This is a genomic window from Cupriavidus oxalaticus, from assembly GCF_038900635.1.
Classification (GTDB): domain Bacteria; phylum Pseudomonadota; class Gammaproteobacteria; order Burkholderiales; family Burkholderiaceae; genus Cupriavidus; species Cupriavidus oxalaticus_B.
In genome coordinates, this window is sequence record NZ_JAYMRX010000038.1 from 1 (window position 1) to 51,695 (window position 51,695).

Consider the following 51,695-nt stretch of genomic DNA (forward strand, 5'->3'; position numbering starts at 1 on the left):
GCCTTTGCGACTGCCGGCGACTGGTACTTCCTGTGACTTTGACAAAGTAGTTCCCATCACTATTTGGTGGGAACTACTTTGGCTCCACTCTACTGAAGGGTACAGACGGTGCTGGCGACTCGCTTACGACACTCCGCACGCAGGGCACTGCGTGGATCGGACAGTCCTGCAGCCAGCGCAGCGCAAACAGGTCGGAGTGATATCCTGCCGCCAGGCAGAGGGGGCAGACTTTGGCGTCGGCGCCGAAGAGGGCGGGCCGCAGGCAAGCCCGCGCTTCTTCGAGCGTTGACCATTTGGAATTTCTCCGATGATTCGCCCACTAACGCCGCCAGTCGCTCCCTATCAATCCCGTAGGCGGGCCGGTGTCGGCCGTGGTGATCCCAGTCCGCCGCCATGAGCGCAAGCTGGCGTGGCCAAAGCCCATTGAGTGCGCAGGCCCGATGCAGTGTGTGGCTCAAGGACGCATAGGGCAGGATGCTGTCGCGATGCCAGGTTAAACGCGGTGGTTCCATCACATCTGCATCGCGCTGCGTTCATTGCGCCGTCGCGCCGCAGTGGCCGACACCATCGCCATCAAGATGCGATGACCGGCATGCCTTGACGAACTGCCGCCACGCATTCAGTGACGTCGCTTCCTCAACGCCCGCGCCCGCGGCCAAGCGCAGCAGCACGTGGCGGCAGACATGGCTCACCGTCTTCATCGGGAAATTGATTGGCCAGGCAATAACCCACCGGCAGGCAATCGGTCATGGCATGCATCAGCGCGGTCGCGCTGTCCGCAAGCCGGAATCCCTGTGCACAAGGCACCGGCGCCAGGCTTGCCGTGAACCACAGGCCAGAGCCCGTCGGCCACTCGCTGCCGAGCCACAACCATTCTTGCTGCGACATCCCCTGGGCTTCGTCGATGACGAGGATCAGAAAGCGCCCGCCACCTTGGCTGGCCAGCTCGATCCAGCGTTCCAGCAACGTGTGGTGCCGCGCAAATGGGCTTCAGACCGCGGTGGCGAGGACATGGGATCTCGCCTGCAGCAACTCGGCATAGAATCGGCCGACTGATCGCGCGCCGCCCGAGTCGGTGTGGCTCCAGGCCCCCATCGGCACATGGCCGCCGTACTCGAGTCGACGGGCAAAGGTGAGTCGGGCCGGCTGACCTCCTGGAAGTCTGGGTGCTTGGCGACTTCCCGTTTTCCAGACTCAGTTCGGATGAACCACGGATACAACGTATTGAATCTTCACATGTAGCTCGCGGCCGGGCTGCTCCGCGAGCGCCCTAAGCTGAAGTCATGTGCTCGCCGCCGCGGCGGTACAGCACGGCCGAAGGTACTGGAATCACTGACGGGCCAAGCCCGCAAAAAGATCGATAAAGGAAAGGTCGCCGTCTCGCGAACGAGGGCCTGGGATCCGGAAACGACGAGCCGACCGCATTCGCAGCGCATCGTGAACCTACTGACAGGTCTATACGAACGCCATTCCCTGGGCAGATTCGGCGTGTCCCCGAGACTCCCCGCCTGGGACATCATGGGCACAACGCGCGGTTGATTATGTCCCATGTGGTTACTAACTTGGAGTCTTAAGCTGAAGTAGTATCCGACCACCGCGCGAGATCCGGCCGGTGATGAGCGGCGTTGAAAGTCACTGGCACGATTCCTATGATCGATAGAAGCGGCGTCGAAGTTTTCAAGCTAGCGACAGGCTGATGCGCTGGGAAAGCAACAGAATTAATGAAAACGGGCACACAAAGAACAATTTCCGGCAAAGCGACTTGGGGTACGTTTATCACGTCGGTGACACATCATCGTCTGAGCGAACTTTCGCCAACGCGGGGCCATCTGACGTCACGCGCAACCGGCACACCGCGCTTTCCGTCTGGCCGGGCTCGATCCAGCGCAGGCCGAGGCCGTGGTGGATGGCATCGGGCAGGCCTACCCACGGCTCCACGCAATAGAAGTCGGCGGTCTCAGTCTCGGACCAGGTGGTCACGGCATGCCATGGCGCGCAGCCGGGCTGGTCCAGTTCGAAGCGGATTTTGCGCCCAGGTATGGCCAGCGTGGCAGACGGGTTATCGCGGAAGGCGTGGAGGGCGTCCTGCAGCCGTGGGTCGTCGAGCCGGTATGTTGCCTCGCCCGGCTCCGCGCACATCGGGCTGCCATCCGACCGCTGGCGCAAGCGCTCCGTGCGCGGCAGTGCGAGCGATGCTGCGGCGCGCTGCGAGTGGGGCAAGGCGAAATAGAAGTGATGGCCGGGATAGCAGGGCAGGCGCTGCGTGCCGGTATTGGTGGTGCGCAGCGTGACTTCCAGGCCATCGGGCAGCAACGCGTAGACGGCATCAAAAGCGAAGGCGAATGGATAACCTGCGCGCGTTGCCCCGCTGTCGCGCAGCGTCATTGTGATGGACGCGCGAGCGTTGATGGCCTTGACCTCAAACGGAAGCTCGCGCGCAAAACCATGCAGCGCGAGCGGATGCACCTTCCCTTGCGAATCACGCCACTGCCCCGGATGGCCCTTGACAAAATGCCGGCCGGCAAACGGAAACAGCAGTGGGTTGCCGCCGAGGACCTTGGCAACGCGGCTCCAGTCGGCGGCGTCGGGCCAGTAAAGGATATCTTGCCCTCGGTGTACCCAGCGGACCAGGCGCCCACCATGTTGAGGTGCCAGCAGCAGATAGGAGTCGGCGTGGCCAATTCGCACCAGAGGGTGATCCTGGAAGTCTTCGGTTGGCAGGTTCTGCATGGTTGTGGTGATGGATGCGAAGGCCCCATGATAAGGCAGTTGCCGTCGGCACACTGCCCCCATTGCTGATTGAGCCCGCCATGCCTTGAGGAAGCGCGCAACGTAGTTTAAGTACTAGTCCAGCGTGTCGGGACTGGCCATGGCGTCGTGGCTGGCGATGCCCAGCGGCGCATAGCCCACAGCGGTCTTGGTCGGAACCACCACCTTCAGGTCCGACAGCGTGCTCAGCAAGCCGGGCGCTTGCAAGCGATCTCGCTGAACATGTGGTGACGACAACGCGCTGCGGGTGCGCGCAGGAAGCGTATAGTGCAGTGCGTCGTCCAGCAGAGCGCCATCCAGCAGAACACTCAGCGCACGTACGATTCCCGACTCAAGTAGTCCAGATCGAACATCATGCGTCCCGCACTTCTGACAAGTCTTCCACCACGCGGTGCAATTGATAGTGCCCGCGCGGCTGGGGTAGCCCTTGCCCTTTGGCGGATTGCCGCCGTAGAGCGCTGTGGTGCCCAGCAGCAGCCCCTGCCACCTCGGGACGATTTGATAATCAAGAATTGTCGAACGGCACCTGTTCGATCGCCGACTGAACGTCATGCGTCAGCATGTCCTGCTGGGCCGGATGCTAGTAACTTAGCTATCCGATTTTTCGCGTACCGCGTTGCACAGGTGCAGCCGCACGAAATCGGCGGCCGCTTCCTGTGGGCCTGCCAGTAGCCTGTCGATCAGCATCAGATGCTCGCGGCAGCGCCGTTCGGCCATCGAGCGGTCAAGACGACGCTGGCCTTCGAGGAATGAACACGTTGCCTGAGCAAGCAGCAATGGTCCGTGCAAGCGGCTATCGGCATCGAACAGAACGGCAGCCGTTGCCGTGTGCGCCCCCCATTGGTCAGCGCCTCCTGTCAGCATCGCCGGACAGCTTCTAGGTCGAGCTCGAGGGTGGGTTCAAGGATGCTAGCAAGCGATAGCGCTATCCCTGCTTGTACGTTTCGGCAGACGTGAGCACTGGCAGGAACATCCACCCGTGACCGGCCAGTCTCTCGACGACTCCTTCTGTGTGATGCGGCGCAGGATGGCACCCAGTTGGACGCGCGTGATGTCATACCTGCGCATCAACTCATTCTCCGTGAAGCGGTCCGGCAGTTTGCAGTTGAGCCGTACCTCCACAATCCTGAAATAGATCGCCTCGCAAACGTCGCCAAGTGCGGTGCCTCGCTCGCGTTCGTTTGCGGGACGAGCTGGGCCGCTTTCGGCAACCGCGTAGCCGCCGTTCGGATGAGCGGTGACCACTGCCTGACTCGCCAGCCGCCGCAGCGCTTCGCATACCGGCGAGTGCGACCCCCGGACGGCCGATGCAACAGTATGTCCGCACAAGGCGGCACTGTAAATCTGGGAAAGTGTTCGCCGTATCAGCTCCCGTGGAAGAGCTGATTGTCTATGAGCAGTGCATCGGCATGGATGGCGTTGTGCATGGTTCATGCCAGCATCTACGGTATTTGACAATACCTCGCTGCTAGATGTGTTGAGCCGGCTCGGCGACCGGAACGCGGCGTGATCGTGGTCGACCTAGAGGCGACCACGCCTGCACAGGCCATGCATGCCAATTGTGTGCGGGGAATCGGCCTGAACCTGGAGGTAAGCGGCCTGCGCAACCACGACTTCGCATTGACCCAAGTGAAACGCGCGAGCTGTTGGTCGGCGCGTTGGGATGGGTGGTGAAGGTCTTGCGGATCTCGCTTATCGCTGAATTGGCCACGGATGTCGCAGCGCTGAAGCTGCCGGTGGTGCTCGACCACTTTGCTGGCGGTCAAGGCACACAGGAAGAAAAGCAGAAGGGCGCGTTCGTAACCGCCGTTGAGCTGGGCTTTGACGACGTCACCGAGGACCCTCAGCCTCTTTACAGATCCCGCAATCGTCCCCCGAGTTTTACCAATGACCATCAAGACACCATCTGGGTGCCGTATTCTTCAGGCCGACCAACTGCCCAGCTATGACCGCGGGCAGGCCGACCCGGTCTTCGAATGCTCGTGCAGTGGCTGGCTGAAGATCGGGCCATGCCGAACTGCATCGCCTGGGCGCAAGCCCTCGACGCCACCGTGGACCAGGAGCTGGCGAATCCCGCCTCGCGGACGGTCGATCTAGGCGGCACGATGGGCTGCGCGAGCCTTCGGCTCGGCCGTCGGCCCAGAGCATTACAAAGCGGGTGCATGCTTTCAATTTGTGAGAGCAGCTGCGCGACATGGCGCTACTGCGCCTCCTGACATCAAGCAAAATATCCGGAGACTGCATGCACGCATTCAAGTCATTGCTGGCGGTGACGCGCGCCAGTGTGTCGATCGTGCCAGCGCCAACAGGGTTTATCCCTCGATGCCGCTCAGTATCCTCGTGCCGTTCGCACCGGGTGGTGGCCACGACAACGTGTCATGCAATATCAGCACGCGCCTCCCGAGAACACCAGGGCGCAACTCCAGATCGACAACCGCCCCGGTGCAGGCACCAATACTGGCAACAAGGCGGCGGGTGGTCCGTAGTCTGATCAACGTCGAGATGAACCACATCCCCTACAAGGGCAGTGGACCTGCATAACGGACCTGATTGGCGAACAGGTCCAGGTGATCTTCGATACGGCGGCATCCGCGTTGCCTCAGCTTAGAGGCAGAAAACTGCGGCCAGTTTTCGACTCTGCTACGCACCGGCCCGATGCCCTGTTGCGTTGCATATCGGCGATGGTGTGGGCCAGTGTGACCGCAGGCCGTTGTCCTGATCTTGTCCGCATTGCTCACCGCTTTCATTCACACTGCCAAAACCCGGGATAGAGGTGGCGACAGTGATCGCCAATATGCCGCCTGGAATGGCTGCCTTCGATGAAGAAATATTTGGCCCGTTTACTGCATCGCAGTCGCTAGGGACGATGCGGACGCGGTGCGCCTGGCAAATGCAAAGCCTTTTCGGCCTGTCGGTAAGCATCTGGTCGGGCACCAGCGCGCGCTATCCGTGGCTAAGGGCATCACCAGCGGTGCGGCTGCCATCACCGCATCCGACGAATCGTGCCGTCTCGGCGGTACGAAAAAGTCCGCTGCTTCTCGAGCATTCTGCAGCAGGTATCTGAGAATTTATCAGCGAGCACCTATCCGTGCTCTGTCCCGGCCTGAGCGCGCCTATAGCAATGCGGGCGACCTGCAATCTGATGTTGGTATGGATCTTGCTCCACTCACGCGGACTGCCGCTCGCTAAAAGCACGAAGAGACTGGCAACGCATTGGTATATCAATCGTCATACCGGCGGTGCACGACCGCCAAGGTGCTCCATGCGCGTGCCGTTTCTTCACATTTCGTTTCGTCGCTTGCGAAGCAAAACGATATTTTTTAGTCACTTGCTGTGCATGCAAAGACGACGTACCTGCGGAAAGAGCCGCGCTGGTCATGTAGACGGGAAGCTCCTTTCGCCCCGGGAGTACAGCGAAGCTGCCGTTAGACTTGCGCGCACTTACTGGTGATCAAAGCTTCCATCGGCGCTTTCTACAAGACGGCGCCCGAACGTAAGGCACGAATACGCCGCTAGAGTTCACCCCCGCGTAGCGAGGGGATGCCTCTATCGATGTCTCCCATATCCGAACACCAGGGATATGGCGTACCATGTTCCTTCCGTACCTAGCAACGGGTGTCGGTGTTGATAATAGGGTTTTGAAAGTCCAAGTATCGACAGTGATCCCAGTGCTGTTGCGGGCGCGTCAATTTATAGCCCCCAATCCCTGTCAAGCATGATTCGAGTTCTTATTGCTGAAGACCACGCGATCGTCCGCAGTGGTCTAAAGCAAATTGTGGCGACAACGACAGATATCGTCGTCTCAGGCGAGGCCGCGGATGGCGCCGCTGCGTTGGAGCAATTGCGCACCGGAGAATTCAATCTCCTGCTCTTGGACATGACTATGCCCGGTATCAGTGGCATCGACTTGATTCGGAGGGTTCGTCTCGAATGGCCGAGTCTCGTCATCCTAGTTCTCAGCATGCATAACGAAGCACAAGTCGCTTCAAGGGCCTTACGTGCTGGAGCATCCGGATATGTGACAAAGGATAGTGACCCGGAGATCCTCCTTGGGGCAATACGCAAGCTTGCCGCAGGGGGCAAGTTCATCGATCCGGCATTGGTTGACGCCATGGTGTTTCACCAGAGGGGCACTGACGCGCCAGCACATGAAGTGCTGTCTGATCGGGAATTCCAAGTGTTGCAGCGACTCGCCACAGGGCAAACCGTCAACGAGATCGCCGATTCACTATCGCTAAGCGCCAAGACGATCAGCACCCACAAGATGCGGCTGATGCAAAAGCTGGGTCTTCAGAACAATGCCGAGCTTATTCGCTATGCAATTCGACATGGATTCACGCAGGAATGAGGTCTCTAAGACTTCCTGGCGACTCAACTCGGATTCTCGATTAATGGGATTGAGGTTTTTCAAAGGTTTCCAGAAGTCGCAGTCTTATTAGGGTACCGCGATCTGGCTTGCTGTGAACTTCTAGCTGCGCGCGAATTAGGCGAGCGCGTTCCGCCATACCGTACAATCCATATGAATATCCGGCGCGAGCAGAAACAACGTTGAATCCCTGCCCGTTGTCCCTGATGATCACTTCGATACCGGCCTCTGTATTGGCAAGTGTGACATCGACTTGGGAAGCTTTGGCGTGGCGGGCTACATTGGTAAGTGATTCTTGAACGATACGAAAAATTGCCGTTGCACGAGGGTCGGGAAGATTTGGTTCAGGGTGAGTGGATTGGAATCGACACGGAATCTTGGTGTGGCGGCTAAAGTCTGCAGCGAGCCATTCCAATGCGGACGCGAGACCATAGTTCAATGCCGTGGGTCGCAGGTGACTGACCACATTTCGCACAATGCGAATGGTCTGTTCAATCAATTCGCGCATCTCTTCAGCCTTCTGCATCACGGCAGATCCCGTCGGCAATTGCATGCTTAATAAGGAGAGATCCATTTTGAGGGCTGTTAAAAGCTGCCCTAGTTCATCGTGGATTTCCATGGCTATGCACTTCCTTTCCTCCTCCCGAATCGCTTCCTGATGCGCATGCAATTGTTGGAGGCGCTCCCGGGATGCTAGCAATTCGAGTTCGGTCCATTTCCGCTCACTCACCTCTAACTCCAGCCTATCGCGCTGCAATTGCAAATCTTCCAAGGCATGCTTGCGGGCGGTCACATCGGTGAGCAATCCTTCGAGATAACGAAGGCTGCCATCGTTTCCCATTAGGCCGCGTGCATTCAATTGGACCCATATAGGTGTTCCATCAAGCCGACTCAACTGAAGTTCGAGGCCGCGAATTTCGCCATCGGCGTTCAAGGTCTTGAACAAAGTTGCAGTTAGGCTGAGAGAAAATGGGCTTTTTGGTCGACCATCGCTTTCTGCAGACACGGTCAAATCGTACGCGTTGTCATAGCCAAGCAGTTGAGCCATCGCGGGATTGGCTTCGGCAAGATTTCCAGCTTGATCGAGGAGGAATATACCCTCGACAGCATTCTCTACGATGCTACGATACTTTCTCTCGCTTTCTTGAAGAAGCAGTGTCGATGTCCGAAGCTGATCGGCCATGTAATTGATTCGCACGGCGAGACGCCCGAGCTCGTCGTCAGATTTCACCTCGCATCTCGCATCAAGGTCTCCACCGGCGATCTTATCGACCATCTTTTCGAGGCGATTGACGGGGCTGCGGACCATGCGCTTCAGCAGGAGGAAGCTAGCAGCGTAAAGCACTGCTAGCAGCGCTGCCATAATCGCAAAGATGGCCTGCCGGGCGCGGTTGATTGCCTCCTGAGCGACAGCCTTGGTTAGTACGACTCGAATTTCCCCGATTTTCTCTTTCGGTGCGTTTCCGGGTGGATCATATTCAATTGCTCGTATACGTACAACGCTTTCGCCCTCGTTTAAGTGACGGGAACCTTTTACAGTAGCTACCGTTCCGTAGCCTGCCGCGGTAACCGTAAACTCGGCAACTTCAGGGTTGGGTGCAAGCGCGGCGAGTTGGTTTTCGATTGCGCGCAGATCAACGTTCCATAAGGGCAGAGCAAGCGATTGGCTGAAAAGGTCAGCAATTCTTGTGGCCCGGTCTCCGACTGCGAGAAGTCGGCTGTTGCGCTCGTGCTCTACTAACATAGAAGCTGAAGTTCCCGCGACGGTGGCGACAAGCACGACAAGCGAAAGCATCAACTTGGTATGAAGATTTAGGGATCTCAGCGAAAACTTGGAAAGCACACGCATCAGAGGTTTCTGGTCGTGGTTTTGAAAAGATGCTTAAGATCGAAATCATAGGAGCCTTCCCGTTGATTTAAATGCTTTGAGTAGGGTCTAACGTCAAAGGCTTCGATTCGTCTAAAAACGACATCGGCAAAACGTCTGGCGTTCGTGCGCTCGATAATGCCAAGATAGTCGAGTTTGAGACGCGGACCCCCATGTTTTGCAAAATCCTTGCCCCAGTGATAATCGTATAGCAGTACCATTGCCCAAGCACCGATAAAATAATCGCCTGCTACGATGCCTGCAAGGCCGCCATCAATCACGCTTTCAAGCGCTTCTTTCAAAGCTCCCATGCCGCCTACCTGAACATGGGCGTTGTTCAGCTTGACGGCATCAAGCGCACCCAGTGCCATAGTGTCATTGGCGGCCCATATGACATTTGCCTCGGGGTACCGTGCCAGCAGTACGCGAGCCTTTTGGTGGCTATCGGCGCGACTCCAGTCACTAAAAACCAATTGGCAGATGCGCCCATTTGCCGTTTGATTCAAGAAGGCGGCGACCCCGGCAGCCCTTTCCAGGGAGACTGGTGTATTAGGATCCCCAGTGATTCCAATAACATTAACCTCTCGTCGACCGAGTCTTTGATATAAAAATTCCATCAGGCGAAATCCGCCCAACTCGGCGTTCGCCGTTAATGTGCCGATCCAGTTCGAAATTTTCTCCCGTTCATTGCCGACGTACTGGCGCTGTTCGGACGTCAGGTCGTTGTGAATAACCAATATTTTGGACGGTGAGTGAGCCAACACTTTAAGCATTTGTTGTGCGGCCATCTTCTCGTTGACAATGATTACGTAGTCCGGGGGAAAACTACGTCGAGCAACTTCCTCCGCCTGGCGCTGCATGAGTAAATGATCTCGCTCTGCGTACAGCACCTCCAGTTGCATATTAAACGTCATTGCGGCCATGCCCATAAAACTGGACACCAATTGCCAATGTTGACCGGTGCCACGTTCAGCGGATTCGCCTGGGTTGAGAAACACAACCTGGGGCCGCCGTTCGAATGCATGTGTCGAATGGGTCATGTTTATCAGCCCGGCATACGCTCCGGCGCGTAGCATCTCTCTGCGATTCATTTTCGAAATTTAGTTCTATCAAACCATCTAAATGCTATGGGGGCGGCAGCTCGAAACGTGCTCTGAAGTCGCCGGTAGATTCTATTACCGGATGGATTTCATTTCTATAGAGAGCGCACGGAAGAATAGTAGCGATGGTGTCGGCAACAGCCCAAAAAATCATACGAGTAGGGCGACAGCTTCACCAGGTCAAGCCCTAAGAGGCGCACTACATGTTGATGATAATTGCAGCTTAAGAATTATGCGGGATTTTCTACCCTTCGCTTTCCAGGCCTGAATTCCACGTGCCATATCCTGCACTTCCTCAAAGGGTTCGTCTACGGCAGCATGCATTCTATGACCAGGCGAACGATCGTAAGGCGGAGAAAACCCCATGCGTAACGCATGGCGGACCCGCTGCCAAAGTCGCGGGCCTTAAGAGGCCGATGTTCTTGGCAGCCAGGTGAACGGGCGGCTTAAGAGGAAAAAGTGCAACTTCTCCTCGGTAATTGCAACCAGATGTCCGAACTCTTCCAGAATGCGCGAGAAACGCTCGGCAGCACCATATAAGTCTGCTTGGTGAAGACCGCTTCGCAGGGCTTGACCATACAATTTTGACGGCAGCAACCCGCTATCGTTCACTCCTGGACTGTGCACCATGCGACAATACTGTCGCATTTTCTCCAGACTTAGTCTGAAAGCTGCTGGTGCGCCACTTCAAAGTATGTTGGCGCGGCAATGCCGATAGGTTGTATTCCGCTTAACACAGCAATTTTGAGCCCTGTGCCAACGAGGGAGGCAGTGTCGTGCGGCCGCGTTCGAAATCTGCCTAACACAACTATAAGAGGACTCACAGATCGCCTTTTAAGGTTCAACGAGGGATTCCGGGGAAGGCCGCGCGGATTGAGGAAGAGGTACTCCTCGTCGCGGTAGCTGTAGACACGGCGCTTGATGACCTTAATGGTGTTGTTGATGCCCTCGACCACGCTCGTGTTCAACGGCTGCCGGGCAGCGGGCAACGATGCCGTGCCGGTAGGCCTTCAGACGCTGGGCGAAGAGTTCGAGGGCAGGAATGCGACTCTGCCATGCCTGCGCTCCCGCTGCTCCGAGGCCTTCTGCACCCATCCCGGTCGGCGGTAGTGGCCGCTTGAGTCGTCCGAAAAGCAACCCAATGTCTGCAGCGCCTTGCGCTCCAGCATTCCCTCTCCCTGACAGCCATGTTTAGGACATCAGCTTACGGAATGTGGCAACTTAGGCCCACGGAATTCTTCGAAGAATCCATTTTAAGCGGTGGCATGGATTTCGCATTTGGGGGCCTTCACCAAGCTGGGGCCATCAAGAATGTCAGGCAGATGCAGTTTGAGCCCAAAGCATAAGGCGGGGTGTGTTGCCTTGTATGCAAGATCTTGCGGCCAACCTTGGCAGCGCAATGTCGGAAAATATCATATTGTGGGAATCAATACCATGCTACCTAACCTAACTGTTACGGCTACTGCCGCTGAATTCATGCGTTGTGTCGTGCGTTTTTCCGGCGTGCCACTTGGTGCTGGCTTTCGGCTGTGCGTTAGCGTTGGCGCGTGCTCTGAATATGATGCAGAATTCAGCGCTGAGGCTGAGCCACACGTAGGCGACGAAGAGATGGATATCAAAGGCGTTCGCCTTTTCTTGCCAGCGGAAAGCCGTCTTCTATTGGATGGCGTGACAATTGATTTTATCGACTCGCCGACTCGGACTGGCCTAACTTTCGCAAAGACTGATGTGCGGCCGAGCATCGCTGCTAGTGAAGGCGTAGGCGAGCTTGAGGTTGCGCGCATTGACGTACGCGCGATTGGCCGGCGGAACAGCTGACCGGCAATAACCGTGAGTAGAACAGCTAAAGCGCCGGTGGCCCGAGTGAGCGCGCTAGGTGAACCGCCGTTTAAATCCGTATATGAAGAGAAGACGGCCAAGAGCACGGTGGCGTGAGGATCGTTGCGTGGCTTCGCGAAAGTGAGCAGCCTCTCTTGCGTACGTGTCGCTCGTCCCCTCCTTCTTTCAGCTCCGGCGAAGGAGTTCCCGTTGTTCCTCCGCGGTGAAATTGCTGAAATGTCCTTCCTTTGCGGCCTGCCGACGTGCTGCTGCGACGAGCGACTTGCTACGCAGAGGAGGGGATGGCGCAGAGACTTGCCTAGTCAGTGTCACGCTGCCACATTGCGGGCACACGGGCTTTGCGCTTGCGCGTACGAGCGTTTCGTAGCGTAGACCGCATTGGCGGCAAACATAGTCGTAGAGCGGCATAGGCCTCTTCTTCATAGAAAATTAGTATCCAACGGAATGGCCTCTGTTCGATGGTCGATGCAATTCCGCATTACCCAATCAGTCATCATTTCCAGAGCGTTTCGCCCGTCGGGTGCAACGAGCCTTTCGTTTGCTCCTAGCGACATCAAAAATCTCATAACGTCAAGCTGGCCACTTGTAGCGGCCCGCATTAGACACGTGAGGTCATCTCCGTTTGTGTGATCGATATCGAGGCCGGCGTTGATTAACCTGAGGATGGTTTTGGGCGCACCGTTCAAACACGCGTACCAGAGCGCACTATTCTCTTCGTCGTCTAGCATGCCGACGGGTACACCCTCATAGAGCAAAGTCGCGACAATGTGGTCATTCCCCTCTAGCGCTGCCTCCATCAGCGGCGTAATTCCATTTACGCCAAATGAATCTGGGTCGGGGAAGCCATGGTTCGACAGCCATATCGCAAGGGGCGCATGCCTACGGTTTTTCCACGATCTTTCGATACATCGGGGGCTTTCAGTATCTATGATCTCGTACGGGGCAATCGTGTTCTCCAGTGACATCATTGCACTCCGGTTGTATCTCTGTATCACGTTAGACGAATTGTCACAGTTCAAGAGGCCGCAATGAAAAACGTCAGACTGGTCGATTTTCGTGTGGATTGCGCACCGGCCCCATCACTTTGATTCCTTCTTCATAGCTGATAATGTCAAAGGGCAACTCGAATCGGCAACCGGCGTCGGCTATAGCATCCAACTTTGCTGCCGTACTTTGCTTTTTCAGCTCATTTTTTTCCAAGTACAGAAGCTCCAGCATCTCGTTGTACACAGTCGACTCAATGATCGGCAGTACATAGAACATTGCTCCCCTGTACGGTACTTGGTATCGCTTAGTCAGATCGATATTGTCGCAGAAGAGGAAGTACTTCCCGCGCGCGTGCAAGGCGTCACCCAACACTTCGGCGACGTCTCTTAAGTGCTCGAAACTCAAGAGCCAGCCGCAAAAGAATGGCAGCTGCGGGTCACCCGCGTGGGCCACAGCCATCACCTGCTCGCAACACAGTTCGGGTGGCCGCGCCTCGTCGGCGAGCCGCGGGGCGAAGCGGAGCGCAAGTTCGCCCCGAAAACCAACGCGCCTTGGCTTCGTCGTTTGACCCTTGAAGACTGCATTGAGAAGACGCCCCTCGTGTTGGAGACGCGCGAACGGGGTGTCGTCGAGATCATCACGAACAGGTGTAGCGGTCATACATATTCCTCCTTTCAAGCAAAGGCGCCCCACACTAACCAAAAGGTTGCGTATGGAGCGACGCGACGGCTAAGACCTCCGCAATATCCGTACCAGTAAAAAAAATATGCTGAGACGGCATGCGGGCAAGCTTTCGAGCAGTAGCGAGGTGTCATTCGCGACAAAAGGACCAGAGGTTCGTCTTAAAGGTCACTGAAAAAGTACATGGCACTACACGCTCACGCCAAAATTGAGAAACCATTGATCCCGAGAAACGCGACGAAGCAACCGACTGAACTGGGCGGAACAACCGCTGTGCAGTGCCCGAAGAACGAAGGAAAGCGCTCAGTTACGGCAAGAGTGTTATGCGACGCGGGTTAGGCCTCCGAGCTTAGGCGCTGCTTGTGGCTAAGGGCGACGCCGCCCTGTCCCCGGAACCAAGCAGTACACGGCCGGCGTGGCTTTCTACAGCCGACCTGAAGAAACGCTGAAACTTTCTGTCAGTCCCTTCAAATCAAATCGGAATCCGGGTGCTCGTTAGCACTTCCTTGAGCGTCATGAAGGAACGGAGTTGCCGTACACCCGGCAGGTATAGAAGTTGCTCGGAATGCAGTCTGTTAAAGCTTTCGCTATCCCGAGTCCGGACCATCATGAAATAGTCGAACTCCCCAGCTACTACATGGCATTCCATGCAGCCTGTGACTTTTCTCGCGGCCGCCTCAAACTTCGCAAAGGACTCGGGAGTGGCACGTTCCAGGACCACGCCAATCAATACCAGCATGCCAGCCCTTAGCTTCACCGGATTCAGCAACGCCACGATGCCACGGATGAGGCCAGTCCTCTTAAGTCGTTCAACGCGCCGAGAGCACGCCGGCGGACTTAGATTGAGATGCGCTGCCAGCGCCAGGTTTGAGATTGATGCATCTTGCTGCATGGCTCTCAAGATGGCCTTGTCGATACCATCTAGTGTATCAACGCTTACCTTAGATTGGTCGGTTGTGTGAAATTTTGTTGTTCCCATAGGTTTCATACGAGAAAAATTGAAGTCAATTCTTTTTATGGTGCTCAAATTGGGTGAGCTTTGCAAGAGTGCCGCGTGCTTTCCATTTTTTGGAATGAAGTTCGTTTGAAAACATGAGAATGGGAAATGATCCAAGAGAGGCACGTGTCCCTTAATTATCCCCCACGAGTACAACTTACCATCACGCCGGAGCTCCGTCATGAAGATCGAACGCTTTCCCCGTTACCCATTGACATTTGGCCCAACCCCCATCCATCCTCTAAGGCGACTGAGCGAGCATCTCGGAGGAAAAGTCCGGCTTTACGCAAAGCGTGAGGACTGTAACAGTGGGCTAGCTTTTGGAGGAAACAAAACTCGAAAACTTGAATACTTGATTCCCGATGTGCTAGAGCAGGGTGCCGACACGCTGGTGTCGATTGGAGGCATACAGTCTAATCAGACAAGGCAAGTGGCGGCGGTAGCAGCACATCTTGGACTCAAGTGCGTTCTGGTCCAGGAGAACTGGGTTAACTACTCGGACGCGGTCTATGACCGCGTCGGGAATATCCAGATGTCGCGCATTATGGGAGCCGACGTACGCCTAGTTCGCGACGGTTTCGATATCGGAATACGAAAGAGCTGGAAGGAGGCAATAGAAAGTGTGCTTCATGATGGTGGAAAACCATATCCGATTCCCGCTGGCTGCTCTGAACATCCCCTGGGTGGCTTGGGTTTTGTCAGATTCGCCGAGGAAGTTCGGGAGCAAGAGGCGGAACTTGGCTTCCGCTTTGACTATATCCTGTTGTGCTCGGTTACAGGGAGCACCCAAGCCGGCATGGCAGTCGGTTTTGCAAATGAAGGACGCGCCAATCGCGTGATTGGCGTTGATGCTTCGGCAAGGCCCGAACATACTCGGGAGCAAATTCTGCGAATCGCGCGCCACACCGCACAGCTTGTCGACCTAGGTCGCGAGATTACTGATACCGACATCGTGCTCGAGACGCGTTACGGCGGACCGGAGTACGGGCTACCATCCGAAGGTACGCTCGAAGCAATCCGTTTATGCGCCAGGTACGAAGGCATAATGACTGATCCAGTGTATGAGGGTAAGTCTATGCACGCATTGATCCATATGGTCCGTGGTGGTGAATTTCCTGAAGGCTCAAGAGTGCTATACGTCCACCTAGGCGGCGCGCCTGGTCTAAGCGCGTACAGCTTCCTATTCCGAGATGGCTAAGGATTCCGCTCAGAAGCAGGAGGGTGATTGCGAATCGCGGGCTAGCGTGGATATGCGGACAACACGATCGCAAATGGTCGAGCAGCTTAGGGCCGAAACCGTGTCGGGACGTCTCCCGCATCGCACGGCGGCCAGTCTCTTAACGCTTCTCGGAGCTTCGGTCGTGGGGCGAAGGCGAAGCGCATTCGAGCAGCGCCAGTGAGGTCAAAGGTGTCAACCTCTATGCCGCTTGTGGCTGGGAAAAAGGGTCGCCCGCATCCGGCTCACCAATCCAACTGCTCCTCATCATGTATTTGCTTGCGCAACGTCGCGAAATGCTCCTGAAGACTTATCCCACATAACGGATGAACGCTCTCTGGAACGACGGCATCGACTTCGGCCCAATCCTCTGCAGTCAGCATCTCCACTGTTCGTGGCATGACTAGGTTTTCCTCGGAAGATAGATGATTGCGATAGTAAGCAAGATATATTGCCGCTTGTGCCACTAACACGTCTCTAGGCGTTATAACGTCCCATTCGGCGCCCTTGAAGTGGTCAAGTAGTTGAGCACTGGTTTCCGCGATCACTAGATGTTCCTGTAGAAGTCGATTCACTACAAGCTGTATATCGGGATATCGCTTCACCAGTAACGAAAAAGCAACATCTTCTCGAGGATGATGAATGCGATCGCCATAATCACACATGTACTCGACGATTTTGGCTATCAATCGATAATTGGGCTGTTTTCCCTCGAAAAAAGACCCGATTTGATTTTGAAGTAGGTCCAGTAAATGTGCGAAGTACAAATGATCGTTATGCCAAGTAGAAATAGCATTGTTCATGTTGGCTATCCAAGGATAGGGTTATTATTGGCATTCTAGGTTGAAATTTTTAGTTTTTATAGAAGGCCAACATCCATTGTCTCTAAAAATAAAAACCAATAATGATATGTGAGGCAGAATCCGTGCAATGTTTGCCGTGTCCATGCCATTGAGCGTTTGATATATGAAAAAGCTTCCCGCAAAGAGCGGTAGCGTTAGAGCAGCCAAGTTCTCCTCATACGTCATTCCTGCGCCCCATGACCGTGATCTCATCGTTGACTGGACGTACACCGCCACACAGCCCATCGGCTTCGTTTCCCATGAACGGAGCGATTCAGTTGTACAGATGCCTGCCATTCCGATATCGTTTGTGAGCTTCACGTGGGATATTGACCTATGGTATGAGCGGGCCCGTTTGAAGCCTGGATCAGGGGCGATATTCGTCAACGCAGGCTCTCAAGAAAAGACTCAAAAGCAATATATATGCCAATGGCATGGGCGCTTTGGGAAGGCGCAATGGAATTGAACACGGAATGTCATAGGTGCGACTGTTTTGTCATAAATCAAACAACGGGCAGGTGTTTGACAATTGCGAAAGGCAGAACAATTTCCGGCATGCTCCGACAGGTGGCATTGTGTGTGGAGCTCTCAACCCTACTGTAGGAATGGGCCGCTGTTTTGCTTTTCACGCTATTGCAAGCGGGACGGCGTGGTATATCTTCGACTAGGGCCGCGCTAGGGGCGGGTATCTGTCGCCCACTGCCAAAACTTAATCACAGGTAGTCTTGGGTGGCGTATACGCAAAACTCCTTTTTTGGTGTGAGGTGCGTTTGCGTCTTCGAGGCTAAACACTTTTAAGCCCGAAGGACTTGATATGGGCTCGGAGGTATGGTTCACCCACATAGGTAACAGAACAGTTCAAGCACATAGGTAACAGTTTTCTACCCTGCATGGGCGACTGCCACCGGGAGAAGCCCATGCCCTGGAGTGAGCTCACACCTATGGAACAACGACTGCTGTTTGTTATCGATCACCTGCAACGCAGGGATAGCGTGAGTGCGTTGTGCGAGCGCTATGGCATCAGCCGCAAGACCGGCTACAAGTGGATCGAGCGGTATGCGAACGAAGGCCTCAACGGGCTGAACGAACGCAGCCGCTGCCGGCATGACCAAGAGCGGATTGCCTATCCGATCCGCCAGGCGGTCCTGCAATTGCGCGGGCATGGCGGCACGGAGTTGGGGCCGAAGAAGATCCAGAAACGGCTGGCCGAGCGGTTTGGCGAGGCCGAGGTACCCTCTCGCACGACGATCTACAACATCCTCAAGGCCGCAGGTCGGATCGAGCCGCGGCACAAGCGCCGGCGGTTCTACAACGAAGAGCGGCCCCATGAGGCGCTGAGCCAGCGCACGCCGCACAGTTGCTACACATCCTCGAATCGGGAGTACCCAGCCCGGCTGCCGGAGATGAGCTATCCGAGCTACATGGAGACGCACCGGGTGAGCACCAACGGCTTGCTCAAACGTCGCAATGTGGTGATGTACGTCGGGCACCTACTGCATGGAGAGCTGGTTGGTCTTGAAGCGATCGAGGAAGGTCTCTGGCATGTTCACTTCGGTCCCATCGTGATTGGAGGAATAGATGAACGGAAACCTCACAAGAGATATCTAAGTCTCAAAGTGTTACCCATGTGAGTGAACTCGTTTGTTACCCATGTGGTTGTTCCGTACACGGATTCACACTATCAAACTCCAACCTTCTCAACATATTTAATGACGAGACAGCCATTCCAATACCATATTGGCTCCTTCATCGATAGACATGGTGCATGTGTCGATGAAGACATCGGGACTCGTTGGTTTTTCATATGGCGAATCTATGCCGGTGAAGTTTTGGATCGCCCCCCGTCTGGCAAGTCGATATAGTCCTTTAGGATCGCGAGCCTCCGCTACGGCCAACGGTGCGTGAACGTAAACTTCAGCAAAGACATGTTTCTTCGCGATCGACCTAGCAAGCTCTCGGTCGGAATGGAAGGGTGAGATAAGACATACAAGCACTACGATGCCGGCGTCGGCCATCAGTTTGGCAACTTCAGCCACGCGCCGAACATTTTCGCGTCGATCCTCCTTGTCAAAGCCAAGATCTTTGCAAAGGCCACGCCTGACTGAGTCACCATCGAGAATGTACGTGAGCCGGCCGCACGCATGCAGGGCTGCCTCAAGCCGGTCGGCAATTGCCGATTTCCCCGCTCCGGACAGGCCTGTGAACCAGAGGATGGACGGCGCCTGACCAAGCAGTTGCGCTCTCGATTCCGGACCGACTCCGAAGTCGTAGATGTAAAGGTAAGGAGTGCGAGCATCGCTCATCATATTTCGTATACGTGCGTGAAATTGGACTTCGCAAACAACACGGGCGCCCCGGGCTTGCAAACGCGTCCTGCCAAGTCTACGTGTAAATTGGGCGAAAGGTAGTTGAACGTCTAGCCCTAAAATGCAGAGCTACGTCGGGAGCGATGTCGCCACTATCGGGTCTATGCTCCTTTGGAACACATTACTGCTTCGTCCACATTCAATGTCGTGACGCTTCCTTCGGTTTTCCTCCAAAGAGTACCCTCGAACCAAACTTGATCCACGCGCCCCCATTCACAAGCGGAAGCAGCGTCGGGGAAAAATCCTCGGCCGTGGAAATTCGCGCTTGTGTTGCAGAGCAAAGGAATACCTGTTAGCTTCTCATATTCGATCAAAAGCTTTGCTACGGGATGTTCAGAACTTCTATGGATGGTTTGCAAACGAGCAGTACCGTCAAGATGCACGACCGCAGGGATCTTGTCGCGCCATTCCTTACGCGTTAGATGATCGAAGAGCATGTAGGGGTCTGGAGTACCAGGCTCAAAGATGGACATTGCCTTATCCTCAAGGCATATTGGCGCCACCGGTCGAAAATGCTCTCGATGCTTGACATCGTTCAGAAGACGTTTCATTGCAGCCGAAGTTGGGGCTGCCAAAATGCTTCTTCCGCCCAAAGCCCGAGGACCCAATTCGGCACGACCTGCAAGAAAAACGACAGGCTTGTTATCTGCAAGTATGCGGGCGAGTTCCGAAATCGTGCACGGAGACGCGGTCCATCCCGGAGGGACGACGCCGAGTTTTGCGGAAGGCCCGCTATACACTGACCATTCCAACGATATGAACCCCTGGTCTGCAGCCATCGCACAGCAAGCCGCACCTATTGCCGAGCCGCTGTCGTTGGGGAACGGAGGGACCCATATTGCAGCGAATAAGCCACTCTCACGTAATGCGCTATTCCATTTGATGTTTAGCCCACATCCACCAGCGATGCACAGGTTTTGGGGCACTTGTATTGAATGGCGCTGCAGTGCCATTCCGATTTCATGAACGAGAAGGCGCTCGAGAAAGACGTGAAAGGAGGCAAGCACATCCTGGTGAAGCTTCCCTTCAAGTCGGGGCACGCTAGCTTGGAAAAAATCACGGACGGGTTTTAACGAGCCTTCAGGTGCCCTAATATTCGCACGATAGCTGCGCGCCAACTCGCTGTCACCAGCGAAATACTCTTCGTAAAGACTGTGAAATTCAGCTACGGTATTTTCATCAACGGATCCGAGTCCAATATAAGCCATGAGCTTGCCTGCCACGCCGAGATCCCATTCTGCCCCGCCAAGTTTCTTATAGGGACCAAAGTAGTGACCCGCCGCCGCATAGATATGGCCAATTAGGGGGAAGAGGCAGTCCACGCGGCGCGCGCCATCACGCTGCACATGATAGAGCCTTGGGACGATGCCGCCATCCCAAACCAGACAAAGGGCGGGTTGCTCCTTTTGCGCAAACGGGCTGGTGCAGTATGCGGCGGCTACGTGCCCTGACACATGGGGAAAACTCTTGTACGGAAATGAACCTTCGCCGACCACCAAACCGTCGCCGTCAAGGGAGGCAAGGAGGTCATTGGCGTCGCTCTCAGCATACGGTGCGCCTTTTAGACTGATCGGAACAGATCCACTACGGACGTGGAATCTAGATTCCACGTCTCCGTCCCAGCCATCAATGACGAACTGGTCTATATCTACAGCATTCAGCCCATGTTCCGCCAGAACGAGGGCAATTTCCTCAAGGTTCTCGATTTCCTGATAGCGCTTATTGTTCTCTCGCTTTTCCTGCTCGATGCAAAGAACCAATTTCCCATCTTCCACCACGGCGATGGCCCCGTCGTGCGTTAGCTTGATCCCGCAGATCCGCATGCTATTTCCTCTTTCTAACTCGGTAAACGTGTGTGTTGTGATTCGTCCGGAAACTTGCGAAATCGCGCTAGCGAGCAACCCTCGGTGAGCGATTGTCCTTTGCATTCAAAGTGCTCAACTTCAGTCAACTCTTCTCTGAGCATAGCAAGCACAGTTTCTGCACCAGCAATGTGCCCCCATCTCCGGCAACTGTCGTCATGTGACGATCCGAATACCAGCTGTCCCGCGGGCACAAGCATTCCTGCGAGATTTCGGATCGTGGATTGCATGTCTGCAAGGTTATCCAAATAATAGAGAACCTCAGCTACCACGATTAGATCGAACTTGTCATGCGTCGAGAAATCTTTGACATCTGAAACGATCCAAGTAGTGTTCGCTGGCTCCTTCAGTCGTTCGCGAGCTCGAGCTATCGCTTGCGGAACAACGTCTATGACTGTGAGCCGGTGGCAGTGGTCCACAAGTTTCTCCGTGAATGCCCCAGCAGCACATCCCACTTCAAGCGCATTAGTGACTCGGCCCTGCGCGAGTGATAATCGAAGCATATGCCTGTGACGCTCGTGTTCGTAAGGATTAGTGTCGAGGCGCCAGGGGTCATCCGTATTCAATTCACGACGCAGCGATTCTAGGTTTGAAAGCATGGGCAAATCTTTCGGTTCTTAATAGTGGACCCTAACGTACGCTTCTTTTTTCTCGAAGGTCGCCGACCAATTAATCCAGGGCTAGAACTGTCTTCATAGCTCGGGTCCGTTTCGTTCGATTGTTTCGCCGCTTGGCCATTCTTGCAACGAACTGCAAATTGGCAGAACCACGACGAGGACATCCTCCACCCGAGTAGATGGCAAATCCAAGTGGACGTTCGGAAGAGTTGAGCGCACGCGGATTCCTTCGATGATCGTTCCTAATCCATGTCGGCACAATCGGGAAAAGTGAGTTTTCAACTCGTGCCTGACCGTCCCGAAAGCGAACGGTATGCGAAGCTCTTGAAGCACGGGGTACATTGCACGGATGGAATGGCTAATTCCGAATCCTTCAAGGTCCGGGCGCACTCCGTATAGACCTAGTTCGGCCACAAGCACATCGGCTGAATTTACCTTGATGAATCGTCGAAGTGCGCCCATGTGTGCCGCAACCCCTTGCGAATCGTAAGCTATGGCGCGGAGCTCAGGCCGTGCGCCCGCCCAACTTCGACCGCCGCTAAACGGCTTCGCATTGAAAGGCCCTGTTGGGCCGTAGGTCGCTTTGAAAAACTCAGCCAATTCTAAATGGTCGGAGAGCTCAAGATCATTTTCCCAGCGCAGTTTCCACTGAACTTTTGGCGACGACATAAAAGTAACCTATTGGAAGAGTTAATAGGTCAACCAATGTCACCTGGCGACCAATTAACTAAGTTGAGGCACAAAAATATACGCATGCTCGTGCGATCGTTTGAGCCATTCTAGGCTTCGAAATAGCTTGTATGCGGCCCCCCGCTGAAATGGCGCTTTAGGTCAACGAAGTTGGATACCGTCTCTTGCAGAGGTCGCATTTCCTGACGCCGAAGGGCCGTGCGTACTGAGCATGCGTGCGGCGATGTTCCTAGGAAGGACCAAATCGCGTCGAGGCATGGGGCTGGATCGCGCAGCAAATCCTCATAGTCGATCGTCATCATCCGATCTCGCTGAAAGGAGTTCGCGACGAGAGTGTGGAAGTCGTCAGCGATCCTGAAGTAGGCTTCGCATTCATCGATGGTCAACGTTACGGTGGGTGGGGCGGCCAAGGAGTGGCACGTACCGTACTGTAGCCATTGACCGCTTGTCCTTGCCTGAACGAGGGATCGCAGCGACTCCAAAGAATTTCTGCGAACAAATATCGCGCGAAGATGTGGCCAACCGATCAAGTTTTCAAAGAATCCCGGCCGCTCGCGGAACTGGGGTTGGTTGATCTTGCAGCCAACGTGCGTGAGCGCCGTCTTTCCAGAGCGGGTGGGGTAATGTTGATAGGCTAGCTCAAGAAGGTCCCTATCGCTACGAAGGAGTCGGCTATTATCTGGCCAATTCATATCGTACGGATTGAGCAATTCGCCATTGCTCGACACATTAGGATGCAAATTCAGCAATTCTTCCAGATAATGCGTACCTGTTCTGGGCATCCCAAGGATTACGAATGGTGCGGCTGTTGGCATGGTTTCGTTAAGGAGTTTCACAGATATACATCAAGTGGTTAGCGGCGGTACGAAGATTTTACCTATATTCAAATTGAACCTGGTCAAAGTGTCGATGGGATCATCAAGACATCAGACGCCGGCGAACAAGGTCTGTCGATAGGAAGAAGGGCACTATTGCGTAAAGGCAAAGTACGGACACATGCAGACCGACACTCGCCGACGGGCGTCCAAGCATCGCGGGGCGGATGAGTTCGACGGAATGGGAAAGTGGAAGGGCTCTCGAAACAAGATGAAGGGCCCCTGGCAACTGCTCTACTGGGAAAATTACACCACTCAGGAAAAGCATCGGTGTGAGGACAAGCGTTTGGTAGAACACAAAGTAATCGTAACTCGGCGCAATCGCGACAAGGACCATAGCGAGGCTTGCAAAGGCGAACCCCGTTAAAACAATGACCGGTATTATTAAAATGATATTCGAGAAATCGGCATATCCCAACGTTGCGGAAACGGCAGCCACCGCGGTGCCTGCCAATAGGGCTTTGCTCGCCGCCCACGTCATTTCACCGAGGACGACGTCGCCAACCGTAAGCTTTGTGCACAGGACTGCTTCCCACATGCGCTGCGTGTGCATCCGAGAGAAGGCCGAATAGATTGTCTCGAAAGTTGCGGAAGTCATTGCACTCGCAGCAACCATACCGGCTGCCAGAAACGCCACATATGCAGATCCTTCAACGCGATCTATCAGTACCCCAACTCCGAAGCCAAGGCCGAACAGATACATCATTGGATCTGCAAGATTTCCAATTAGGGAAACGAGAGCAGCCTTCCGCCATGCTAAGAAATTTCTGCGCCATACCGTGCGCCAGTTCCAAGCGTTCGCGGGCAAAGTCATCATGAGTACATCACGCATTATTTATTCCCTGATCTCACGTCCGGTTAGCCGCAGGAATACGTCTTCCAGATTTGCGGGGCGTTGTAGGACGCGCAGGCCCGAAAGCTCGCGTAAAGATACCCGAATCTGTTCCAAATCGGAGGCGTAGCAGAACAGCGTCTCGCCGCTTATTTCGGTTCGGGGACCGTATGGCGCTAGTAATGAACGCAGCTCGTGTGGTTTGCCGCCATATACTTCTAGCACTTCGGTACCTATTTGTTTCTGGACCAGACTCTGCGGAGTTCCCTCAACGAGCTTGCGTCCGTCCTCTATTACGCAAAGCTGGTCGCACAACCGCTCCGCCTCTTCCATGAAGTGAGTAGTGAGAAGAATAGTCTTGCCCTTCGTTAGCAGCGAGCGCAATCGCTCCCAAATCAGGTGGCGCGCATGAGGATCCAAGCCGGTTGTAGGTTCGTCCATTACCAGAAGTTGCGGATCGTTGATCAGCGCGCGCGCGATAGTCAATGCCCTTTTCATGCCGCCTGATAGATCCGTGACGCGAGCATGGGATCTCGTTTCAAGATGTGCGAACTCAAGCAGAGATGGAATCGCCGCCTCGATCTCGGCTGTGGTCATGCCAAAGTAGCGCCCAAATACAATCAGGTTCTCGCGTACCGTAAATCCTGGTTCAAGATTGTCGAATTGCGGAACTACGCCGATGCGGGCGCGAGCTCGGCGTGCTCGTATTGGTACGGGCTCTCCCAGGACTGTGATCGTGCCGCCGTCAGGCATTGCCATTCCCAGAACCATTCGAGCAATCGTGCTTTTACCAGCGCCGTTTGGGCCCAACAAGCCAAAGCATTCGCCAGTTTTCACACAAAAAGATAGATCATTGACGACAGGCTTGCCGCCATATGACTTTCTAACGCCGGAGAACTCGATAGCTGCGGTGGACATGAAGCTCGAAATATAAGTGTGTTGTTGTCTTCTGAAGGAAGCTTGGATGGGTAATACCAGTTGTCCTACTCGGTATAAAATTCATTTCCGGATGTCACGCACGTAGGAGGCAAACATTTCTTACCAGAAATTTCAGAATGAGAGGTTGAATGAGTTTCGCCAGCTGCATATTTTTCCGAGGATTCCGATGATGGATAGACGGATTTCTCGTGCGAGCTGTTTAAGGCCTCGCCGCGCGATAGCCAATCGCTATTTCCTAGTGTGCACAATGCGTAGGCTTTCACCGGAAGTAGAAGGAAAACGTTAATCAGGGTATGCGCCGAGAATCCCAAAAACCTAAGCTGTCGAGCGCGAATAGCTGCTACGGTGGACCGAACCAACGTCATTGAGGCAATTGTTATGCACGCCGGCCAAGGAATTGTTGCCGTCATCACAAGCTGTGCAAGGCCACTGATGACTGAGATCGCTAGCAATAGCGAACCAACGTTCTGCGCAACGGTGTCCAGCGTAAGAAAGCCATTGAGGTGGGGCAGTAGACGTAGCGAGAGGAGCGTGTCACGGTATGTGCTGCGTGCCCACCGGAGCTGTTGCCGAAGATACGGTATGAGCTTATCTGGCACAACAGTAGCCGCGATAGCGCTAGGAACATACTCGGTTCGATAGCCTGCAGTCAGCATGAGAATCGTCAGATGGCGATCTTCACCAAAATCACTCTTCTTGCCCCGGAAGAACTGGGTCTCGTATTTATCAAGAAGAGGATGAAGCGCGGAGCGACGGTATATCGCACAAGGACCGCAGCAACACATAACGGCGCCAAATCTCCCCTGAGCCGCTCGCTCCTCGTTACACGCCAGCCAGTACTCCATGTCGATCAATCGAGTCAACCACGACTGCTTCCGATTACTGGCTGTCAACTGTCCCATGGCGGCACCAATCGATCTGTCCCGCATCTTGAGCACAAGGTTTTTTACGACATCATGGGCCAGCGTCGTATCTGAGTCGACGTTAAGTATGAGTTCTCCATACGAGGAACGTATTGCGGAGATCTGTGCTTTACGTTTACCCACATTCTTCGGAAGGAGAATGAAGTTAAACCTCGGATCTTCCTCATAGGACCGGTAGACCGCGCCCAACGCATCAAGGTTACTTGAGCCGTCATCAATTACATAAACATTCAATACTCCGGCATACTCCTGCTTTGCGATTGAAGTAAGACAAGCTCTGAGCGTGGCCGGGTCCTCGTTGAAGCAGGGCACGATAACGTCGACGTCTGGCCGCCATTCCGGATCAAGGACATTGGTCGGCACAGGAGTGCCCGGTGTTGGTCGACTATGCAGAACCTGTGCGCTCTTATAAATGGTGGATAGGAGTGCGTACAATAAGACAGAAGTCGTGTTAATTACGGCCGGAATATTCATCTATGTCGTTTTGTCAGGGGGGCGTTAAGAAATTTTCATATTACAAGACTACGCTGATCCGCAAAGAGAATCAGATGAAGATCCGAGACAAGTTATGGGCGCTACTTGAGCTAATATCGAAGGCGTTTGGTTGGAAGCACGCGACAGCCGATGTATCAATTTTGGAACTGAGGCGGCCAGTACAAGATATGAGGGATGCGAGCCGGCTGCTTGATTTGATGTTAGCGTTAGGGGCAATGCCTCCCTAATCGGGAAACGCGGGAACTTCGTTCAGTACTTTCTGTTTCTCGTGTCAGTAATTCCTGACGTACGCACCTCCGGCGAGATGAAATATTGATTAATGTTCCCTCGAAGACAACTCAGGGGTAGTAGAGGACCACATTCGTCTTGTGGCCTATGTGGATAACAGGTTCTAGGACGTCCGTACTGGATTGATCTGTGTGGGGAGTTTGGGCAGTGAGCTGATCACAAAGTTACGTTCCTTCAATGCCGAAATTAGCCGAGGAAGCGCCCTGACGGTTTGCTCTCGTGATGCTGTGTACGGGCGCGATGCCAACTCGTTCGGTGGACAGCCATCATGCAATAGCACGATTGACCCTGGCTCTACGGTCGCCAACACGGTATCGACAATCAAATCAACACCCGGGCGTGCCCAATCTTGAGGGTCTACTGACCAGTGAAGCGGTGTCAGACCCGCATTCTTTCCTTCGACGCATACTTCAGGAGTCCATACTCCATACGGCGCGCGCAAGAAGCGCACAGCTAGGCCAGGGGAAGCCTTGGTGATGATCGCGTTCGTATCGAGTATTTCGCGTCGCAACACATCGCGGTTGCATTGGGACAGATCGAGATGCGTCATCGTGTGGTTGGCAACTTCGTGTCCATCGGAGATCATTCGCCGAATTAGTTCCGGATGTTCCGCTGCGTATGCACCTAGAACGAAGAACGTGCCTGGGACATGAAATTGGCCCAATATGTCCAAGATCTTCGGTGTCCATATCGGATTCGGTCCGTCATCGAATGTAAGGAAAACCTTACGTTGTTTGACTTTGGCATCACGTTCTCGAATTTCTGACGGCCAAGACAAACGTTCCGATGTTTCGCTGTGCACCTTTTCAGCCATGATTCGTTACGTTACCTTGTGGTTGTCCGTTATGCCTTCGGTCTCAATGTGCGCTGTCCGCAATGCGACACGGGGATCCGCTAATTGGTAGCCGCCGCAACTTTGCGTCAGCGGCGCTAATTTGTACAATCGATTGTTTCGATCTCAATCATCGATGATGTGGATGGATCCATATGCGCTTCAAAGGCCTTGACCTCAACCTTCTCGTCGCACTTGACGCACTCATGACGCAGCGGAATTTAACCGCCGCGGCGCATAGCATCAACCTAAGCCAGCCCGCTATGAGCGCAGCTGTCGCGAGGCTGCGAGACTATTTCAGCGACAGTCTTTTTGTTATGCGTGGGCGGGAGTTCGTTCCGACTGCTCGAGCGATGGAACTCGCCGGTCCCGTCCGTGAAGCACTATCGCACGTCCAGCTCTCGATCATCTCGCGTGACGTATTCCAGCCATCTAAGTCGAAGCGACGTTTCAGAATTTGTCTTTCGGACTTCATGACCCTGGTCTACTTTAAGAAGGTCATGAAGCGCGTCGCATGCGAGGCGCCTTCCGTCAGCTTCGAGCTGCTCTTTCCCGACGATGAACCTGGCGAATTGCTCCGACGAGGCGATGTTGATTTCCTGATACTACCGGAGTTGTTGTTGAGTGATACACATCCCAAAACGCGCCTTTTTGAAGAAAAGCTTGTGTGCGTAGGTTGTCCGACAAATAAGCAGCTGTCCCGACGAATCGCTTTGGAAAAGTACATCTCGATGGGGCACGTGACTGTAAGGTTCGGACGATCACGCCGGCCCTCGATTGAGGAGTTTTTTCTCCTCGAGCTGGGATTCAAGAGACGTGAAGAGATTGTTGTTCCAACCTTTGACCTGATCCCACCGATGCTGTCCCGTACCGATCGCATCGCAACGCTGCCGCTACGACTAGCTCAGTATTTTGGCGAAGTGGTTCCTTTGAGGATTGTCGATGTACCGCTGCCACTTTCGTCGTTTACTGAGGCTATTCAATGGCCTGCGTTACATAACGGCGATCCAGCAAGCATTTGGATGCGCCAGGTGCTATTGGAGGAGGCAAAAAGTTTAGCTAGTGTTGACGCGAAGAAGTCTGACTGATAAACGATGTCCGGGCAGTCACAAGAGGCGCCAATTGCATTCACCGTCATAGGGGATTGAGATCCTTCAATCCAGCAGGGCACAAGTTTCAGAACTACGGTGCACCCGCAGATGAGCCTCTACCCATACTTCGCGAGCTTTCTATTCCTGTTGGTGTGCAACCCCTCATATGAGGCGTTAAGCATAGACGACCCCGATGCGGGAGCGGCGTCAAACGCAGGGATTGTGCTAAAGGCGCCGTTTTTTCAGTTAGTATCCTATGCGCGCACAGAGGGGCGTTGTTGTCCTCCGTGTCCCTCCGACATCGCCACTGCGATATTGTCCGTTTGTTGACATTGTAGATGTCCGCCCACTGGCGGCGTCGTTCGAACTTGCCATCGCGCGCAGCAAACTAATGTGTCGTTGTGGCCAAGTCGTGTTTGCTGACGGCGTTTGATGAGCTATCCCGGGGAGTTTAAATCCATGCCGCATTTCTATGCTAACGAGAGTGCTAACGATTTCGATTTGGTGTACGAGGTAGTGCAGACGCTAGTTTCGTCGCGGGATGCTGAGCAGACGTTGGACAGATCCTTACGGTATCTTTCATCTGCGCTAGGATGGCGCTCCGCCTTCATAGCCGTCGCGGAGCCAGGTGGATATCTAGCTGGATTTTGTTCCACGGGACTTTCGGAGGGCTGGCGCGAGCGCGTACGCTTTCTTCCCGATGAGGGGGTCGTGGGCCGCATTCATTCAAGTGATTCGCCTGTCATTGTCCCTGAGATTCACGAAGAACATCTTCTCGCGGACCGCTTCGGACCTGCTAATGAATTGGACGGTGATCATCTCGCTCTCCTGGGGACTCCTATCCGGCATGAGGGCCGTCCGCTCGGGGTGCTGGTCGCATTTTGTGAGAATCGAGACGGAACGCGCACCTTTGCTAACGATCTCCAACTTATGAAAGTTGTTGCAGCGCCGATGGGGCAAGCGCTGCTGCTTAATCGCGAGGCGATGAAAAAGGGCGGTAACACGGAACAGGTATGTAGACGTCGTCCACAGAAGGAGCATCACCCTTTGCGCAATATAGAAAACGCGGTAGGCGATTCCCCATCGATGCAGAGGGTGTTTGCGCAAGTTCATCAAGTCGCCCCGGCGAGGGCGACAGTACTCTTGCGCGGTGAAAGCGGAACGGGGAAGGAATTGATCGCACGCGCAATCTATAGCTTGTCTCGGCGTAATGATCAGCCATTCGTTTCGGTGAACTGCGCGGCGCTTTCAGAGACTCTCTTGGAGAGCGAACTGTTTGGCCATGAGAAGGGAGCGTTCACGGGGGCACAATCCCAACGGAAAGGTAGATTCGAACTAGCACACGGCGGCACACTATTTCTCGATGAAATTGGCGATATCTCGCCGTCATTCCAAGCGAAGTTATTGCGGGTTCTGCAAGAAAGGGAGTTTGAGCGCGTCGGGGGGGCCATGCCCGTAAGAGTTGATGTGAGGCTAATCGTCGCGACAAATCGCAACCTCGAACGTATGGTCAAAGAGGGTGAGTTCCGAGCAGATCTGTATTATCGCATTAACGTGGTAAGCATTCGTCTGCCACCGCTACGTGAGCGCCGCGACGATATTCCGGCTTTGGCGCAATACTTTTTAGATCGATTCAACCGTGACAATGGCAGATCGCTGCGCTTCACAGAGGGAGCATTGAGGGTGCTTTCGGGTTGCTACTGGGCCGGTAACGTGCGTGAGTTGGAGAACTGCGTTGAGAGGACCGCGACAATGGCACTCCACGATTCCATTGATCGGCTCTCATTCCTGTGTGAGATGGATAAGTGTCTAACCCAAGGATTGCATGACATCGAGCGAGAAGACGCCGTACGTCCGGGCCGATCGGTAAACGCTGCGGCGAGTGAGGAGGTCATTCCTGCCGTCTCCGTAGATGCAGGTCACGATAGCGCCAGATTTACCCTGCCCAGCAGGAACGATAGACCTCAAAGCGAGAGAGAGCGACTCATTTGGGCCATGGAGCGCTGTGGCTGGGTGCAGGCAAAAGCGGCCCGGCTCTTGGGTATTACGCCACGGCAGATTGGCTACGCGCTGCGTAAGCACGGGATCGAGCTTCGCCGTTTCTGATGGCAGCATATCGCTGGTGGGTGCTTCCCTACACCTATGGTGTGTGTCAAGATAGTTGTCGCGTCCGCCGTTATGCTGCTTTCCGGTGCTCGCTAGCTTCCTGCTCAGTTCGTTCGGGGTTCAAGAAGACCACTGGATCCAGCTTCCAATTGCGGATCCCTCGCGACCAGCGCTGCGGATGTCGGGCGCGAGCTGCCTGATATAGCATCGTGCGTCGCGCCAGTAGGGGCGGCGCTTCGCCGCTGTGCCGCTGGTGCGTGACGTACTTCAGGCCACTGTGGCGATGCTCCTCGTTGTACCAGCACACAAACCGGCACACCCAATCGCGCGCCTGCTGCAGCGTGTCGAACGGCCGATCCGGCCACAGCGGGCAGTATTCGGCTGTGCGGAACAGCGCTTCCGCGCAAGCGTTGTCATTGCTCACACGTGGACGACTGTATGAGGGCTGCACGCCCAGGTAACCCATCATCGCCAGCATCGTCCCTCCTTTCATGACGCTGCCGTTGTCCGAATGCAGCACCAGCACCAGCGGCCGGCCGGCGGTCCTCTCGCGCAAACAGCCCAGCGACAGCAGTTCGCTGGCATGGTTGGCCGATTCGCTCTCGTGCACCTCGTTGACTACCAGCTTGCGGCTGTAGATGTCCTGGATCATGTACCAGTAGAAGAACCGACCTTTCACCGTCGTGGGCATCCACGTGATATCCCAGCACCACACCTGGTTGGGGCCGTCGGCTCGGTGGGTGGTCAACGCACGCGGCTTGGCTTCGTGGCCGCGCCCGCGCCGGCGCGCCTGGCCGGCGGCCTTGAGCAAGCGGTAGAAGGTCGATTCCGAGGCCAGGTAGCGGCCTTCGTCGGCCAGCCTGGGTACGATCTGGTGCGGCGTCAGACCCTCGCAGCCGGGCTCGTTGGCCGCCGCCAGCACGGCCTCGCGCTCGGCCTCGCTGAGCTTGTTGGCCGGCACCGCACGCTGCGCGCCCGGCCGTCTATCCTCAGGCGTATGGCGCCAGCGCTGCAAGGTGCGCTCGTTCAGGCCCAGTTCCTCGCACGCGAGGGCCTGGCGCGCGCCGCTCCTTAACGCTTCATCGATCAACGCAATGGCTTCGCGGCGATCCGAGACGTTGATCAGTCCTCCTCGTCCCTTCCCCAGATCGCCTCGGCTTTTTTTCTTAGCACCAGCAGCGCTGCCGTTTCCGCCAGCGCGGCGTCCTTGCGCTTCAGCTCACGCTCCAGGTCGCGGATTCGCTTCTTCGCGACTGCTTCCTCGCGCAGCTGTGCCATGCCTGCCCTGGGCGGCGCCTTGGCATTCGCCTGTTCACAGGCAGCACGCCACTGCCGGATCTGTTCTGGCTGAATGCCCTTCCTGCGGCAGTATTCGGACAGCTCCGCTTCGCTCAGGGGTGCCGTCTCCATAGCGTTTCATTCTCCAAACGCTTCCGCCCTCCATTGTCCTTTATCGAAAGGCGGCGGGGCGACAACTATCCTGACATGGAGGGCCTATAACAAAAATTTGTGACAATTCAACGCAAATGAGTCTACCCTCGAGGAACTGCATAGTGTCGGGACCGATTCCAACTTTGCCACGGGAGCGGCCATCTACGACAATTGCGCCAGCGTCCGCGTAGGACTGCATAATGGAAAATGCACGGCTGCGATGATGGTACGCAACTTGCTGACCTTCGCGAACCTCAGAGTGTATGGAGTCGTTATGTCGCGAAAGGCGAGGGGCGCCGATCTTTTTGACCAACCGAATTGTGCGAAGAACCGGGCTAAGAGCGAGGAGCGGCGAAAGCAGGGCTGCTCAAAGCAGCTTTCACCGGGGGCGGCCGCTGGGGGTTGCGCTTTCGACGGGGCGAAAATTGCGCTTCAGCCTGTGGCTGACGTGGCGCACCTCGTGCATGGACCAATCGCATGCGAAGGCAACTCTTGGGACAACCGCCACGCGGCCTCATCAGGGCCGACGCTCTATCGTACTGGCTTCACGACTGACATCAATGAGTTCGACGTGATCTACGGCGGTGAACGACGTCTATTCCGCAGCGTGCGCGAGATCATTGAAAAGTACAATCCACCTGCGGTCTTTGTTTATCTGACGTGCGTTACTGCGTTAATCGGCGATGACATAGATGCAGTTTGCAAGCAGGCTTCAGATAAATTCAGTAGACCAGTTATACCGGTGCACGCGCCAGGGTTCGCTGGATCAAAGAACGTCGGCAATAAGCTTGGCGGCGAGGCGCTTTTGAATTATGTGATAGGTACCCGTGAGCCTGCATACACAACCCCCACAGACATCAACGTAATTGGCGAGTACAACCTGTCAGGCGAGTTATGGCAGGTAAAGCCGCTCTTTGACGAACTTGGCATCCGTCTTTTGTCGTGTATAACTGGCGATGGTCGGTACAGCGATATTGCGAGCGCGCATCGGGCCAAAGCGAACATGGTGGTCTGTTCGAAGTCCATGGTCCACGTGGCAACTAAAATGCAAAAGCGTTATGGAATTCCCTACCTTGAGTGCTCATTCTACGGAATTGGCGACACAAGCAATGCTCTCCGCCAGATCGCGAGTCTGTTGGTGCAGCGAGGGGCATCTGGAAAACTGATAGACCGTACCGAACGCCTGATTCAAGCTCAGGAGGAGCGGGCATGGGAGCGGATTGCCACGTACCGGGCACGTCTTGAAGGTAAACGGGCGCTGCTAATCACAGGTGGCGTGAAATCATGGTCAGTTGTGGCTGCGTTGCAGGAGGCCGGCTTAGAAATTATTGGCACAAGCGTGAAGAAGAGTACCAAGGAAGACAAAGAAAGAATCAAGGGGATCCTCGGACAGGACGCGCTCATGTTCGACAACATGACGGCGCGCGAGATGTACAAGCTATTGCACGATGCGAAGGCCGACATCATGCTGTCTGGGGGCCGCTCACAGTTTATCGCATTGAAGGCGCTTATGCCTTGGCTTGACGTAAATCAAGAACGTCATCATCCGTATGCCGGGTATGAAGGGATCGTGGAGTTGGTCCGTGAGATAGAGCGTACTATTTACAACCCGGTGTGGCAACAGGTGCGCATCCCAGCGCCGTGGACTAACGGAGGTGAAGTCGCCTGGTAAATAGATTCGCGCCACAGCTAATGTACTAGGAATACTAAGCCGCCACAGAATCCGGGAAGCACATCTTCATGCGTGGCGGCGGTCTAGGAAGGTGAGGAGACCATTATGGCTATCGTGATCCAATCTGAAAAAGCCTGCGCGGTAAACCCGTTAAAAACTAGCCAGCCACTCGGCGCCAGCTTTGCGGCTATGGGGCTCGACGCTTGTATGCCCGTGTTGCATGGCTCACAAGGTTGCGCGTCGTTTGCCTTGGTGTTGCTGACGCGACATTTCAAGGAAGCAATCCCGCTGCGGACTACCGCAATGGATGAAATCTCTGCGGTTTTAGGGGGATACGATAATGTCGAGACGGCATTGCTTAACATCCGTAAGCGCGAGGCGCCGAGAATAATTGTGGTCTGTTCAACAGGTCTCACAGAGATCAATGGCGAGGATCTCGATGGTCATTTAAGAGCTATACGCAAAGGTAATCCAGAACTGATCGATACCGAAATTGTGTACGTCTCGACGCCAGATTATGTTGGCGCCTTCGAAGACGGCTACAGCAAAGCTGTGGTGGAGATTGTCATGGCGTTGGTAAAGCCGCTGCCTGCTATTTATCGACAGATTAGCGTGTTGCCGGGGAGCCATTTGTCGCCGCGTGATGTTGAAGAACTACGGGTGATAGTTGAGTCATTTGGCCTAGACCCAATAGTCCTCCCGGATATTTCCGGTTCGCTCGATGGCCACCTTGATTCAGAATGGCGGGGCATAACGCAGGGCGGAACCACGCTCGAACAAATCCGCGCTGCTGGGGCATCTTCTTTCACAATCGGCATTGGAGAGCAAACTCGTGCTGGTGCGCGAGCGTTACAGGAAATTGTTGGGACGCCATTCGAAATCTTCGAACGTCTCACGGGTCTGGAACCTAACGATCGATTATTGCGACTTCTCGCGCAGTTGTCAGGGCGAGCCATTCCAGAAAAGTACCGTCGGCAGCGTAATCAACTTCTGGATGCAATGCTGGATAGTCACTTCTATACGGGGGGTATAAAGGTTGCGATCGGTGCAGATCCGGACATGCTCCTTTCGGTTGGGTCGCTGCTGCACGAACTAGGGGCAGAACTATCAGTCTGCGTCAGCACGACCACATCTCCAGCGCACGCTCTATTGCCCGCAAGCGAAGTAGTGCTGGGCGACTTGGAAGACATGGAACGTGCGGCCGGCAATTGCGATGTGCTAATCACTCATTCGCATGGCCGTCAAATGGCTGCGCGACTCGGCAAGCCGCTGATGCGCGTAGGCTTTCCCGTATTCGACCGCGTCGGAAACGCACATCGATGTCAGATAGGATATCGAGGGACGATGGACCTGATTTTCGAGATTGCAAATCTGATGCTTGAGCGAATCCAGTTCCGCGCACCGACGGATTGGCCCCTACCCACGATCAATACCCATCGCACTGCGGAAACCCCGGTGATCTAATGTCGAGGTTTCGTCCAGCCACTATGTGATTCTACAGGAGACGACACATGAAAATCGCATTCGCCACGCAAGATAAGGAGCATGTTGACGCACACTTCGGGTGGGCCAAGCATATACTCGTCTACGACGTGACAGCGGCCGCGCACAGGTTCATCCAGGCTTTCGATTTCAGCGACACGCCACAAAATCATGATAACGAAGCGAAGCTGGGTCAAAGGCTTGAAGCAATCCATGACTGCGCGATACTGTACGTCGCCGCAATTGGAGGTGCCGGAGCCGCGCGCGTGGTTGCGCTGAAGATCCACCCTATCAAGGTGGCAAAGGCGGAGCCGATTGAAACGATCCTCAGAAAGCTGCAGGAGGTGTTGAAGGGAACGCCGCCTCCGTGGTTAAGGAAGGTGATCAAGAAGGATCTGGGCACGTCATACGATTTCGGCGCGGGCGACCGGTTAGCGAATGATCGCGCCTACCTCAAAGAGAAAGACTACCCTCCGCCACAAATACCCTTCAGTACTGAAGCTGACAGCGAAGACAGGATAAACGACCCTGAGGCAACAAAAGCTCGTTTGAAAAGATTGAACACGCTTGCGGTGCAAGCCAAGATGGATCTACACGACCTATCCGAAGACTTGCCGGCTAGTTGGGAGCAAATTTTAGTCGTTGCCAGACGCTGCCACGAAATCCACGCCGCGTTGATGGAGGCGCGGAAAACCGCCGGCTTGGCTTACAAGTGAATATCGCGAGAATGCAACGTGAGTGACAACTTTACTGTAGTGCTACCAAGTGGCGCGATCTGGACGCCAAACTTTGTAAGTTCTATCGATCATCAAAATTGTATCGGGTGTGGGCGATGTTTTCGTGTGTGTTCGCGCGGTGTCCTTCAACTTGTTGGGGTGAGCGAGGATGGCAGCCAGATTTCTCTTGAGGGGGAGAAAGAAAATGAGGAGGAGTTTGAAAAGAAGGTTATGACTATCTTGCATCGCGAGTATTGCATAGGTTGCACTGCGTGCGCGAAGATTTGTCCAAAAAAATGCTACACGCACGCGCCTGCCTAGGCCTTAGTTATGACGAAGATGAATTTCCACAGTACGCTAATGCGTCACGCGGTAGATGCCAATGACTGCACGGTGCTGACCCTTGCTGGCGCCATTTCTTCAACTTTCGAGGAGGGAAACGTACATGGCCTCCCCATAATAGGACTTGATGCCAATGAAACAAGATGGTTGCTTGCACACTGGTTTCCAGGTGCCGAGTATGCGTTATCTTTGCAGCTAAACAGGGAGGCAACCGCGCAAGACCAGATGTGTTTTGACGAGGTCGAAGAACTCGTAACCTTGCTTGAGGCACACGCTGATCCGAGTGCCGGTACACCTATCGAGGTGCGCTGTGTTTCTCATGCATTGGCCTCCGCGTGTTTGAAAGACAAACATCTCTGGCAAAACTTACGCCTTCCATCCCGGGCCGAGCTGTCAGAGGTTCTGAGGTACTGGTTTCCCATGCTTGCCGAAAAGAACGTACATGGAATGAAGTGGAAAAAGTTCCTCTACAAACAGCTATGTGAACGCGATGCGTTTTACGTGTGCAGGGCTCCGAGCTGCAGCATTTGCCCCAGTTTCGGAGACTGTTTTGGGCCTGAATGATGAAAAAACGATCTTTACAAGTAGAGGACTGTCAGGGCCTGGTCATATAAAAGGATAAGGTGACTAATATCGGCTGGCGCTATCTTAATGGCGAACGAGCGAGCAAGGAATCAACGATATCTAAACCGATGCTGTTGTTGGGGTCCAGCCAGCGAAGTTTGTTCATCAGTTGGAGCGCCATGGCATGCTCGCCGAGCCGTATACTAAATAACGCCTGGGCTTTCAGGGTAAAGAGCCAGAAGCGAGCAGGGCCTGAAATAGTGAAATCAGCGTCGCCGGGCCATACCGCACGCCAATCAATGTTGATGGACGCCTGGCGCGCAGCAGCCACCAGGGCTTTGTCTGCCACCTCCTGCGCTTTTCGAAGCTCACCGCGGCTTGCTTGTAACTTATACAGCATATAGTACGGTGGCAAGCAGGTGGGGAACGAAAGAACTGTCGTCCATAAGATGACCTCCGCATTGTCATTTCCGCCCTCCGGAATTGTATTAATCAACTGGATGGCCGGGGGAGTGGCAGTGCTGCCAAAAAATTCGGCCAATTCGATATCGGTAATGAGGTTCATTCCTCTCTCCTGCAAGGTGAGGCTCCGGATGATTTTCTTGCTTCCAAGCCGATGCGATGACTGCCGGAATGGAGACAATGAATTGGGCGCACGTACATCATAAAAAAGCAGTCCTACAGAAGGCCCCTTGGCTTAACGTCCAAGACGGTAGGCAACATCAGCTTAGGGAAAGGCGTTCTGAGATTGTTTGTAAATAGGGGGGAGCAGTATGGTCAACACCGCTCATTTCATTGCGCCGTGGCCTCAGCCGAACTTGAACTGGATACCATGACCGCCTCGCGGGTATTCCCATTCGACGTTACGGTGGTCAGTGCAGAGAATGCGGCAACTGCCGCATTCGAGGCAGCCGTCGGTAATGAGCGTAACGGCCCCGTTGGTCTCACTGCGATAGCAAGAAGCTGGGCAGATGTAGGTGCAGCTTTTGTCGGCACAGTTATTGGCGCATACTTCCGCGTTCTTGATATGGATATGTGGCCTACCTACATCCACGCGATAGCGGTTTTGATATAGCTTTTCTTCGATGTTGACTGTCACGTTTATCATCGAAATGCCCTCCATAGTTTGTACGCGTCGCCAAGAAGACCAGGCAGGGTCCGGCTCTTTCTAAACTTTCCGATGATTTCATGTTTTTTCGTCGTCTTATCGATGCCGTCAACGGTAATCATCGTACGTGCTGCGAATGCGATCAGGTCAGGATACGTCGTAAAGAACTGGGGGTTCTGTCGGAGGATCTCTGGCATGTGGCGATATTTGTGTAAATCCTTTATCACGAAGCTCCTATCGAGCGCGCGCTTGTACGCCGAAAGCACCTCGGAGCGGTAGCCACGACCCATGGCTTTTGCGAGTATTGCCGTTTCAGCAGCAAGGCGGCCTGTCGTCATTGCTAGGTTAGACCCCTCTCGATGTGCGGAGTTGACGAACCCTCCGGAATCGCCCACTATCATCCATCCGTTGCCATATACTTGTGGAATCGTATTGAAGCCACCTTCGGGAATCAGATGTGCACAGTACTCCTTCATTTCGCCTCCATCAATTAGCGGCGCTATCGAAGGGTGGTGCTTCATGTTTTCCAGCAGCGCATAAGGGCTTATGCGGTGTGCGGAATTCTTGAAGTCACTTAACATACAACCAACGCCGATGGTCAGGGACTCTTTGTTTGTATAAAGAAAGCCCGTGCCAGTCATGCCATCGGTGATGCGGCCCACCATTTCAATAGCGACGCCTTCGTCTCCTGAAACGTTAAAGCGCTGGCGAATGGTCTCCTCGGGAAGAAAGAGAATCTCTTTGACAGCGAGCGCAACGTTATGCGCTTCAATTTCGCTGTGAAATTTTGCCTTTCGGGCGAGCGTTGAGTTGACGCCATCTGCGAGAATCACAATGTCCGCATACACGTCACCCTCCTCCCGGTCGCAGTGAACGCCGACAACTTGATCTCCATCCATAATCAGTTGATTCACTGTCGTCTCGCAAATGAGCAATGCGCCGGCCTCTCGGACCTTTGATGAGAACCATTTATCGAATTGAGCGCGGATGATGGTGTAACGGTTGTACGGTGGTTTGTTGTAGTCCTCGCTTCGTACGTGCGTGCCTACGAATGACGTATCGTCGAGCATCCACATGCGTTGCTCAATGATGTGCCGCTCGAGCGGTGCGTCGTCGCGAAAATCTGGGATAACTTGTTCCAGGGCATTCGCATAGAGAATCGCTCCCTGAACGTTCTTGCTCCCCGGATACTCACCGCGCTCAACTTGGAGGACCTTCAGACCGGCCTTGGCCATCAAGTAGGCAGCGGCGTTTCCGGCAGGTCCTGCGCCAACGACAATTACGTCAAAACGCAAAGGTTCGGTCATTTGACTACCCTCATATGTCCGGACTTATGCTGCGCCAAGTGATCCTCGCAAGCTTGAGTCAATGCTGGCAGTAGTTGCATGGCATCTCCTACGATGCCGTAATGCGCGTAGTCAAAGATTGGTGCGTTTTCATCGGTGTTGATGGCCACGATTACGTCAGAACTTTCCATCCCGACGCGATGCTGGATGGCACCGGAAATTCCTGCGGCGATGTAAAGTTTTGGTCGAACGGTTTTACCCGTTTGCCCCACTTGGCGCTCGGCTTCGACCCAGCCAGCTTGCACGCAGGGGCGAGTCGCACCTACTTCGCCGCCGAGTACACGCGCCAGATTGAAGACCAGCTTGAAGTTTTCAGGGTTCTTAAGTCCCTTTCCCCCACTTACAATCACATCCGCATAAGGAAGATTAATCTGATTGCTTTTTGAATCGGTAATGAAATTGAGTAACTTCGTCACGATGTCGGACTCAATCATACCTAATTGCTCATGAATAATCTGTCCGCAACGGCCGGTCTGAACTGGCGGCATCGCCATTACGCGCGGTCGGACCGTCGCCATCTGAGGCCGGCATGCAAGTGTCATTATCGTACAAAGAAGTGAGCCACCGAAGGTTGGGCGAGTGGCCGCAAGAGCGCGCGAGGTAGAGTCGATGCTCAAGCTAGTGCAATCGGCCGTCAGCCCCGTCGAGAGAGTCGTTGCCACAGAGCCGGCAAGATCTCGGCCCATAGTGGTCGCTCCAAGAAGCAGGATCTCCGGACGATATTTACTAACTAGATCGGTCAATCCTTTCGTGAATGGTTCATTCCGATACCCCCGCAACACCGGATCGTGGATCACATACGCCTTGTTTGCACCGAAACCAAATGCTTCGGTTGCAAACTGCTCAAGGGGCTCTTCAGGGCCGCCGAGCGCGACAATTGCTACTTCACTGCCCAGCTTGTCGGCGAGCTTGTATGCCTCTCCTAGGAGTTCCCACGACACGCTATGAACCTGACCCTGATCGTGTTCAAGGAAAACCCATACACCCTTGTAAGTTTTCAGGTGCTCAGGTAACTCAAGGTGGCGGTTGCTGCTCTTTCTAACGGTGGTGTTCGGCATGTTGTCTAAACCAACGGAGGAATTCATGAGAACCTCTTCATTAACAGGTCCGCCTCCAATGTTGGATGACGGGCCAGGATCTTTTGCACAAGTTTGTGGGAGACTTCTTGGAGGTTCGCGGCATCCACTTCCAGAATTTCGCCTTTTTCGTCTCTCGGCGTTGGGCCGAATACTTTGCTGACTACGGTGGGCGAGCCTTTGAGCCCAATCCTATTCAAGTCAGTGATACCGGCTTGCTCCCGATTCCATTTGCGTATCGGAAACGCCGCCGCGTGTATCATCGCGGGGAGTTTTGCAAAACGTAATTCGTTCGTATTCTCAAGCATCGTTATGAGACAAGGCAGCGCGGTCTGAAGCACTTGCACGCCTCCTTCGGCACGACGCTCGACGACGATTGAACGCTTATTTAAATCCGTCTCAACGATCCTTGATACATAGGTCAGGAGTTGGAAGCCGAGCCGTGTCGCGATACCGGGGCCGACTTGCGCGGTGTCGCCATCGATGGTCTGCTTACCGGTAAAGACCATATCCACTGTTTGTTGAGTCGTGATCTGTTGGATGGCAGCGGCAAGCGCGTAGGACGTTGCAAGCGTATCAGCCCCGGCGAAAGCGCGGTCGGTGATGAGTATGGCTTCGTCAGCGCCGAAGCTGATGCACTTGCGTAGCGCGTCCTCAGCCTGGGGCGGCCCCATGCATAGCGCCGTGACTCGTCCGCCGAAGCGGTCCTTCAACCGCAACGCCTCCTCTAGTGAGAAGAGGTCGTACGGGTTGATGATCGCTGGAACGCCTTGGCGCATTATTGTATTGGTGACCGGATGCACCCGAATCTGCGCTGAATCGGGGACTTGCTTGATACAGACGACAATGTGCATGGTTCCTTCTCCGCGTTAGACGGTGTCGCGCTTTCCCAGTGAAGCGCGAAGGTTGTCAAGGCTAACGTACCTTCGTCCTTCTGCCTCCCGAAAACACCTGAAAACCTTCTGTTCCGCTGGCGTTGACGAGACGAAATCGTTGTACGCTTTGAGGAGCAAGCTGCGATAAAATTCGAACAGCGCGGTGCCGTTGTCGAAGGAAGGCTCTTCTTGTTGCTCGATGTACTGGAAGAACCGTTTCAGGATATGTAGACGGCTAACGTTCAAGACTGTTTCGTCGAATGCGATGTCAAAATGCCGAAAAAAGTCCTCAGTTGAAGAGAGGTGTTGCTGCTGATTGAGGTGTCCTTGCATATCTTTGCTCCGAGGTGAAGTAAGCTGCTAGGAAGTAGTTTTCAAATACGGCGTGTGACGTACATAGACGCGGACCGCGCTGTTTCGACGAGTAACGGGCCGATTAGCTACCGCTACATGGACCTCCTACGGTTGCCAGGAAAAGGGATAATGGGCTTTGCTGGATATCTCCAGCGCCGCTCGCGATGCAGAGATAACACCATTTTTTTAACTACTCGCTCCCGGAAAACGGCCTCGGAGTTTCCCGAATCTTGGTAATCTGGGTGCGGACGCGTATTAGACAGCAACGAATCGTGCTTGTCGCATCGGCTCAGCCGGGAATCGAAATGGGATACGCGGGAGTGTGTATTCCAACTCCTAGCTCGATGGGAGCCTATACGGGTTCTTATTCTGTTCGACGGCACTGTCCGGTCAAACGCATCTTTGACAAGAGAAGAGATCTGGACGAGCGTTTTTCTATCGACGCCTGTATCCTGCCCAAGTAGATGCTGTGAACCCGTCACGACTTCCTCGAGCGCCGCCTTGCCCTTCGGGTGAACCATGCCTTTTACTGCTGGGTTCACATGTGGGGCGCTGGAGTTGAGCGCAGCTAGTGTATGTGCAGTAGCGAGACCGACACAATTTTGCAAATAGATTTTTTTCTCCAAATCAACTGCATCGTGCAGCCTTGCAATGAGGTCGTAGGCCGCAAACGGGAGAATTGCACCAACTTTGTTGGAGAATTGGATCCGCTGTTCACCACACATGCTCGGGCACAGCGCGACTTCCACAAGGAACGAGGAGTACGCACTCCCAAGGCTTAACATACAAATAGATATTCCTGTGTGGCATTTCCCTATCTTCCGGATAAGGCGCGCGATCAGGGATAATACCCAAGCTCGCGACAGCCGCAGATGGTGCGAATAGAGATCGGAAACGGAAATGGACAATTGCACAAACTCAGCCTTGCAGCGCAAGGCAGCGGTTTGCTCGGTGTCTGTCGAACACCGGGAAATTATTGTTTCGGGCTTGAGTTTCATGTCCCCAATAGCGTCGATAAACGTTATCTCCTCATCACCCATTGCAGGGATTCCCGTTAGCAACTCTGGAATTTCCGGAGCCAAGAATATGCCGGAAATCGCACAATTTTCTTCTATCCGATAAAGGCACCTTGGGGGCTGTTCTGGGCCGCACAATGTTCTCTTGATAATAATCGGTTTAAGCATCGCGGTAGTCGCCTTTGCGCGTCATAGGGTCCTAGACGGCCGAGCAAGCGTTGTGCCAGCCGAGTTCAATAAGCTGGAGCGCTATCTTCAGGAGCGGCGGCGGCGACGCTGTCAGTAAAATTGGGGCTTCGCACACTTTTCGTGTCGCGAATGTCTCTGTCCGGACAAGCTGCTATTAACTCAACCGGTATTGACCGGTGCCGAGAAGAGGGAAGCCGTAGTAGGCCAATTTAGCTCTCTCTTTTCGCAGTGAGCTTGGAGCTGGCTTCGACCCACCCGCGAGACGAACTCGCTGCTGTCGGTTCTTATAGAACGCAAGCGAATGTTGGCCTCCTTCATACCGGTCGAGACGCTCCATGCGCGATGGCACGGATTTCGCTTTTTTCACGATGACCACCCACTCTCGATGAGAAGGAAAGAGTTATGCGAGATAGCGCGAGCGCGAGCACGCTACCATCGACTACCTGTTATGGAGGCGAGGAGAGAATTGTGCCCCTAATGCCAACTAGCAGAACATCCGCTCTACGGGGCGGCGGTACTGCGTCTGTTGGTGCCAGCGTGTTGAAGTGTGAGTCGTCTGGAGAGGCCGAGGGGATGCTGCCGGGGGTGTGGGATAAGATAAAAGATCATCCGTGCTACTCAGAGGAAGCGCATCACCATTACGCGCGCATGCATGTAGCGGTTGCGCCCGCCTGCAACATTCAGTGCAACTACTGTAACCGCAAGTACGACTGTTCAAACGAGTCGCGACCTGGCGTTACGTCGAGAAAGCTGACGCCAGAGCAGGCGGTGAAGAAAGTGATGGTTGTCGCGAGTCGCATACCGCAATTGACGGTGGTGGGTGTTGCTGGGCCCGGTGATTCTCTCGCGAGCCCGGGGACCACGTTTGAGACGTTTCGTTTGCTTAAGGAGCGAGCTCCCGATATCAAACTATGTCTCTCAACCAATGGCCTCGCGTTGCCTGACTTTGTGAATGACATCTGCCGATACAATATTGATCATGTGACAATAACCATCAACATGATCGATCCGATTATTGGAGCAAGAATTTACCCGTGGATTTTTTGGAACCGTCGCCGATTGACAGGGACGGACGCCGCAGGCGTGTTGCATGAGCGGCAGATGCGAGGGCTCGAAATGCTAACAGAACGTGGCGTACTGACGAAAATCAATTCGGTGTTGATTCCAGGCATTAACGATAAACATCTGATTGAGGTAAACCGCGCTGTGAAAGAGCGAGGTGCATTCCTTCACAACATTATGCCGCTAATCTCCGACCCCTCGCATGGTACGTACTTTGGCCTGCACGGACCACGCGAACCTACCTCCCATGAATTGAGGACAGTACAGGAAGCTTGTTCGGGCGGCGTGAAATTGATGCGGCATTGCCGGCAGTGCCGAGCGGACGCGGTAGGTCTCCTCGGGGAGGATCGCAGTGACGAGTTTTCTCTGGAGAGTATCGAGCAGATGGATATCGGTTATGACCGAAACATCCGCCACGAGTACCGGGTCCGCACGGAGACTGAGATCATGGCGCAACGTGAGGCAAAGAGGGAAGTACTAGCGTTAACGCAGGGCAGGAAAGCGACAGGATCACTGAAGGTCAATATCGCCGTTGCCACGAAAGGCCGGGGTCGCGTGAATGGGCACTTTGGGAATATTTCTGAACTAAAAATCTTCGAAGTTAGTGCTTCTGGCGTGCACTTTGTGGGTTCCCGCCGAGTTGAATTGTATTGCCAAGGGGGCTACGGTGACGATGAACGACTAGTACGTATGATACGCGCGATCAACGATTGTCATGCCATTTTTGTGGCGAAAATTGGTATGTGTCCGCGTAAGGAACTAGCCGATGCTGGCATCGAGTCGGTGGAGCAGTACGCGGGAGAGATTGTTGAGGTCGCAGCACTATCTTGGTTCAACGACTACTCAAGCCGTGTGGCTGGTGGCGCATCGTTGCGTAAACATTGCGACGATGCATGATCCGGCAAAGCGCGTCTATAAAAGTCCAATAACGACCATTTGACGTGCAAAGGTCATGCATGCGCGGAGGAGTAGTACAGTACTTTAAATTGTAAGGAGCGTATTTATGGCCCTGAAGATTATTGCCTCAGCCTGCACCGGTTGCTCGGCGTGCGAGGCACAGTGCCCAAATGTTGCCATTAGGGCGAAAGGTGATGTGCTGGTAATTGATCCTAAGAAGTGCACTATGTGCGAGGGACTCGACTTTCCGCAGTGTGTGTCGGTGTGCCCCGTGGACGATTGCATAGTACCGGCTTAGCATGGCCACAGCGCGCTTCTAGAAGGCCTGTTTATCGGTCTGGTTCATGTCATGGCTCAAGCTTTACCGGTGGAGAAGCTATGGATTGCTGGAAAATATGGAACTAGGACCCGTTGGCGTGGCATTGTCGGTGGGGTGCGAACATGCCTCTAGCGTGGAGGGCAACTTTGCGGATGCCTAATTTAGAAACTGACCTCGGGGAAAGGCGATGTCGGGACCAAAGCAGGTCTTATGCAACTCTGAGAGAAATGACACCGTCGAAATAGCGTTTGAACCTAGCTTTGAGGTTGGCGAGCGCGTAATTGCACGGTCGATGGTTCGCAACGATGGAACGTTTTTTGGGAAAGACATTGGCGAAGTTATCGTGAATAAAGGAGATACTGGCTACATCACTAGAATCGACACCTTCCTGCAACGATTCTACATCTATGCTGTTCACTTCGTCGCGAGTGATCGTCGCGTCGGCATGCGCGCAAGAGAACTCTGCACGCTGGACCACTTAAATGAAGGCGTATGCGCGCCTATCGGCGACCACATCGCGGGCCCACCGTCCATCACAGATAGGGAAAATTTTGACGGGACCGTTCTGAATTCCAAGGGAGGAGTCAATCACAAACTGGAGAAATCTTGTGGAAGATCAGTCCATAGATTATCTGGTACTTCAAAAAAAGGTTCCGCGTGCTGTTGTAGGGAATCCTGACGGACCTGCGCCTTGCCCGCTAAGAGGAATTGGCCGTTCTCGCAAGAGAAGATCGATTCGCCGGTAAGATTTGGCGGACCAGACCAAACGGGTAAGCTGCCCTTGCAGGTCTTTTGTACGTAACGAGTCGATTATGCTTGTCGGGGCTCTGACAAAATGTGTGTGATTTGTCCTGAGAATTTTTCAATACGCGCCGTTCAATGCGTGGCGGTGAACCTGACAAATCTTTGTAACGCGGTGTTGCCATGTACTTTTCTTCCAGTTTCTCCGTTTTTGGAGGCCCGAAATGAAAATTATGATTCGAAAGGATATTACAGGTACACTAAAAGCATACTTGCCAAGAAAGGATCTTGAAGAGCCGATAGTTTCCATGACAAAGGAGCAAATGTGGGGCGGCCTCGTTAAGCTTGCGAACGGTTGGCAGTTTCAGTTACCAGAGATGGCGCCAGATACTAGGCTTCCAGTCACTGTCGAAGCTAGACGAGTTGATTCTGGAGGAAAATGACATGGCACTCACTGGTGATCAGATCAATATTATAACTGAATTGATCCGCAAGGAATCATCACTTCCTGAAGTTGCGGCCAAGTGGCAAAGTTGCTATCCGGATGTTCGTGTAATCCGGGTGAGCGAGCTCGAAATGCGATACGAAAAGCCGGTCATTGAATTGGCCGGGCGGCGCGTCTATTTTGGCGCATCCACGGGCGTCTGCATTTCTATAACGTCGGAGCCAAGCAACGCCAATATGCTGATCCTTACGGAAAATTGGGCATACAATGATGAGTGATCATAATGCCACAATATTCGAATGTGGAATTTGCGAAGTGAAAAGATTTAATTTTAATAAGTGAGGAAGTAGCCTCCCGTGGAAAACCATAGTTGGCTTAAAAGTTGGCTAACCGACAACTAAGTCGACCTCAGTGTCTCTTCTCTGGAACTTTCGAATCTACGACGACTCTCCGTACGTAGTTGCGATAGATTTTCAAAAAAACAGAAAGTATTCCATATTACCGCTGGGCACAGGGTTTGTCGGTTCAACGTTCCGAAATTGCCCGATGGCTAGCGTGAATCTGCCAAGCACTTCTCTATTTCACCGCACGCGTGCCAGCCTTAATGATTCAAGTTGATAGGTCACTGGGGCGACGCGAGGGCGCGTTAGTTGCCAAACGACGTATTTCGACAAAGCGCGAACGGTTTGTCAGTATCGCGACGCGGCCATAGTTCACAGTCATGGCCACCAGGAGTTCCGGAAACCCGCGATTTATCGGGCTTTCTGGAGTTCTTAGCGACATGGCACGAAAGCTGCGCTAAAGCGGTCGCGCGGACACGAGCTGGCCGATGCGTGCTTTTGAAAGAAGAAGACCATAGGGAAACACCGCAGACTGAGGACATGATCGTGGCCTTGCAAACCATGATTTTCTAGCTTCACTTTCTATTCAAAATGGAGTATCACAATGTCTAACCTTCGGCAAATAGCCTTTTATGGTAAAGGTGGCATCGGCAAGTCGACTACCTCGCAGAACACGCTAGCGGCGCTGAGCGACCTCGGGCAGAAGATTCTCATCGTTGGGTGCGATCCAAAGGCGGACTCGACACGGCTTATTTTGCATGCTAAAGCCCAGGACACAATCCTCTCGCTTGCGGCTGAAGCGGGATCTGTCGAGGATCTTGAGCTGGATGACGTAATGAAGATTGGTTACAAGGACATTCGGTGTGTCGAGTCGGGGGGGCCTGAACCGGGGGTTGGCTGCGCAGGCAGAGGTGTTATAACGTCAATCAACTTCCTGGAAGAGAACGGCGCGTATGATGATGTTGACTACGTTTCCTATGATGTGCTCGGCGATGTCGTCTGTGGCGGTTTCGCGATGCCAATACGTGAAAACAAGGCCCAAGAGATCTACATTGTTATGTCTGGTGAGATGATGGCGATGTACGCGGCAAACAACATTTCTAAAGGCATTTTGAAGTACGCAAATAGCGGCGGCGTGCGCTTGGGTGGGTTGATCTGTAACGAGCGAAAAACGGACAAGGAACTTGAGCTAGCTGAATCGCTGGCGGAGATGCTAGGCACGAAGTTGATACACTTCGTGCCTCGCGACAACGTAGTCCAGCATGCAGAACTGCGTCGAATGACCGTCATTGAGTATGCGCCAGACTGCGCTCAGGCAGGGGAGTATCGTGCGCTTGCCGAGAAGATCCATAACAATGGTGGAAATGGCGTTATTCCGACGCCAATCACGATGGACCAGTTGGAGGATCTCTTGATGGCGAAGGGGATTCTGGTGCAGATCGACGAGTCAAAAGTTGGGAAGACTGCGTCAGAGCTTACTGCCTAGCCAGGTTTGAACGACAGCCGCCGTGCGCGCACGGCGGCTATTGGGACGAGCATGTTGATTACCTATGGATTACGCGATGACCACGACGGTTGAGGAACGGAAGGCCGCCAACAAGGCCCTCATTGACGAAGTGCTACGAGCTTACCCTGAAAAGATGGGAAAACGACGGGCCAAGCACCTAAGTTCATTCGAGGAAGGCAAGCCAGATTGCGGGGTGAAGTCAAATATCAAGTCGCTGCCTGGGGTCATGACGATTCGCGGGTGCGCGTATGCTGGATCAAAGGGCGTGGTATGGGGCCCGATCAAGGACATGATTCATATAAGCCATGGGCCCGTTGGCTGTGGCCAGTACTCATGGGGATCGCGTCGCAATTACTACGTTGGCACCACGGGCATCGATACGTTCGTTACGATGCAGTTCACCTCTGATTTTCAGGAGAAGGACATAGTGTTCGGAGGTGACAAGAAGCTTGACAAGATCATTGATGAGATACAGCAGCTGTTTCCGCTCAACAAGGGGATTTCGATCCAGACAGAATGTCCGATCGGTCTTATCGGAGACGACATTGAGGCTGTCTCAAAGAAGAAGAGTAAGGAGTATGGCGGGCACACCGTCGTGCCTGTGCGCTGCGAGGGTTTCCGTGGTGTGTCGCAGTCACTCGGTCATCATTTGGCAAACGACGCGATCCGCGACTTTGTGTTCGATGCTCACTCCAATAAGCGGCTCGCACTTGAATCGACACCCTATGACGTTGCTATCATCGGCGACTACAACATTGGGGGGGACGCGTGGTCAAGTCGAATCCTTCTTGAAGAGATGGGTTTGCGGGTAATCGCACAATGGTCCGGTGACGGTACATTGGCGGAACTGGAGAACACCCCAAGGTCGAAGCTGAATTTGTTGCATTGTTACCGATCGATGAACTACATCAGTCGACACATGGAAGAAAAGTATGGAATTCCGTGGGTGGAATATAATTTTTTTGGTCCGACAATGATTGAGAAAAGCTTGCGTGAAATTGCAAGTCGATTTGATGACGCGATTATGGAAAATGCAGAAAAGGTGATCGCTAAATACCGCGCAGTATCTGATGCCGTCATTGCGAAATATAAGCCTCGGTTGCAAGGTAAAAAGGTGATGCTCTTTGTAGGTGGGTTACGCCCGCGGCACGTTGTAGGGGCATACGAGGATCTAGGCATGGAAGTCATCGGAACGGGGTACGAGTTTGCACACAATGACGATTACCAACGAACCACGCATTATGTAAAGGATGGCACGCTCATCTATGATGATGTGACGGGGTACGAATTTGAAAGATTCGTAGACCAGGTGCACCCCGATCTTGTCGGTTCTGGTATCAAAGAGAAGTACGTGTTTCAGAAAATGGGAGTCCCGTTCCGCCAAATGCATAGCTGGGATTACTCAGGCCCTTATCACGGCTACGACGGATTTGCGATATTCGCACGTGATATGGACATTGCTATCTCAAGTCCTGTATGGAACCTCGCGAAGACGCCGTGGAAAGATCGAACATGAGCAGGGAGATCGCAGCGGCGTATTGGCGTCTAGCGAACGGTTATTTATTATTTACATACAGGAGTGAGTGATGCCGCAATCGACTGACAAAATTCTCGATCATGAATTACTTTTCCGGGAGCCGGAATACAGGGCGCTCTTTCAGAATAAGAAAGAGTTCGAATTCAAGGATCCTGAAGAAAAGATAAGGGAGTTTTCCGAATGGACTAAGACAGAAGACTATAAGAAGAAGAACTTCGCCAGAGAATCACTGACTGTGAATCCGGCCAAGGCATGTCAGCCGCTTGGAGCCGTGTTTGTAGCAAACGGCTTTCACAAGACACTTCCATTCGTACATGGTTCTCAAGGCTGCGTTGCATACTACCGTTCACATTTTTCGAGGCATTTCAAGGAGCCGACTTCGTGTGTGAGTTCCTCAATGACTGAGGATGCGGCGGTCTTCGGCGGCCTGAACAACATGATTGATGGACTGGCTAACGCGTACAACCTTTACAAGCCCGAGATGATTGCCGTATCCACAACATGCATGGCGGAGGTGATCGGGGACGACCTCGATGCATTCATCAAGAACAGCAAGCAGAAGGGCAGCGTCCCTGAAGATTACGATGTGCCTTTCGCCCACACGCCAGCATTTGTCGGTAGTCACGTGACGGGTTATGACAATGCGCTACTGGGCATCCTGAAGCACTTTTGGGGCGGTAAGGCAGGGGCGTCCAACCCGTTGGTCCGAACGCCTGACGACAGTGTGAACTTCATCGGCGGCTTTGATGGCTTTGTCGTCGGAAACATGCGTGAAATCAAGAGAATATTCGATCTGTTTGGCGTAAAAGTGAACATTATCTGCGACCCGTCGGAAACCTGGAACACACCTACGGATGGCGTGTTCAGAATGTATCAAGGTGGGACAAGGAAAGAGGAGGTGGAACGCGCACTGAACGCTAAAGCAACATTCGTTTTCCAGGAGTTCTGCTGCGAACGAACAAGTAAGTTTATCGCTGAACAGGGTCAGGATGTCGTGGTTTTAAATGCGCCGGTTGGCGTTGGTGGCACTGACCATTTCCTTATGGAGATTTCGCGGGTGACCGGTAAGCCAATACCAGCTGAACTGGAAAAGGAGCGAGGTCAACTCGTAGACGCTATGGCGGACAGTCAGGCAAGCCTCCATGGTAAGCGGTACGCATTGTATGGGGACCCGGACCAGATGCTGGGATACACCCAATTTCTCCTCGAGATTGGGGCTGAACCAAGCCACGTGTTATCGACAAACGGCAACGACGCTTGGGCGGAGAAAGTACAGGCGTTGCTCGATGCGTCACCATATGGTGCAGGATGCAAAGTCTATCCGAAGCGTGACCTCTGGCACCTGCGCTCTTTGTTATTCACGGAGCCGGTGGACTATCTGATCGGCAACACATACGGAAAATACTTGGAGCGCGACGCCGGGACACCCCTCGTGCGGCTCGTGTTCCCCATTTTTGACCGTCACCACTATCATCGGTACCCCACTTGGGGATACGCTGGTGGTCTTCGCATTCTTATGGCGCTACTCGATGAATACTTTGAAGCATTGGACGCTAGCACTATTGCTGTTTCGGAGACTGACTACAGCTATGACATTGTTCGGTGAACGAACTGCGGAGCCTATCGAAGGTCAAATCGCCAAACGGCTCTTCGTTTTTGCGTGAGGACTTTGAATCGGATAAGCGGGAGATTCGTTTTTGCGAGAGCGAATGAGTGATCGCTCGCTCCGTGCGGCGATCTGCCTGCCGATAGCCATTGAGACGAGCTCTGTTGGGAGGGCGACGCAGTAGTCTCACGTGAAAGCGCTTGTTCAACGTACGTTCCTTTGCCGTTTGTCCGACAGGCTTTCCCTCAGTGCAGGCGTGGTTACGGCGGTGGACGTGTATGCCTTTCGGAGGCGCGGGAATTTATGCGGGCGGCCTCGGACCTGTCCGCATTCTTTATGTGCGAGGCGGTTTTAAATTCTGTTAGGGATGGTGTTCAAAACTCATGCGACTTCGGGTACGCATGAAGAATGTTTCCAGCGACAATGGGCGCATGAAACAAACTGACCTTGGCCTGGACCTGAGCAATCGCCGCACGCGCAAGCGCGTGT

The 51,695-nt window shown here is 54.0% G+C and carries 49 protein-coding genes and 2 pseudogenes; 21 read left to right on the forward strand and 30 right to left on the reverse strand.

The genetic code is table 11. The features are described 5' to 3' along the window. Positions 1-636: 636 nt before the first annotated feature. The 4 genes from VSR71_RS32950 to VSR71_RS32965 all read right to left on the reverse strand — a co-directional run bounded on the left by VSR71_RS32950 (position 637) and on the right by VSR71_RS32965 (position 3,633). Positions 637-966 carry a hypothetical protein gene (locus VSR71_RS32950; protein WP_115683783.1) on the reverse strand — a complete coding sequence of 110 codons (330 nt, stop codon included), beginning with the start codon at positions 964-966 and terminating at the stop codon, positions 637-639. 810 nt (positions 967-1,776) lie between these two features. Beyond that, positions 1,777-2,730 carry an aldose epimerase gene (locus VSR71_RS32955; protein ID WP_115683784.1) on the reverse strand — a complete coding sequence of 318 codons (954 nt, stop codon included), beginning with the start codon at positions 2,728-2,730 and terminating at the stop codon, positions 1,777-1,779. Positions 2,731-2,844: 114 nt separating this feature from the next. Next, positions 2,845-2,976, reverse strand: coding sequence for a hypothetical protein (locus VSR71_RS32960; RefSeq protein ID WP_269462457.1), 132 nt, complete (start codon positions 2,974-2,976; stop codon positions 2,845-2,847). A 381-nt stretch (positions 2,977-3,357) separates the two neighbouring features. Then, on the reverse strand, positions 3,358-3,633 hold the full coding sequence (locus VSR71_RS32965) for a hypothetical protein (protein WP_147298455.1): 276 nt from the start codon (positions 3,631-3,633) through the stop codon (positions 3,358-3,360). A gap of 782 nt (positions 3,634-4,415) precedes the next feature. On the opposite strand from VSR71_RS32965, the gene VSR71_RS32970 reads away from it, so the two are divergent. Together VSR71_RS32970 and VSR71_RS32975 are read left to right on the forward strand one after the other, a co-directional pair. Next, positions 4,416-4,718, forward strand: a complete 303-nt coding sequence (locus tag VSR71_RS32970; protein WP_116330160.1) for a hypothetical protein — start codon at positions 4,416-4,418, stop codon at positions 4,716-4,718. Between the two features lie 1,766 nt (positions 4,719-6,484). Further along, a complete protein-coding gene (locus VSR71_RS32975; protein ID WP_115683786.1) occupies positions 6,485-7,117 on the forward strand; it encodes a response regulator in 633 nt (210 codons plus the stop codon). Between the two features lie 40 nt (positions 7,118-7,157). Here the strand turns inward: VSR71_RS32975 and VSR71_RS32980 are convergent, their stop codons facing one another. From VSR71_RS32980 to VSR71_RS33010, 7 genes and pseudogenes are all read right to left on the reverse strand, one after another. Beyond that, positions 7,158-8,984 (reverse strand): histidine kinase, encoded by a 1,827-nt coding sequence (locus VSR71_RS32980; protein ID WP_342917753.1) that lies wholly within the window; start codon positions 8,982-8,984, stop codon positions 7,158-7,160. Then, a complete protein-coding gene (locus VSR71_RS32985; RefSeq protein ID WP_231942334.1) occupies positions 8,984-10,042 on the reverse strand; it encodes an ABC transporter substrate-binding protein in 1,059 nt (352 codons plus the stop codon). Before VSR71_RS32985 ends, VSR71_RS32980 begins: the two co-directional genes overlap by 1 nt. A gap of 901 nt (positions 10,043-10,943) precedes the next feature. Further along, positions 10,944-11,211 (reverse strand): annotated as a pseudogene (locus tag VSR71_RS32990) (transposase); the annotation flags it as partial. An 895-nt stretch (positions 11,212-12,106) separates the two neighbouring features. Next, positions 12,107-12,364, reverse strand: a complete 258-nt coding sequence (locus VSR71_RS32995; protein WP_373424463.1) for an FmdB family zinc ribbon protein — start codon at positions 12,362-12,364, stop codon at positions 12,107-12,109. Continuing rightward, positions 12,361-12,909, reverse strand: coding sequence for an ankyrin repeat domain-containing protein (locus VSR71_RS33000; protein WP_306437260.1), 549 nt, complete (start codon positions 12,907-12,909; stop codon positions 12,361-12,363). The genes VSR71_RS32995 and VSR71_RS33000 overlap by 4 nt, the downstream gene beginning before the upstream one ends. Positions 12,910-12,979: 70 nt before the next feature. Continuing rightward, entirely contained in the window at positions 12,980-13,588 is a 609-nt protein-coding gene (locus VSR71_RS33005) for a hypothetical protein (RefSeq protein WP_115683790.1), read from the reverse strand. A 493-nt stretch (positions 13,589-14,081) separates the two neighbouring features. Continuing rightward, complete coding sequence (locus VSR71_RS33010; protein ID WP_269462464.1) at positions 14,082-14,588, reverse strand: Lrp/AsnC family transcriptional regulator; 507 nt, start codon at positions 14,586-14,588, stop codon at positions 14,082-14,084. A gap of 199 nt (positions 14,589-14,787) precedes the next feature. Here VSR71_RS33010 and VSR71_RS33015 point away from each other — a divergent pair, with 199 nt between their 5' ends. Next, positions 14,788-15,804, forward strand: a complete 1,017-nt coding sequence (locus tag VSR71_RS33015; RefSeq protein ID WP_115683791.1) for a 1-aminocyclopropane-1-carboxylate deaminase — start codon at positions 14,788-14,790, stop codon at positions 15,802-15,804. A 263-nt stretch (positions 15,805-16,067) separates the two neighbouring features. Here the strand turns inward: VSR71_RS33015 and VSR71_RS33020 are convergent, their stop codons facing one another. Then, entirely contained in the window at positions 16,068-16,625 is a 558-nt protein-coding gene (locus tag VSR71_RS33020; RefSeq protein WP_115683792.1) for a hemerythrin domain-containing protein, read from the reverse strand. Between the two features lie 163 nt (positions 16,626-16,788). Here VSR71_RS33020 and VSR71_RS33025 point away from each other — a divergent pair, with 163 nt between their 5' ends. Together VSR71_RS33025 and VSR71_RS33030 are read left to right on the forward strand one after the other, a co-directional pair. After that, positions 16,789-17,130, forward strand: coding sequence for a hypothetical protein (locus VSR71_RS33025; RefSeq protein ID WP_147298458.1), 342 nt, complete (start codon positions 16,789-16,791; stop codon positions 17,128-17,130). 475 nt (positions 17,131-17,605) lie between these two features. Beyond that, positions 17,606-18,295: a helix-turn-helix domain-containing protein gene (locus VSR71_RS33030; RefSeq protein ID WP_231942335.1), complete on the forward strand. Its 690-nt coding sequence runs from the start codon at positions 17,606-17,608 to the stop codon at positions 18,293-18,295. A gap of 75 nt (positions 18,296-18,370) precedes the next feature. Here the strand turns inward: VSR71_RS33030 and cysC are convergent, their stop codons facing one another. From cysC to nodB, 9 genes are all read right to left on the reverse strand, one after another. Then, the gene (cysC, locus tag VSR71_RS33035) at positions 18,371-18,967 is read right to left on the reverse strand and encodes an adenylyl-sulfate kinase (protein WP_231942336.1); all 597 of its coding nucleotides are present in this window, start codon (positions 18,965-18,967) and stop codon (positions 18,371-18,373) included. Between the two features lie 164 nt (positions 18,968-19,131). Continuing rightward, positions 19,132-20,853: a nodulation protein NodU gene (gene nodU / locus VSR71_RS33040; protein ID WP_115683794.1), complete on the reverse strand. Its 1,722-nt coding sequence runs from the start codon at positions 20,851-20,853 to the stop codon at positions 19,132-19,134. Between the two features lie 14 nt (positions 20,854-20,867). Next, positions 20,868-21,491: a nodulation methyltransferase NodS gene (gene nodS, locus VSR71_RS33045; RefSeq protein ID WP_115683795.1), complete on the reverse strand. Its 624-nt coding sequence runs from the start codon at positions 21,489-21,491 to the stop codon at positions 20,868-20,870. Between the two features lie 93 nt (positions 21,492-21,584). After that, positions 21,585-22,178 carry a NodA family N-acyltransferase gene (locus tag VSR71_RS33050; protein ID WP_115683796.1) on the reverse strand — a complete coding sequence of 198 codons (594 nt, stop codon included), beginning with the start codon at positions 22,176-22,178 and terminating at the stop codon, positions 21,585-21,587. A gap of 110 nt (positions 22,179-22,288) precedes the next feature. Then, positions 22,289-23,014 (reverse strand): sulfotransferase, encoded by a 726-nt coding sequence (locus VSR71_RS33055; RefSeq protein ID WP_115683797.1) that lies wholly within the window; start codon positions 23,012-23,014, stop codon positions 22,289-22,291. Between the two features lie 103 nt (positions 23,015-23,117). Continuing rightward, entirely contained in the window at positions 23,118-23,906 is a 789-nt protein-coding gene (locus VSR71_RS33060) for an ABC transporter permease (protein ID WP_115683798.1), read from the reverse strand. 3 nt (positions 23,907-23,909) lie between these two features. Then, on the reverse strand, positions 23,910-24,824 hold the full coding sequence (nodI, locus tag VSR71_RS33065; protein WP_115683799.1) for a nodulation factor ABC transporter ATP-binding protein NodI: 915 nt from the start codon (positions 24,822-24,824) through the stop codon (positions 23,910-23,912). Positions 24,825-24,889: 65 nt separating this feature from the next. After that, entirely contained in the window at positions 24,890-26,242 is a 1,353-nt protein-coding gene (gene nodC / locus VSR71_RS33070) for a chitooligosaccharide synthase NodC (RefSeq protein ID WP_115683800.1), read from the reverse strand. A 412-nt stretch (positions 26,243-26,654) separates the two neighbouring features. Further along, complete coding sequence (gene nodB, locus VSR71_RS33075) at positions 26,655-27,365, reverse strand: chitooligosaccharide deacetylase NodB (protein ID WP_115683802.1); 711 nt, start codon at positions 27,363-27,365, stop codon at positions 26,655-26,657. Between the two features lie 173 nt (positions 27,366-27,538). Between nodB and VSR71_RS33080 the strand changes: the two genes are divergently transcribed. Together VSR71_RS33080 and nifA are read left to right on the forward strand one after the other, a co-directional pair. Further along, the gene (locus VSR71_RS33080; RefSeq protein WP_115683803.1) at positions 27,539-28,471 is read left to right on the forward strand and encodes a LysR family transcriptional regulator; all 933 of its coding nucleotides are present in this window, start codon (positions 27,539-27,541) and stop codon (positions 28,469-28,471) included. Positions 28,472-28,933: 462 nt separating this feature from the next. After that, positions 28,934-30,580: a nif-specific transcriptional activator NifA gene (nifA, locus tag VSR71_RS33085; RefSeq protein ID WP_115684019.1), complete on the forward strand. Its 1,647-nt coding sequence runs from the start codon at positions 28,934-28,936 to the stop codon at positions 30,578-30,580. Between the two features lie 70 nt (positions 30,581-30,650). Here the strand turns inward: nifA and VSR71_RS33090 are convergent, their stop codons facing one another. Beyond that, a complete protein-coding gene (locus tag VSR71_RS33090) occupies positions 30,651-31,670 on the reverse strand; it encodes an IS3 family transposase (protein WP_232349528.1) in 1,020 nt (339 codons plus the stop codon). 32 nt (positions 31,671-31,702) lie between these two features. After that, the gene (locus VSR71_RS33095; RefSeq protein WP_231942337.1) at positions 31,703-31,990 is read right to left on the reverse strand and encodes a transposase; all 288 of its coding nucleotides are present in this window, start codon (positions 31,988-31,990) and stop codon (positions 31,703-31,705) included. 295 nt (positions 31,991-32,285) lie between these two features. Here VSR71_RS33095 and nifE point away from each other — a divergent pair, with 295 nt between their 5' ends. The 6 genes and pseudogenes from nifE (at position 32,286) to VSR71_RS33125 (ending at position 36,787) form a co-directional block, all read left to right on the forward strand. Next, a complete protein-coding gene (gene nifE, locus VSR71_RS33100) occupies positions 32,286-33,683 on the forward strand; it encodes a nitrogenase iron-molybdenum cofactor biosynthesis protein NifE (RefSeq protein ID WP_115684021.1) in 1,398 nt (465 codons plus the stop codon). Positions 33,684-33,788: 105 nt separating this feature from the next. Next, positions 33,789-35,147, forward strand: coding sequence for a nitrogenase iron-molybdenum cofactor biosynthesis protein NifN (nifN, locus tag VSR71_RS33105; protein ID WP_115683804.1), 1,359 nt, complete (start codon positions 33,789-33,791; stop codon positions 35,145-35,147). Positions 35,148-35,194: 47 nt separating this feature from the next. Continuing rightward, positions 35,195-35,581, forward strand: a pseudogene (nifX, locus tag VSR71_RS33110) (nitrogen fixation protein NifX); the annotation flags it as partial. A gap of 102 nt (positions 35,582-35,683) precedes the next feature. Then, positions 35,684-35,881, forward strand: coding sequence for a CCE_0567 family metalloprotein (locus tag VSR71_RS33115; RefSeq protein ID WP_269462465.1), 198 nt, complete (start codon positions 35,684-35,686; stop codon positions 35,879-35,881). Positions 35,882-35,899: 18 nt separating this feature from the next. Further along, the gene (gene fdxB / locus VSR71_RS33120) at positions 35,900-36,202 is read left to right on the forward strand and encodes a ferredoxin III, nif-specific (protein WP_115683806.1); all 303 of its coding nucleotides are present in this window, start codon (positions 35,900-35,902) and stop codon (positions 36,200-36,202) included. Positions 36,203-36,220: 18 nt separating this feature from the next. Continuing rightward, on the forward strand, positions 36,221-36,787 hold the full coding sequence (locus VSR71_RS33125; RefSeq protein WP_115684022.1) for a nitrogen fixation protein NifQ: 567 nt from the start codon (positions 36,221-36,223) through the stop codon (positions 36,785-36,787). Between the two features lie 79 nt (positions 36,788-36,866). Here VSR71_RS33125 and VSR71_RS33130 read toward each other — a convergent pair whose 3' ends face one another. From VSR71_RS33130 to VSR71_RS33160, 7 genes are all read right to left on the reverse strand, one after another. Next, on the reverse strand, positions 36,867-37,352 hold the full coding sequence (locus tag VSR71_RS33130) for a hypothetical protein (protein ID WP_115683807.1): 486 nt from the start codon (positions 37,350-37,352) through the stop codon (positions 36,867-36,869). Positions 37,353-37,595: 243 nt separating this feature from the next. Then, positions 37,596-37,895 carry a ferredoxin family protein gene (locus VSR71_RS33135; RefSeq protein ID WP_115683808.1) on the reverse strand — a complete coding sequence of 100 codons (300 nt, stop codon included), beginning with the start codon at positions 37,893-37,895 and terminating at the stop codon, positions 37,596-37,598. Further along, positions 37,892-39,202 carry an FAD-dependent monooxygenase gene (locus VSR71_RS33140; RefSeq protein ID WP_115683809.1) on the reverse strand — a complete coding sequence of 437 codons (1,311 nt, stop codon included), beginning with the start codon at positions 39,200-39,202 and terminating at the stop codon, positions 37,892-37,894. Before VSR71_RS33140 ends, VSR71_RS33135 begins: the two co-directional genes overlap by 4 nt. Continuing rightward, positions 39,199-40,326: an electron transfer flavoprotein subunit alpha/FixB family protein gene (locus VSR71_RS33145; RefSeq protein WP_115683810.1), complete on the reverse strand. Its 1,128-nt coding sequence runs from the start codon at positions 40,324-40,326 to the stop codon at positions 39,199-39,201. The genes VSR71_RS33140 and VSR71_RS33145 overlap by 4 nt, the downstream gene beginning before the upstream one ends. Next, on the reverse strand, positions 40,323-41,171 hold the full coding sequence (locus VSR71_RS33150; RefSeq protein WP_115683811.1) for an electron transfer flavoprotein subunit beta/FixA family protein: 849 nt from the start codon (positions 41,169-41,171) through the stop codon (positions 40,323-40,325). The genes VSR71_RS33145 and VSR71_RS33150 overlap by 4 nt, the downstream gene beginning before the upstream one ends. A gap of 15 nt (positions 41,172-41,186) precedes the next feature. Next, the gene (locus VSR71_RS33155) at positions 41,187-41,525 is read right to left on the reverse strand and encodes a nitrogenase-stabilizing/protective protein NifW (RefSeq protein ID WP_115683812.1); all 339 of its coding nucleotides are present in this window, start codon (positions 41,523-41,525) and stop codon (positions 41,187-41,189) included. 113 nt (positions 41,526-41,638) lie between these two features. Beyond that, positions 41,639-42,730, reverse strand: coding sequence for a homocitrate synthase (locus VSR71_RS33160; protein ID WP_115683813.1), 1,092 nt, complete (start codon positions 42,728-42,730; stop codon positions 41,639-41,641). Positions 42,731-43,153: 423 nt separating this feature from the next. Between VSR71_RS33160 and nifB the strand changes: the two genes are divergently transcribed. From nifB to nifK, 8 genes are all read left to right on the forward strand, one after another. Beyond that, positions 43,154-44,710 (forward strand): nitrogenase cofactor biosynthesis protein NifB, encoded by a 1,557-nt coding sequence (nifB, locus tag VSR71_RS33165; protein ID WP_115683814.1) that lies wholly within the window; start codon positions 43,154-43,156, stop codon positions 44,708-44,710. 106 nt (positions 44,711-44,816) lie between these two features. Beyond that, a complete protein-coding gene (locus tag VSR71_RS33170) occupies positions 44,817-45,008 on the forward strand; it encodes a 4Fe-4S binding protein (RefSeq protein ID WP_115683815.1) in 192 nt (63 codons plus the stop codon). Between the two features lie 208 nt (positions 45,009-45,216). Next, on the forward strand, positions 45,217-45,708 hold the full coding sequence (locus VSR71_RS33175; RefSeq protein ID WP_115683816.1) for a nitrogen fixation protein NifZ: 492 nt from the start codon (positions 45,217-45,219) through the stop codon (positions 45,706-45,708). A 286-nt stretch (positions 45,709-45,994) separates the two neighbouring features. After that, positions 45,995-46,213, forward strand: coding sequence for a putative nitrogen fixation protein NifT (nifT, locus tag VSR71_RS33180; RefSeq protein WP_115683817.1), 219 nt, complete (start codon positions 45,995-45,997; stop codon positions 46,211-46,213). A gap of 1 nt (position 46,214) precedes the next feature. Further along, positions 46,215-46,493 carry a hypothetical protein gene (locus tag VSR71_RS33185; RefSeq protein WP_115683818.1) on the forward strand — a complete coding sequence of 93 codons (279 nt, stop codon included), beginning with the start codon at positions 46,215-46,217 and terminating at the stop codon, positions 46,491-46,493. A 667-nt stretch (positions 46,494-47,160) separates the two neighbouring features. Further along, on the forward strand, positions 47,161-48,042 hold the full coding sequence (nifH, locus tag VSR71_RS33190; protein ID WP_115683819.1) for a nitrogenase iron protein: 882 nt from the start codon (positions 47,161-47,163) through the stop codon (positions 48,040-48,042). Positions 48,043-48,118: 76 nt separating this feature from the next. Beyond that, positions 48,119-49,579 carry a nitrogenase molybdenum-iron protein alpha chain gene (gene nifD, locus VSR71_RS33195; protein WP_116330166.1) on the forward strand — a complete coding sequence of 487 codons (1,461 nt, stop codon included), beginning with the start codon at positions 48,119-48,121 and terminating at the stop codon, positions 49,577-49,579. A gap of 70 nt (positions 49,580-49,649) precedes the next feature. Next, positions 49,650-51,206, forward strand: coding sequence for a nitrogenase molybdenum-iron protein subunit beta (gene nifK / locus VSR71_RS33200; RefSeq protein ID WP_115683820.1), 1,557 nt, complete (start codon positions 49,650-49,652; stop codon positions 51,204-51,206). Positions 51,207-51,695 lie beyond the last annotated feature (489 nt).

What these genes read in the sequence shown, in the direction of transcription:
- VSR71_RS32955 (WP_115683784.1), bottom strand. Translation starts at nt 2,730, where the DNA reads ATGCAGAACCTGCCAACCGAAGACTTCCAGGATCACCCTCTGGTGCGA.
- VSR71_RS32965 (WP_147298455.1), bottom strand. Translation starts at nt 3,633, where the DNA reads ATGCTGACAGGAGGCGCTGACCAATGGGGGGCGCACACGGCAACGGCT.
- VSR71_RS32975 (WP_115683786.1), top strand. Translation starts at nt 6,485, where the DNA reads ATGATTCGAGTTCTTATTGCTGAAGACCACGCGATCGTCCGCAGTGGT.
- VSR71_RS32980 (WP_342917753.1), bottom strand. Translation starts at nt 8,984, where the DNA reads ATGCGTGTGCTTTCCAAGTTTTCGCTGAGATCCCTAAATCTTCATACC.
- VSR71_RS32985 (WP_231942334.1), bottom strand. Translation starts at nt 10,042, where the DNA reads ATGACCCATTCGACACATGCATTCGAACGGCGGCCCCAGGTTGTGTTT.
- VSR71_RS32995 (WP_373424463.1), bottom strand. Translation starts at nt 12,364, where the DNA reads ATGAAGAAGAGGCCTATGCCGCTCTACGACTATGTTTGCCGCCAATGC.
- VSR71_RS33000 (WP_306437260.1), bottom strand. Translation starts at nt 12,909, where the DNA reads ATGATGTCACTGGAGAACACGATTGCCCCGTACGAGATCATAGATACT.
- VSR71_RS33005 (WP_115683790.1), bottom strand. Translation starts at nt 13,588, where the DNA reads ATGACCGCTACACCTGTTCGTGATGATCTCGACGACACCCCGTTCGCG.
- VSR71_RS33010 (WP_269462464.1), bottom strand. Translation starts at nt 14,588, where the DNA reads ATGGGAACAACAAAATTTCACACAACCGACCAATCTAAGGTAAGCGTT.
- VSR71_RS33015 (WP_115683791.1), top strand. Translation starts at nt 14,788, where the DNA reads ATGAAGATCGAACGCTTTCCCCGTTACCCATTGACATTTGGCCCAACC.
- VSR71_RS33020 (WP_115683792.1), bottom strand. Translation starts at nt 16,625, where the DNA reads ATGAACAATGCTATTTCTACTTGGCATAACGATCATTTGTACTTCGCA.
- VSR71_RS33025 (WP_147298458.1), top strand. Translation starts at nt 16,789, where the DNA reads ATGAAAAAGCTTCCCGCAAAGAGCGGTAGCGTTAGAGCAGCCAAGTTC.
- VSR71_RS33030 (WP_231942335.1), top strand. Translation starts at nt 17,606, where the DNA reads ATGGAACAACGACTGCTGTTTGTTATCGATCACCTGCAACGCAGGGAT.
- cysC (WP_231942336.1), bottom strand. Translation starts at nt 18,967, where the DNA reads ATGAGCGATGCTCGCACTCCTTACCTTTACATCTACGACTTCGGAGTC.
- nodU (WP_115683794.1), bottom strand. Translation starts at nt 20,853, where the DNA reads ATGCGGATCTGCGGGATCAAGCTAACGCACGACGGGGCCATCGCCGTG.
- nodS (WP_115683795.1), bottom strand. Translation starts at nt 21,491, where the DNA reads ATGCTTTCAAACCTAGAATCGCTGCGTCGTGAATTGAATACGGATGAC.
- VSR71_RS33050 (WP_115683796.1), bottom strand. Translation starts at nt 22,178, where the DNA reads ATGTCGTCGCCAAAAGTTCAGTGGAAACTGCGCTGGGAAAATGATCTT.
- VSR71_RS33055 (WP_115683797.1), bottom strand. Translation starts at nt 23,014, where the DNA reads ATGCCAACAGCCGCACCATTCGTAATCCTTGGGATGCCCAGAACAGGT.
- VSR71_RS33060 (WP_115683798.1), bottom strand. Translation starts at nt 23,906, where the DNA reads ATGCGTGATGTACTCATGATGACTTTGCCCGCGAACGCTTGGAACTGG.
- nodI (WP_115683799.1), bottom strand. Translation starts at nt 24,824, where the DNA reads ATGTCCACCGCAGCTATCGAGTTCTCCGGCGTTAGAAAGTCATATGGC.
- nodC (WP_115683800.1), bottom strand. Translation starts at nt 26,242, where the DNA reads ATGAATATTCCGGCCGTAATTAACACGACTTCTGTCTTATTGTACGCA.
- nodB (WP_115683802.1), bottom strand. Translation starts at nt 27,365, where the DNA reads ATGGCTGAAAAGGTGCACAGCGAAACATCGGAACGTTTGTCTTGGCCG.
- VSR71_RS33080 (WP_115683803.1), top strand. Translation starts at nt 27,539, where the DNA reads ATGCGCTTCAAAGGCCTTGACCTCAACCTTCTCGTCGCACTTGACGCA.
- nifA (WP_115684019.1), top strand. Translation starts at nt 28,934, where the DNA reads ATGCCGCATTTCTATGCTAACGAGAGTGCTAACGATTTCGATTTGGTG.
- VSR71_RS33095 (WP_231942337.1), bottom strand. Translation starts at nt 31,990, where the DNA reads ATGGAGACGGCACCCCTGAGCGAAGCGGAGCTGTCCGAATACTGCCGC.
- nifE (WP_115684021.1), top strand. Translation starts at nt 32,286, where the DNA reads ATGTCGCGAAAGGCGAGGGGCGCCGATCTTTTTGACCAACCGAATTGT.
- nifN (WP_115683804.1), top strand. Translation starts at nt 33,789, where the DNA reads ATGGCTATCGTGATCCAATCTGAAAAAGCCTGCGCGGTAAACCCGTTA.
- VSR71_RS33125 (WP_115684022.1), top strand. Translation starts at nt 36,221, where the DNA reads ATGAATTTCCACAGTACGCTAATGCGTCACGCGGTAGATGCCAATGAC.
- VSR71_RS33130 (WP_115683807.1), bottom strand. Translation starts at nt 37,352, where the DNA reads ATGAACCTCATTACCGATATCGAATTGGCCGAATTTTTTGGCAGCACT.
- VSR71_RS33135 (WP_115683808.1), bottom strand. Translation starts at nt 37,895, where the DNA reads ATGATAAACGTGACAGTCAACATCGAAGAAAAGCTATATCAAAACCGC.
- VSR71_RS33140 (WP_115683809.1), bottom strand. Translation starts at nt 39,202, where the DNA reads ATGACCGAACCTTTGCGTTTTGACGTAATTGTCGTTGGCGCAGGACCT.
- VSR71_RS33145 (WP_115683810.1), bottom strand. Translation starts at nt 40,326, where the DNA reads ATGAATTCCTCCGTTGGTTTAGACAACATGCCGAACACCACCGTTAGA.
- VSR71_RS33150 (WP_115683811.1), bottom strand. Translation starts at nt 41,171, where the DNA reads ATGCACATTGTCGTCTGTATCAAGCAAGTCCCCGATTCAGCGCAGATT.
- VSR71_RS33155 (WP_115683812.1), bottom strand. Translation starts at nt 41,525, where the DNA reads ATGCAAGGACACCTCAATCAGCAGCAACACCTCTCTTCAACTGAGGAC.
- VSR71_RS33160 (WP_115683813.1), bottom strand. Translation starts at nt 42,730, where the DNA reads ATGCTTAAACCGATTATTATCAAGAGAACATTGTGCGGCCCAGAACAG.
- nifB (WP_115683814.1), top strand. Translation starts at nt 43,154, where the DNA reads ATGCGAGATAGCGCGAGCGCGAGCACGCTACCATCGACTACCTGTTAT.
- VSR71_RS33170 (WP_115683815.1), top strand. Translation starts at nt 44,817, where the DNA reads ATGGCCCTGAAGATTATTGCCTCAGCCTGCACCGGTTGCTCGGCGTGC.
- VSR71_RS33175 (WP_115683816.1), top strand. Translation starts at nt 45,217, where the DNA reads ATGTCGGGACCAAAGCAGGTCTTATGCAACTCTGAGAGAAATGACACC.
- nifT (WP_115683817.1), top strand. Translation starts at nt 45,995, where the DNA reads ATGAAAATTATGATTCGAAAGGATATTACAGGTACACTAAAAGCATAC.
- VSR71_RS33185 (WP_115683818.1), top strand. Translation starts at nt 46,215, where the DNA reads ATGGCACTCACTGGTGATCAGATCAATATTATAACTGAATTGATCCGC.
- nifH (WP_115683819.1), top strand. Translation starts at nt 47,161, where the DNA reads ATGTCTAACCTTCGGCAAATAGCCTTTTATGGTAAAGGTGGCATCGGC.
- nifD (WP_116330166.1), top strand. Translation starts at nt 48,119, where the DNA reads ATGACCACGACGGTTGAGGAACGGAAGGCCGCCAACAAGGCCCTCATT.
- nifK (WP_115683820.1), top strand. Translation starts at nt 49,650, where the DNA reads ATGCCGCAATCGACTGACAAAATTCTCGATCATGAATTACTTTTCCGG.